Annotated in this window: 49 protein-coding genes, 1 tRNA gene and 4 pseudogenes (1 of these 54 cut by a window edge); 19 read left to right on the top strand and 35 right to left on the bottom strand. The window is 70.6% G+C overall.

All coding sequences use genetic code 11. The features are described from left to right. The 7 genes from A6A29_RS12590 to A6A29_RS12560 form a co-directional block, all read right to left on the bottom strand. Positions 1-969, bottom strand: the 5' portion of a protein-coding gene (locus A6A29_RS12590; protein WP_241838440.1) for a GAF domain-containing protein. 285 nt of this gene lie to the left of the window's left edge; 969 of the gene's 1,254 nt are visible here — the first part of the coding sequence; it begins with the start codon at positions 967-969; its stop codon lies beyond the left edge, outside the window. A 109-nt stretch (positions 970-1,078) separates the two neighbouring features. Next, positions 1,079-1,660: an N-acetylmuramoyl-L-alanine amidase gene (locus tag A6A29_RS12585; protein WP_073720120.1), complete on the bottom strand. Its 582-nt coding sequence runs from the start codon at positions 1,658-1,660 to the stop codon at positions 1,079-1,081. Between the two features lie 36 nt (positions 1,661-1,696). Further along, a complete protein-coding gene (locus tag A6A29_RS12580) occupies positions 1,697-2,713 on the bottom strand; it encodes an acetamidase/formamidase family protein (protein ID WP_073720119.1) in 1,017 nt (338 codons plus the stop codon). Next, positions 2,710-4,296, bottom strand: a complete 1,587-nt coding sequence (locus A6A29_RS12575; protein WP_241838439.1) for an APC family permease — start codon at positions 4,294-4,296, stop codon at positions 2,710-2,712. Before A6A29_RS12575 ends, A6A29_RS12580 begins: the two co-directional genes overlap by 4 nt. Positions 4,297-4,582: 286 nt before the next feature. After that, positions 4,583-5,944 carry an esterase-like activity of phytase family protein gene (locus A6A29_RS12570; protein WP_385727186.1) on the bottom strand — a complete coding sequence of 454 codons (1,362 nt, stop codon included), beginning with the start codon at positions 5,942-5,944 and terminating at the stop codon, positions 4,583-4,585. Positions 5,945-6,169: 225 nt separating this feature from the next. Next, positions 6,170-7,591, bottom strand: coding sequence for an SWIM zinc finger family protein (locus tag A6A29_RS12565; RefSeq protein ID WP_241838438.1), 1,422 nt, complete (start codon positions 7,589-7,591; stop codon positions 6,170-6,172). After that, on the bottom strand, positions 7,588-10,575 hold the full coding sequence (locus tag A6A29_RS12560; RefSeq protein WP_073720117.1) for a DEAD/DEAH box helicase: 2,988 nt from the start codon (positions 10,573-10,575) through the stop codon (positions 7,588-7,590). Before A6A29_RS12560 ends, A6A29_RS12565 begins: the two co-directional genes overlap by 4 nt. Before the next feature lie 257 nt (positions 10,576-10,832). Here A6A29_RS12560 and A6A29_RS12555 point away from each other — a divergent pair, with 257 nt between their 5' ends. Together A6A29_RS12555 and A6A29_RS12550 are read left to right on the top strand one after the other, a co-directional pair. Beyond that, positions 10,833-12,005 (top strand): acyl-CoA desaturase, encoded by a 1,173-nt coding sequence (locus A6A29_RS12555; protein ID WP_079182715.1) that lies wholly within the window; start codon positions 10,833-10,835, stop codon positions 12,003-12,005. 83 nt (positions 12,006-12,088) lie between these two features. Continuing rightward, positions 12,089-12,271, top strand: coding sequence for a hypothetical protein (locus A6A29_RS12550; RefSeq protein ID WP_073720116.1), 183 nt, complete (start codon positions 12,089-12,091; stop codon positions 12,269-12,271). 125 nt (positions 12,272-12,396) lie between these two features. On the opposite strand, the gene A6A29_RS12545 is transcribed toward A6A29_RS12550, so the two are convergent. After that, positions 12,397-13,389: a hypothetical protein gene (locus A6A29_RS12545; protein WP_198953051.1), complete on the bottom strand. Its 993-nt coding sequence runs from the start codon at positions 13,387-13,389 to the stop codon at positions 12,397-12,399. 165 nt (positions 13,390-13,554) lie between these two features. Between A6A29_RS12545 and A6A29_RS12540 the strand changes: the two genes are divergently transcribed. Further along, complete coding sequence (locus A6A29_RS12540; RefSeq protein WP_073720114.1) at positions 13,555-14,460, top strand: oxygenase MpaB family protein; 906 nt, start codon at positions 13,555-13,557, stop codon at positions 14,458-14,460. Here A6A29_RS12540 and A6A29_RS48010 read toward each other — a convergent pair. The 6 genes and pseudogenes from A6A29_RS48010 to A6A29_RS12510 form a co-directional block, all read right to left on the bottom strand. After that, a pseudogene (locus A6A29_RS48010) lies at positions 14,455-14,568 on the bottom strand (PadR family transcriptional regulator); the annotation flags it as partial. The gene A6A29_RS12540 and the pseudogene A6A29_RS48010 overlap by 6 nt on opposite strands. A 42-nt stretch (positions 14,569-14,610) precedes the next feature. Further along, complete coding sequence (locus A6A29_RS12530) at positions 14,611-15,210, bottom strand: class I SAM-dependent methyltransferase (protein WP_073720113.1); 600 nt, start codon at positions 15,208-15,210, stop codon at positions 14,611-14,613. Between the two features lie 225 nt (positions 15,211-15,435). After that, the gene (locus A6A29_RS12525) at positions 15,436-16,011 is read right to left on the bottom strand and encodes a TerD family protein (RefSeq protein ID WP_073720112.1); all 576 of its coding nucleotides are present in this window, start codon (positions 16,009-16,011) and stop codon (positions 15,436-15,438) included. Positions 16,012-16,353: 342 nt separating this feature from the next. Further along, positions 16,354-16,518 (bottom strand): Sec-independent protein translocase subunit TatA, encoded by a 165-nt coding sequence (tatA, locus tag A6A29_RS12520; RefSeq protein ID WP_073720111.1) that lies wholly within the window; start codon positions 16,516-16,518, stop codon positions 16,354-16,356. Between the two features lie 132 nt (positions 16,519-16,650). Beyond that, positions 16,651-19,389, bottom strand: a complete 2,739-nt coding sequence (mgtA, locus tag A6A29_RS12515; protein WP_073720156.1) for a magnesium-translocating P-type ATPase — start codon at positions 19,387-19,389, stop codon at positions 16,651-16,653. Beyond that, positions 19,373-19,738 (bottom strand): ArsR/SmtB family transcription factor, encoded by a 366-nt coding sequence (locus A6A29_RS12510; RefSeq protein WP_073720110.1) that lies wholly within the window; start codon positions 19,736-19,738, stop codon positions 19,373-19,375. Before A6A29_RS12510 ends, mgtA begins: the two co-directional genes overlap by 17 nt. A gap of 239 nt (positions 19,739-19,977) precedes the next feature. On the opposite strand from A6A29_RS12510, the pseudogene A6A29_RS46425 reads away from it, so the two are divergent. Continuing rightward, positions 19,978-20,191: pseudogene (locus A6A29_RS46425) on the top strand (ATP-binding protein); the annotation flags it as partial. Between the two features lie 93 nt (positions 20,192-20,284). Here A6A29_RS46425 and A6A29_RS12500 read toward each other — a convergent pair. Further along, positions 20,285-20,713, bottom strand: a complete 429-nt coding sequence (locus A6A29_RS12500; protein ID WP_073720109.1) for a PPOX class F420-dependent oxidoreductase — start codon at positions 20,711-20,713, stop codon at positions 20,285-20,287. Between the two features lie 140 nt (positions 20,714-20,853). On the opposite strand from A6A29_RS12500, the gene A6A29_RS12495 reads away from it, so the two are divergent. The 3 genes from A6A29_RS12495 to A6A29_RS12485 all read left to right on the top strand — a co-directional run bounded on the left by A6A29_RS12495 (position 20,854) and on the right by A6A29_RS12485 (position 23,090). Beyond that, positions 20,854-21,267, top strand: coding sequence for a roadblock/LC7 domain-containing protein (locus A6A29_RS12495; protein WP_073720108.1), 414 nt, complete (start codon positions 20,854-20,856; stop codon positions 21,265-21,267). A gap of 112 nt (positions 21,268-21,379) precedes the next feature. Further along, complete coding sequence (locus tag A6A29_RS12490; protein ID WP_241838437.1) at positions 21,380-22,627, top strand: DUF6397 family protein; 1,248 nt, start codon at positions 21,380-21,382, stop codon at positions 22,625-22,627. Beyond that, the gene (locus A6A29_RS12485; protein WP_073720107.1) at positions 22,602-23,090 is read left to right on the top strand and encodes a GNAT family N-acetyltransferase; all 489 of its coding nucleotides are present in this window, start codon (positions 22,602-22,604) and stop codon (positions 23,088-23,090) included. Before A6A29_RS12490 ends, A6A29_RS12485 begins: the two co-directional genes overlap by 26 nt. A 92-nt stretch (positions 23,091-23,182) precedes the next feature. Here A6A29_RS12485 and A6A29_RS12480 read toward each other — a convergent pair whose 3' ends face one another. Further along, positions 23,183-23,866 (bottom strand): histidine phosphatase family protein, encoded by a 684-nt coding sequence (locus tag A6A29_RS12480; protein WP_073720106.1) that lies wholly within the window; start codon positions 23,864-23,866, stop codon positions 23,183-23,185. A gap of 249 nt (positions 23,867-24,115) precedes the next feature. On the opposite strand from A6A29_RS12480, the gene A6A29_RS12475 reads away from it, so the two are divergent. Further along, complete coding sequence (locus tag A6A29_RS12475; protein WP_073720105.1) at positions 24,116-24,745, top strand: LAETG motif-containing sortase-dependent surface protein; 630 nt, start codon at positions 24,116-24,118, stop codon at positions 24,743-24,745. 186 nt (positions 24,746-24,931) lie between these two features. Here A6A29_RS12475 and A6A29_RS12470 read toward each other — a convergent pair whose 3' ends face one another. Further along, positions 24,932-27,046, bottom strand: coding sequence for a SpoIIE family protein phosphatase (locus A6A29_RS12470; RefSeq protein ID WP_073720104.1), 2,115 nt, complete (start codon positions 27,044-27,046; stop codon positions 24,932-24,934). Between the two features lie 267 nt (positions 27,047-27,313). Between A6A29_RS12470 and A6A29_RS12465 the strand changes: the two genes are divergently transcribed. Continuing rightward, positions 27,314-28,372 (top strand): enoyl-CoA hydratase/isomerase family protein, encoded by a 1,059-nt coding sequence (locus tag A6A29_RS12465; RefSeq protein WP_073720103.1) that lies wholly within the window; start codon positions 27,314-27,316, stop codon positions 28,370-28,372. A gap of 142 nt (positions 28,373-28,514) precedes the next feature. Here A6A29_RS12465 and A6A29_RS12460 read toward each other — a convergent pair whose 3' ends face one another. The 7 genes from A6A29_RS12460 to A6A29_RS12430 all read right to left on the bottom strand — a co-directional run bounded on the left by A6A29_RS12460 (position 28,515) and on the right by A6A29_RS12430 (position 35,534). Next, complete coding sequence (locus tag A6A29_RS12460) at positions 28,515-29,993, bottom strand: rhamnulokinase (RefSeq protein WP_073720155.1); 1,479 nt, start codon at positions 29,991-29,993, stop codon at positions 28,515-28,517. A gap of 61 nt (positions 29,994-30,054) precedes the next feature. After that, entirely contained in the window at positions 30,055-32,100 is a 2,046-nt protein-coding gene (locus A6A29_RS12455) for a bifunctional rhamnulose-1-phosphate aldolase/short-chain dehydrogenase (RefSeq protein ID WP_073720102.1), read from the bottom strand. Between the two features lie 70 nt (positions 32,101-32,170). Further along, positions 32,171-33,337 (bottom strand): L-rhamnose isomerase, encoded by a 1,167-nt coding sequence (gene rhaI, locus A6A29_RS12450; RefSeq protein ID WP_073720154.1) that lies wholly within the window; start codon positions 33,335-33,337, stop codon positions 32,171-32,173. 258 nt (positions 33,338-33,595) lie between these two features. Then, positions 33,596-33,823, bottom strand: a complete 228-nt coding sequence (locus A6A29_RS12445) for a hypothetical protein (protein ID WP_073720101.1) — start codon at positions 33,821-33,823, stop codon at positions 33,596-33,598. Between the two features lie 95 nt (positions 33,824-33,918). Continuing rightward, positions 33,919-34,440, bottom strand: a complete 522-nt coding sequence (locus tag A6A29_RS12440; RefSeq protein ID WP_073720100.1) for a hypothetical protein — start codon at positions 34,438-34,440, stop codon at positions 33,919-33,921. Between the two features lie 96 nt (positions 34,441-34,536). Beyond that, positions 34,537-35,013 carry a hypothetical protein gene (locus A6A29_RS12435; RefSeq protein WP_073720099.1) on the bottom strand — a complete coding sequence of 159 codons (477 nt, stop codon included), beginning with the start codon at positions 35,011-35,013 and terminating at the stop codon, positions 34,537-34,539. Continuing rightward, positions 35,013-35,534: a hypothetical protein gene (locus A6A29_RS12430; RefSeq protein ID WP_385727341.1), complete on the bottom strand. Its 522-nt coding sequence runs from the start codon at positions 35,532-35,534 to the stop codon at positions 35,013-35,015. Before A6A29_RS12430 ends, A6A29_RS12435 begins: the two co-directional genes overlap by 1 nt. A gap of 271 nt (positions 35,535-35,805) precedes the next feature. Here A6A29_RS12430 and A6A29_RS12425 point away from each other — a divergent pair, with 271 nt between their 5' ends. After that, positions 35,806-36,645 (top strand): pentapeptide repeat-containing protein, encoded by an 840-nt coding sequence (locus A6A29_RS12425; RefSeq protein WP_073720097.1) that lies wholly within the window; start codon positions 35,806-35,808, stop codon positions 36,643-36,645. Between the two features lie 49 nt (positions 36,646-36,694). Here the strand turns inward: A6A29_RS12425 and A6A29_RS12420 are convergent, their stop codons facing one another. Then, entirely contained in the window at positions 36,695-37,204 is a 510-nt protein-coding gene (locus tag A6A29_RS12420) for an SRPBCC family protein (protein WP_073720096.1), read from the bottom strand. 225 nt (positions 37,205-37,429) lie between these two features. Then, positions 37,430-38,104: pseudogene (locus A6A29_RS12415) on the bottom strand (NADPH-dependent F420 reductase); the annotation flags it as partial. A 225-nt stretch (positions 38,105-38,329) separates the two neighbouring features. Here A6A29_RS12415 and A6A29_RS12410 point away from each other — a divergent pair. The 4 genes and pseudogenes from A6A29_RS12410 (at position 38,330) to A6A29_RS12395 (ending at position 42,208) form a co-directional block, all read left to right on the top strand. After that, positions 38,330-38,881, top strand: a complete 552-nt coding sequence (locus A6A29_RS12410) for a glycoside hydrolase family 25 protein (RefSeq protein ID WP_073720094.1) — start codon at positions 38,330-38,332, stop codon at positions 38,879-38,881. 204 nt (positions 38,882-39,085) lie between these two features. Next, a pseudogene (locus tag A6A29_RS12405) lies at positions 39,086-39,876 on the top strand (zinc-binding dehydrogenase). A gap of 214 nt (positions 39,877-40,090) precedes the next feature. Further along, entirely contained in the window at positions 40,091-41,821 is a 1,731-nt protein-coding gene (gene ctaD, locus A6A29_RS12400; RefSeq protein WP_073720093.1) for an aa3-type cytochrome oxidase subunit I, read from the top strand. Positions 41,822-41,866: 45 nt separating this feature from the next. Beyond that, positions 41,867-42,208: a hypothetical protein gene (locus tag A6A29_RS12395; RefSeq protein WP_073720092.1), complete on the top strand. Its 342-nt coding sequence runs from the start codon at positions 41,867-41,869 to the stop codon at positions 42,206-42,208. Here the strand turns inward: A6A29_RS12395 and A6A29_RS12390 are convergent. The 6 genes from A6A29_RS12390 to A6A29_RS12365 form a co-directional block, all read right to left on the bottom strand. Further along, entirely contained in the window at positions 42,198-42,677 is a 480-nt protein-coding gene (locus A6A29_RS12390) for a GNAT family N-acetyltransferase (protein WP_073720091.1), read from the bottom strand. The two genes, A6A29_RS12395 and A6A29_RS12390, sit on opposite strands and share 11 nt — an antisense overlap. 24 nt (positions 42,678-42,701) lie before the next feature. Next, positions 42,702-43,079 carry a VOC family protein gene (locus A6A29_RS12385; protein ID WP_073720090.1) on the bottom strand — a complete coding sequence of 126 codons (378 nt, stop codon included), beginning with the start codon at positions 43,077-43,079 and terminating at the stop codon, positions 42,702-42,704. Positions 43,080-43,236: 157 nt separating this feature from the next. Continuing rightward, positions 43,237-44,883 carry a sigma-70 family RNA polymerase sigma factor gene (locus tag A6A29_RS12380; RefSeq protein ID WP_073720089.1) on the bottom strand — a complete coding sequence of 549 codons (1,647 nt, stop codon included), beginning with the start codon at positions 44,881-44,883 and terminating at the stop codon, positions 43,237-43,239. 290 nt (positions 44,884-45,173) lie between these two features. Then, on the bottom strand, positions 45,174-45,368 hold the full coding sequence (locus tag A6A29_RS12375) for an antitoxin (RefSeq protein ID WP_073720088.1): 195 nt from the start codon (positions 45,366-45,368) through the stop codon (positions 45,174-45,176). A 384-nt stretch (positions 45,369-45,752) separates the two neighbouring features. Next, positions 45,753-46,772 carry an MASE1 domain-containing protein gene (locus tag A6A29_RS12370; RefSeq protein ID WP_198953056.1) on the bottom strand — a complete coding sequence of 340 codons (1,020 nt, stop codon included), beginning with the start codon at positions 46,770-46,772 and terminating at the stop codon, positions 45,753-45,755. Positions 46,773-46,859: 87 nt separating this feature from the next. Further along, entirely contained in the window at positions 46,860-47,693 is an 834-nt protein-coding gene (locus tag A6A29_RS12365) for a PP2C family protein-serine/threonine phosphatase (RefSeq protein ID WP_073720086.1), read from the bottom strand. A gap of 132 nt (positions 47,694-47,825) precedes the next feature. Between A6A29_RS12365 and A6A29_RS12360 the strand changes: the two genes are divergently transcribed. Continuing rightward, entirely contained in the window at positions 47,826-48,095 is a 270-nt protein-coding gene (locus A6A29_RS12360; protein ID WP_073720085.1) for a hypothetical protein, read from the top strand. Between the two features lie 232 nt (positions 48,096-48,327). On the opposite strand, the gene A6A29_RS12355 is transcribed toward A6A29_RS12360, so the two are convergent. Beyond that, positions 48,328-48,400: transfer RNA gene (locus A6A29_RS12355), tRNA-Trp, on the bottom strand. A 136-nt stretch (positions 48,401-48,536) separates the two neighbouring features. Between A6A29_RS12355 and mptB the strand changes: the two genes are divergently transcribed. From mptB to A6A29_RS12335, 4 genes are all read left to right on the top strand, one after another. Continuing rightward, entirely contained in the window at positions 48,537-50,009 is a 1,473-nt protein-coding gene (gene mptB, locus A6A29_RS12350) for a polyprenol phosphomannose-dependent alpha 1,6 mannosyltransferase MptB (protein WP_073720084.1), read from the top strand. A gap of 274 nt (positions 50,010-50,283) precedes the next feature. Beyond that, a complete protein-coding gene (locus tag A6A29_RS12345; protein WP_073720083.1) occupies positions 50,284-51,945 on the top strand; it encodes an ABC-F family ATP-binding cassette domain-containing protein in 1,662 nt (553 codons plus the stop codon). Between the two features lie 76 nt (positions 51,946-52,021). Next, on the top strand, positions 52,022-53,710 hold the full coding sequence (locus A6A29_RS12340; RefSeq protein ID WP_079182714.1) for an ABC-F family ATP-binding cassette domain-containing protein: 1,689 nt from the start codon (positions 52,022-52,024) through the stop codon (positions 53,708-53,710). A gap of 172 nt (positions 53,711-53,882) precedes the next feature. Beyond that, complete coding sequence (locus A6A29_RS12335; protein ID WP_073720082.1) at positions 53,883-55,031, top strand: winged helix DNA-binding domain-containing protein; 1,149 nt, start codon at positions 53,883-53,885, stop codon at positions 55,029-55,031. Positions 55,032-55,065: 34 nt separating this feature from the next. Here the strand turns inward: A6A29_RS12335 and A6A29_RS12330 are convergent, their stop codons facing one another. Further along, positions 55,066-55,935, bottom strand: a complete 870-nt coding sequence (locus A6A29_RS12330; RefSeq protein ID WP_241838435.1) for an alpha/beta fold hydrolase — start codon at positions 55,933-55,935, stop codon at positions 55,066-55,068. 124 nt (positions 55,936-56,059) lie between these two features. Beyond that, positions 56,060-56,491, bottom strand: coding sequence for a nuclear transport factor 2 family protein (locus A6A29_RS12325; protein WP_073720080.1), 432 nt, complete (start codon positions 56,489-56,491; stop codon positions 56,060-56,062). Positions 56,492-56,498: the final 7 nt, after the last annotated feature.

Below are 56,498 nucleotides of genomic sequence, written 5' to 3'. Positions count from 1 at the left end.
CCTGCGCGCCACCGTGTCGAAGTCGGCGTCCACCGGGGCGGCGATCCGGTACGGGCGCGAGCGCAGCAGGTCGGGACCCAGCAGCCGCCGCAGCCGGGACAGTTCGGCCCGCAGCGTCACCGGGGTCACGGACTCGTCCTCGTACAGCTCGACCAGCAGTTCGTCACCCCCGAGGCCCTCCGGACGGCGGGCCAACGCCACCAGGATCTCGCTGTGGCGCCTGCTGAGCCGGATCTTCCGGCCCTGCGCCACGAGCATCGCCTCGTCCCGCCCCAATGCGCTGAGCTGCACGGACTCACCGGTCGGTGGCGGTGCCAGGAGCGCCAGCTGGGATTCGGCCGCCCGCGCCACGGCCTGCACGAACGCCAGGCTGTGCGGGTGCGCCAGCCGGTCCCCGCCGGTGATGTCCACGGCTCCCAGCACCCGCCCGGTCCGCGGGTCGTGCAGCGGGGCCGCGGCGCACGTCCACTGCTGCACCGGCCGGAGGAAGTGCTCGGCGCCGAACACCTGGACCGGCCGGTCCACGGCGATCGCCGTCCCCGGCGCGTTCGTGCCCGCCACGGACTCCGCCCAGCGGGCGCCCTCCACGAAGTTCATCACTCCGGCGCGTCGCCGCGTCACCGGATGACCCTCGACCCACAGCAGCCTGCCGTGCGCGTCGCAGACCGCGAGCAGATGCTCCCCGTCGGTCGCGTACGCGCTCATCAGCTCGCGGATCACCGGCATCGCACGGGCCAGCGGGTGGGCCTCCCGGTAGGAACCCAGTTCCTCCGCACCGAGGTCCACCAGCGCCGCACCGTCCGGGCTGACCCTGGCGCGGGCCGATCGGCGCCATGACTCGCCCACCACGGAACGTACCGGTCGCTCCAGCCGTCCCGCCGAGGTGAACACCTCGTGCGCATGACGCAGCGCACCGAGCTGTTCGCCGGGATCCGCGTCGGCTGCCAGAGCCACCCAGGGGTCCGTCAACTCACCCTCCCGTCCAGGGGCGTCGCGCCTGCCCATCGTGACCCCGGTCGGCCCTCCGCGACAACCCAGGTGCGGAGAGTAGTCGCTGTGGCCCGCCGAGGAGGGGGAGTCAGGAGAGATTCACCAGGCGGATGTAACGGACCCAGTCCCAGTTGTCTCCCGGATCGGTGTGGTCGCTGCCCGGCACCTGGTGGTGGCCGATGATGTGGGACCGGTCCTTCGTGATGCCGTGGCGATCGCAGATGTCCGCCGTCAGCTTCGCCGAACGCTCGTACATGGCGTCGGTGAAGTAGGCGGGTTGGTCCACCCAGCCCTCGTGCTCGATGCCGATGCTGCGGGTGTTGTAGTCCCAGTTCCCCGCGTGCCAGCCGATGTCCCGCTCCCGCACGCACTGGGCCACGTATCCGTCGCCCGAACGCACCACATAGTGGGCGGAGACCTGTTTGGCCGGATTCTGGAAGATGCCGATCGTCTCGTTGAACGTCTGCTGCGCGACATGGATGACGACGAAGTCGACCGGATACGCCGACGGCCGGGACGAGGACGTGTAGTTGGACGTGGACGCCGGTGCCCAGTGGGCCTCCGGATAATCCGTCTCGCCCGTCGATGAGGCCACGGCCCGTGCCGAGGCGGGGAGCAGCGTCGCCGCCACGGTGACGGCGGCGCCCTGAAGAAGTTTTCTGCGGTGCATCGGAACTCCTGTGGGGGAAGGGATGGTGACGCAGGATCAGGATCGAGGCAACACCGAGGCCGTCTGCCGAAGATGACGGTGGAGGCCGCGGTTCGGTTCCCCGGTGGGCAGCCATTCCTTGCGGATCTTGGCCACGCAGGTGTAGTTGGTGTCGCAGACATTGGCCAGCGGCGCCTCACCGGCCTGGCTGATCAGTTGGTACGCGTCGAGTTCGGAGAGCCCGTAGTCGCGGGCCAGCCACTGCACCAGGTCCAACTGCGAGATACGGAAGGCGTCTTCGAGGGGGCGGGCGGAACCGGTGGACATCAGATGGGTGTCGGACTCGATCCGTGGCCACGGCGTGGCGACCCCCTTCAGCAGCTCGACCAGCACCACCGTGTTCATCGCGCACTCCACGGCCACGCCGCAGGTCTCGCCCTCGCCCTGGCGGGCGTGCCCGTCGCCCAGACTCAGCAGCGCGCCTTCGACGTTGACGCCCAGATAGCAGGTCACCCCGGCCCGCATCTCGGGCGTGTCCATGTTGCCGCCGTGCGCGTCCGGCACCAGCGCCGACCGGACCTCCAGGTTGGCCGGGGCCACCCCCACCGTGCCGTGCATCGGATCCATCGGCAGTTCCACCTGGAAGTCGCTGTCCCGAGCGCTGAACAGGCAGGTGCGGCGCGCCCGGTCCAGCTGCCACATCCACACCACCTCGGGCAGCGGGGCCTGGAGCGAGGCCGTGGTGTGCGTGGAGGTCAGCGCCCCGAACAAGGGCACGGTCGTCGAGGCGGCCCAGTCCCTGGCCGGTTCGATCGACACGAAGTGCACCGCCACGGTGTCGCCCGGCTCGGCCCCCACCACATGGAACGGGCCCGTCTGCGGGTTGAGGTAGGGGAACTCGCACACCTCCGACACCAGGTCCTTGTCGGAGCGCACCCGTCCCGCGAAGCAGTCCTCGGTGTAGAGGTCGAGGTACGTACCCGGCTCGATCCGTGCCACCGGTGCGGCGCCGCCGAACGTCCAGGCGTACTCGCCCTCCCGCGGTCGAACGGTCAGAATCCTGGGGTCGCTCATCGCTGCTCATCTCCTGTCTCGGGCGGGGACTCGGGCTTGGTCCCGACAGCGGTCCCGGCCCCTTTCTTGGTCCCGGTCTCTTTCTTGGTCCCGGTCCTGGTCCTGGGATCGGTCTCAGGATTGCTCGTGGCGCCGGTCGTGGTCGCGGCGGTCCCGGGCCCGGCGGCCGTCTGCCACGCGGCCTCATCCAGATGGACCCGCCCGGTCTGCGCCACCCGCTCCGGATGGCGCCGCAGCAGTACCGCCAGGACGACGAGGCCGATGAGCATCCAGACGCCGACGACCGGGCCCGCGTACGACACGGGAGCGCTGAGCTCCGAGACGAAGTCGAAGGCGGGAATGCCCGCCGCGGTCAGCAGGGCCGGGACGAACGCCGCGATGCCCAGCACCGGGAAGAGGAGATGCAGTACGGGGTGGAAGGCGTCGCGGCGGCGCCGCAGGAAGTACCCGGCACAGGCCAGATCGACGACGATGTACACCCCGATGATGACCGTCACGATGATGGTGGCCAGCAGCACGAACGCCGTCACCGGGTCGTAGGCGAACCCCAGCCCGAGTGTCGCGCCGACCGCGATCACGAACTGCGCGGCCACTCCGGTGACCGGGGAACGGCGCCGGGGATGCAGGCGCGCGAAGGCGTGCGGAAACACCCGGATCCGGCCCAGCGCGAAGGCGGTCCGGGTGGAGACGTTCGCACAGGCGTTGGCGTTGGCCAGGGTCGAGTTGACGACGGCGAAGAACAGCAGCACCCAGAACAGCCCGAACGACGCGCGGGCCACGCCCTCCCAGGACGCGCTGCCGGACGTACCGAAATCGGCGAACCTGTCGGGCCCGAAGTACACCGACATGGCGTACGTGGTGAGGACGTACACGAGTCCGATCGAGAGCGCCGACCCGAGCACCGCACGCCGCATGGTGCGCCGCGGGTCCTTGGTCTCCTCCGCGAGAGGGGCCGCGGCCTCGAAGCCCGCGAACGCGAGGATCGTGTACACCGACCCTGCGAACACCGCACTGATGCCGTCGCCGCCGCTCGGGGCGTGTCCTGTGCCGAACACCGACAGGGTGTTGTCCGGGCCCGCCTTACCGATCAGCACCACCGCGAACCCGAGGAAGACCAGTACCTCGAAGATGCCGAGGACGGTGCCGAACCGGGCGGAGGCCCGCACTCCGAAGTACCCGGCGGCCGCGATGACGGCCGCCCCCAGCAGCGACCAGGGCCACCAGAGGTCGGCCGGGTAGGCGGGCCACTGTTCGTTCAGGGTGCCCGCGGTGGTGAAGCCGAGCTGGAGCAGCAGCAGCGCGGGGATCAGGGCCTCGACGAAGACATAGCCCCAGCCGACGAGGAAGCCGACGGCCGGATGCAGTCCCTGTGCGGAGTACGTGGCGACCGATCCGGCCGCCGGTAACCGCCGGGCCAGCTCCGCCACGCACGACGCGGTGAACAGACAGGCCACCAGCGCCACCAGGACGGACAGCGGCAGACTGCCCCCGGCGAACGCGGCACCGGCGGGGATGGACGCCGCGATGGCCGCGGCGGGCGCCATCGCCGTGATGCTCTGGAAGAGGACCTCGCGCAGTCCCAAAGCATCGCGCCGCAGTTCCGTGTGCGCTTCCCCCGGCCCTCCGTGACCTGACAACTCGTGACCTGACGACTCGTGATCCGGCAGCCCGTCATGTAACACCCCGTGACCCGGCACCCTGCGATGTGACACCCCGTGACTCCTCATGTCCGATGACCGGAAGGCGTTGTCCGATGTACGGCCGAGCGTCTGGCGGGGCCCACCGTACGGCCGTCGGGGAGGTGACGGAAGACGGCAGGTGTTCGGGGCCGGGTCGGGGGATCAGCCGGCGGCGCGGTTCCGCGCGGGCTCAGCCCTTCAGCGGGCGGGGGAGCTTGAGCGACGTCACCGAGGTCTCGATGCCGCTGTCGACCAGTCGGCCGTTCGCGTCGAACGCCTCCGCGCCGTCCGTCATCCCGAAGTCGTTGTCGTTGATGAGGGCGAGCGTGCTCCGGCCCGTGACCGCCACGCCTTCGATCTTGCCGGGCACTCCCGCGACCGTGCCGAGGTCGATGACCAGGCTCTTGCGCAGCACCCGCACACCGGCTGCCGAGGGGTTCGTCAGCTCCTCGTACGAGGGGGAGGCCGCCGGGTCGTCCCAGGCCGAGCCGAGGATGCCGGAGCCGTGGGGGAGCGTCACCCGGTGCAGTCGGGCCGCCTTGTCGGTGCGCTCCTCGACCAGCAGCGTGTTCCGGTCCAGGGCGACGACCGAGGAGATCTTCAGCTCGGACGTGTCGTCCTCGCCCGGGTCGACGACCTCGACCGGGTCGAACCGGTAGGCGTACTCGGCGGTCACCGCCTGCTTCTTCGTCGAGAAGCGCAGCAGCCGGACATTGCGCGAGGACTCGCCCGCGTCCACGTCGGGCAGCGAGAGAGGGCTCTGCACCGCCATCACCAGATCCCCGCCGGGCAGCAGGGCCAGCCCTTCGAAACCACGGTTGATCTTGCGGTGGAGCAGCACTCCGGGCAGGGCCTCGACGACGGGGTAGCCGGCGCCCTTCAGCCGCAGTCCCTCGGGTACGTAGCGGGCCAGCACCCGGCCGCGCGAGGAGACATGGACCAGGGAGGGGCCGTACTCGTCCACCAGCCAGAACGAGCCGTCCGCCGCACGGACGACGCCCTCGGTGTCCAGCCCGTTCGGGTGGTACGTGAGGGGGGTCAGCGCGTTGTACGTGTACGGGGCCTCGTCACGGCTCGCCTGGTTCGGCAGCCCCGTGACCGGCGCACCGGAACGCGTCGTGATCGGGATGGCGCTCAGCACCTTGATCTTCTTGCCACTGACCCGGATCTTCACGATCGCCGGATCGAAGCCCGCGACGGGGAACGTACGCCGCTTCTTGCCGTCGACCTTGATCTGGCCGTTCGGCCCGCGGTCCGTCACCGTCCAGAACTCGCCCTTACGACCGGCCGGGTAGATGTCGCTGCCGATGCCGCCGAGCTGGACACCCCGGTCGTCGGAGACCGTGCCGGGCAGCAGACCGTTGCTGAATCCGGCGAGCGGTAGGTCGCCCAGCACGGCGCTCCCGGTGATCCGCGCGGTCCGGTCGGGACGCTCGTGGTGTCCGTGGCGTTCCTGCGTACCGGCGGTCGCGGTGGCGGTGACACCGAGGGTGGACAGCAGGGCGAGCGGCAGCCCGACAGAAAGGGCACGACGGACAACACGCGTGGACATGGGGCCTCCTGGGGCACAAAGGTTCATCAGCGCCGTCAGGTTCCGCCCCCACGTACAACACCCGGTGACATCGAGTTGAACGTGAGGGCAGCAGATGGCGAACCCGGCCTCGCATGGCGCCGGGTTGCGGCGCCTCCGCACCCCGGCCTCGCATACACGCCCGGGAGCGGCGCCTCCGCCTCCGGCACAGGTACTGCCCCGCCCCCGGTACGTGTATGCGTCGGATCAGGCGTCGGCCGGCGACACCGCCAGCGCGCCCGCCGGATCGTCATCCGCAGGCCCGGCCGGCACCCAGCGGCCGCGTTCCTTGCGGTACGGCCACCACCGCCCGTCCCGCCCGTACCGGAGCTGGAGGTCGGCGCCCGTCACCGTCCAGCGGGCACGTCCGGCACGCAACTGCGGGCGCTCGCCCTCTTCCCAGGCCGCGGCGAGCTGCGCCCGCGCCCGCGCGAGGGATTCCGGGTCCGGCTCCCACTCCTCCTCCAGCACCGCGAGCGCGGCGCTGCCGCCGTACCGCCAGGCGCGCACGGCGATGTCCAGGTCGGCCCGCTGCCGACCGGAGCCGGCCGCGAGCCGGGTGGCGATCCACGGTTCGGGAGCGGTGTCGGCCGCCAGCCGTACCGCGTCCTGCTCCGGTGTCAACCCGACCGGCACCGGGCGGTGTTCGTGCGCCGGAGCCAGTGCTTCCCGCAGCATCCGGTGGGCCCGTACGGCACTGTCCGACGCCAGCAGTTCCAGCGCCGCCGGGTCGAGCCCCGGCGCCGGGTCGGTCTCCGTGTCCAGGGACGGCGGAAGACCCGGCTCGTCGGGTACCGGCGGAGGCGCGGGCAGCGGCGGCAGAATCCCTTCCGCGGCGTAGACCTCCTCGGCCGGAACGCCGTACCGGGCCGCGGGCGCACTCCGGTCCTCCGCGCCCGTCGGCTCCCCGCGCACCGACCGGACCGCTCGGGCGGCACTGCGCACCTGGAGCTCGTCCAGGAGCCGCCGCTCGTCGCGCCCCCGCAGCAGCAGCAACACGAACGGGTCCTCGTCCAGCAGCCGCGCCACCTGGTAGCACAGGGCGCCCGTGTGCGGGCAGTGGTCCCACGCCTCGCAGGCGCACTCGGGTTCCAGGTCACCGATGCCCGGCAGCAGATCCACCCCCGCCGCCGCCGCGTCCTCCACCAGGTGCGGCGGCATCTCCCGGTCCAGCAACGCCGCGATGTGTCCGGCCCGCTCGACCGCCATGTCCAGGAAGCGGTCCCACTCCTCCTCGCTCAGCTGCTGGAGCAGCACATCGCTGCGGTACGCCGTCGCGTCCCGCTCATGGACGACGGCGGTGATCCGGCCCGGCCGCACGGAGACCGCGCCGACCTTGCCCTCCCTGGCCAGTCGGCGCCCCTTCTTGAGCTGCTGACCGTCGAGGGCCGTGTCCTCCAGCGCCTTCAGCCACGCCTGGCCCCACCACGATGTGGCGAACCCGCGCCCGTGCGCCGGTGGCAGGGCCGCGAACGTACGCTCGGGACCTCCACGCCCCTCAGCTCCCCGGCCGTATCCGGGCTGTTCGCCCCGGTCGCCGTCCGGTTCGTCGCCCTGCCAGTCGCCGGGCCCGCCGCCCCGCTCGTCGTAGCCGCCGTCCTCGTACGCGTCCCCGTATGCGTCGCTCATCGTGCGCCCCCTCGCAGCTGGACCAGGTCGGCCAGTTCCGCATCGGTCAGTTCGGTCAGCGCGGCCTCGCCGGAACCCAGTACCGCGTCCGCGACTCCCTGCTTGCGGGCCAGCATCTCGGCGATCCGGTCCTCGATGGTGCCCTCGGCGATGAGCCGGTGCACCTGGACCGGCCGGGTCTGGCCGATCCGGTACGCGCGGTCCGTCGCCTGCGCCTCGACCGCCGGGTTCCACCAGCGGTCGAAGTGCACCACGTGCTCGGCCCGGGTGAGGTTGAGCCCGGTCCCGGCCGCCTTGAGCGACAGCAGGAAGACCGGGGCCTCGCCCGCCTGGAACCGCTGGACCATCTCCTCGCGCTGCGCGACGGACGTGCCGCCGTGCAGGAACTGGGTGGGCACCCCGCGCGCCGCCAGATGCCGTTCCAGCAGCCGGGCCATCTGCACGTACTGGGTGAACACCAGCACGCTCGCCTCCTCGGACAGGATCGTGTCGAGAAGTTCGTCCAGCAGCTCCACCTTGCCCGAACGGTCCGCGATCCTCGGCTGCTCCTCCTTGAGGTACTGCGCCGGGTGGTTGCAGATCTGCTTGAGCGCCGTCAGCAGCTTCATGACGAGCCCGCGCCGGGCGAATCCGTCGGATCCGGAGATCTCCGCCAGGGTCTCGCGCACCACCGCCTCGTACAGGCCCGTCTGCTCCGCCGTCAGCGACACCGCACGGTCGGTCTCCGTCTTCGGCGGCAGCTCCGGAGCGATGCCCGGGTCGGACTTGCGGCGCCGCAGCAGGAACGGGCGTACCAGGGAGGCGAGCCGCTCGGCGGCCGCCGGGTCGTTGCCGCCCTCGATCGCGGCGGCGTACCGGGTACGGAAGGTGCCGAGCCGGCCGAGGAGTCCCGGGGTCGTCCAGTCGAGGATCGCCCACAGCTCGGAGAGGTTGTTCTCCACCGGGGTGCCGGTGAGCGCGACGCGCGCCCGCGCGCCGATGGCCCGCAGCTGCTTCGCCGTGGCCGAATGCGGATTCTTGACGTGCTGCGCCTCGTCGGCGACGACCATTCCCCAGTTCGCCCCGGCGAGCCGGGGCGCGTCGAGGCGCATCGTGCCGTACGTGGTGAGGACGAACTCGCCGTCCGCGAGCCCTTCCAGGGAGCGCGCGGCACCGTGGAAGCGACGCACCGGCGTGCCCGGTGCGAACCTCTCGATCTCCCGTTGCCAATTGCCCATCAGGGACGTCGGGCACACCACCAGGGTCGGCCCGGCCGCTGCGGGATCGCTCTGGCGGTGCAGATGCAGGGCGATCAGGGTGATGGTCTTGCCGAGCCCCATGTCATCGGCGAGACATCCGCCGAGACCGAGTGAGGTCATGGTGTTCAGCCAGTTCAGGCCGCGCAGCTGATAGTCGCGCAAGGTCGCGGTGAGCGCCCCGGGCTGACCGATCGTCTGCTGTTCGCCCGACTCCGGGTCCGTGAGCCGGTCCCGTAGTTGCTCCAGCCAGCCCGTCGCCGCGACCTCGACCCGCTGCCCGTCCACCTCGGTGGAACCGGTCAGCACCGCGCCCAGCGCGTCCATGGGTGTGACCTTGCGGTCCTGGGACTCCCGGGCCCGTCGGGCCTCCTCGGGGTCGATGAGCACCCACTGGTCGCGCAGACGGACGACCGGCCTGCTGGACTCGGCGAGCCGGTCGATCTCCGCCCGGCTCAGCTTCTGGTCGCCCAGCGCGAACCGCCAGTTGAACGCGAGCAGCGCGTCGGCGGACAGGAACGAGGGAGCGTCCGACCCGGTGCCGGCGTGGGCTTTGGAGCCGTCCTTCGACCGGGTTGGGCCGTCCTTCGAGCCGGTCGGGCCGTCATCCGGGTCGGGCGGTCCGATCACCGCGCGTGCGGTGAGCTTTCTGGCCAGTTCCTTGGGCCAGTGCACCTGAACACCCGTCGCGGCCAGTGCCCGTGCGGCGGGGCCCAGCAGCTCGGCGATCTCCTCGTCGGCCGGTTCGACCGAGTCGGGCACCGCAGCCGACAGCAGCGGGGCCAGCGGAGGCCAGGCGCGGGCGGCGCGGCGCAGCGCGAGCAGGGCGTCCATCCGGGCCCGCGGGCCGAATGCCGCAGCGGTCGGCGCGCTTCCCGCCCATACCTCGGCCGCGTCGGCGACCAGGGTGGGGTCGCTGACGCTGTGGATCTGCAGGACGGCCCGGAACGACGGTCCACGGTCACTCGGCTGCGACTGCCCGTGAGGGGGACGGTTCCGGTGCGAGTCGTGGTCGGAGCCGGTCGCGGTGAAGGGTTCGGCCGGCTCCGACATCTCGATCCGCAGGGAGAGCCGTACGCCCGCGTCATGACCGGCCGCGACATCGGCCGCCCAGCCCCGCAGACCGGGGAGCTGTTGCGGCGCATCGGCGGCGAAGGCGGGGCCCGTTGTGGTGAACGAGGCGGCGGGCGTTCGGGGCAGCCCGTCGGCCACCGCATCCAGGAACGCCCGCAGCAGCCGCTCCGGTTCGGGCAACAGCACCGGCCGGCCCGCCGCCGTGTCCGGGCCTGCGTCCAGCGGCACCGCGTGGGCGGTGGGCGGCATGGACGCCGCCAGCTCCCGGATCCGCGCGAGGTCGTCCGAGGTCAGCGGACCGGCCCGCCACGCATCGTGGTCCAAGGGGCTCAGCCCCGGCAGCAGCAGCCCACGGGCGACGAGTTGGAGCGCGAGGATTCCGGCGGCTCCCCAGAAGGCGGTCGCGGGGGAGGCGTGCCCGCTCACCCGCGCCCGTGTGAGGACAGCGAGGGCATCCCGCACGGGCAGGTGCAGAGCCGGTACGGCATGCGGCTGCGCATCGGCTCCTACGACGGTCAGTTCCCTCGAAATCCCGGGAGTCGCGGGCGGGGTGCTACCGTCCGGGTTCCAGAACGCGATCAGGCCGCTACGGGCCGGATCCGCGGGGAGGAAGACTGCGGAGCAGCGGGACAGTTCAGAAATCTCGGAAAGCGTTGCCGCAGGGTGCAGGTGCACAGCGATGTCAGATTCCTCAAATTTGACTAGTGGGTCGGGGTCGCCGAGGGTACTCCACCCGTCGTCTCTTCCGGCAATTCTGCGCCGTGATCCCCATCACTTTCCTCTGCCTTCCGGTCTCGTGGTGCAGCCAGCACCACCGTGGGACACGGGGGCAAACCCCCGGAGAACCAGGGTGGTGGCGCCATGGCTGCCACAAGCCCCCAATCCGTACGTTCTACAAGGTCAGCGCACATGCCCAGAGATCCGGAGATGTCATGCCCCAGGCGATAGCCACCGTTGCGGAGCCCGCCCGCGACGGATCGGACAGTTCCGGAAGTACGGGAAGTGTCGCGCGTGCCGCAGGCGCGGATTCGGAGAACCCGGTTTCACAGGCCCCGGTTCCGCAGGGGCAGGGCGCCGAGCGATCCGGTTCCGAGAGCGCCGCGAGCACCGGGAGTTCAGGGAGCGATTTTGCCCCTCTTCTGAGGGCTGTCAAGGGGCAAGGGCTCCTGGAGCGGCGCACCGGCTGGTACGGGGCGGGCATCGCGGTCAACCTGGTGGCCCTGGGCGCGGTGATCACCGCTCTCGTGCTCCTGGGCAACACCTGGTGGACGCTGCTCCTCACGCTGCCGCTGGCGATCCTGTGGACCCGTACCGCCTTCGTCGGACACGACGCGGGACACGCCCAGATATCCGGTGACCGCAGGACGAGCCGCATCATCGGGCTCGTCCACGCCAATCTGCTCCTCGGCATGAACGAGGCGTGGTGGAACGACAAGCACGTGCGCCACCACGCCAACCCCAACCACATCGACAAGGATCCCGACGTCGGCGTCGGCGCTCTTGTCTGGACCCAGAAGCAGGCGGCGCAGCGCGAAGGCTTCGCCCGCTGGCTCACCCGCAACCAGGCCCGGCTCTTCTTCCCGATGCTGCTCCTCGAAGGCATCGCCCTGAAGATCTACGGCTTCCAGTTCCTGCGGCGTCAGCCCGTCAGGGAGCGCGCCCTTTCCGGTCTGCTGCTGGCCGGGCACCTGGCGCTGTACGCCACGCTGCTGCTGACCACCATGTCCCTCGGCAAGGCCGTCGTGTTCGCCCTGGTGCACCACGCGCTGTTCGGCCTCCATCTCGGCATGGCCTTCGCCCCGAACCACAAGGGCATGGAGATGCCCGACCCGGACGGCGACCGCTGGGGCCACCTGCAGCGACAGGTGCTGACCTCGCGGAACGTACGCGGGGCCGTCCTCACCGACTGGTTCCTGGGGGGCCTGAACTACCAGATCGAGCACCACCTCTTCCCGAGCATGCCGCGCCCTCACCTGCGACTGGCCCAGCCGCTGGTCAAGGCCCACTGCAAGGACATCGGGATGCCGTACGCGGAGACCGGACTCATCGAGTCCTACCGCCAGGCGCTGACCCACATGCACGAGGTCGGCGAACCGCTGCGATAGTCGCGGCCGCGTGGCGGAACCGATGGGCGCGTACAAGCGTTCACACAACAGGAGCGGCTCCGGCCGCGAAGGAGGCGTGGACCATGTCGAACGGTGCGAAGATCGCCATCGGGGGAGTTGTCGCGGCGGCCGTCCTGTGGCCCCTCATCGGATTCTGGTGGGCGCTGCTGGTGCTGATCGGCGTCCCCGTCGTGGGATATCTGATGCTTGACCCGTCCCAGCGGCGCCGGCTCCGCAGGATCAGCCGCAAGGAGATAGGCCGCTGACCCCGGCCAACCGGACAGTCGTACGGCGGCGCCCACAGCGGGGCGCCGCCCGCCGGTCTGTTCGTACGTCGCGGAGAACGCGGGCCTGACTCCTGAGCCTCCGCCCGGCCGGGGTGAAGCCGGAATCAGGCGGGTCGCACGGCCAAGTCGTCCAGCGCCTTCAGCAGGCCGGGCAGCTCGGGGCCGCGGCCCACGGTGAGGATCTCGCCCGGCGTCTCGTCCAGCAGGATGAACGCGATGTCGTCGGTCCTGGCCACCAGCGACCAGCCCGGACCATCGGCGCGCAGCGTGCGGGCGTCGTCGGAGGCGAAGGAGGAACGCACCCGGCCGGGCGGCGGTGGGGAGTGCGTATAGGCACGGGCCTCCTCCAGCACCCGGCGCACACCGGGGTGCTGCCTGGACTGCACGTTCCCGTTCGGTGCCCCGGAATTCTCGGTGGCCGCATCCGCCTCTCGCTCCCCGCCGGGCCCGGAGTTCCCAGCCCCCACGGTCGCCGCTTCCTCGCGCAAGGTTTCCGCAGCCGCCGCTTCCTTGTCCACCGTCCCACCGGCCACCGCTACCTCGCGCAACGCCTCCCCGGGCCGGGTGAACGCCGAGTCGTCTATCTGTTCGCGCCAGGTCGCCCACTGCGCGGCGATCTCGTCCGCCCCGAGGCGCCGCTGCGCCGGCCCCCAGGCGTCCGTGTCGGGCGGCGTCAACGGGGCGGGACCCACCCCTTCGGCCTCCGGATCCGGCAGTGGATCGTGCGGCGCGGGAACACCGGGCGCGGCGACGGCCACGGCGAGCGGCCAGCCCGGCAGCGCGCACACCACGGATCGGTCGTCGGGAGAGAGGTCGTAATCCATTCCGCAGTCCCAGGCGGCGATGGCGACCGCGACCAGCGAGACGTCCTCCACGACCACGGTCCAGCGGGCACCGTTGCCGTCCTGGCCGAGGACCAGACCGTAGCCCTCCTCGTACGGTTCGAGGGCGAGCGTCCGGCAGGCGGCCACATAGTCGTCACCCAGCACGCTCGGGAACTGCGCGGGGGTGAGCAGCACCGCGGTCAGCACAAACAGTGCGTCGTCGTCGGCGACCGTGTCGTCCGTCCCGGCCACAGCATCCTCCTCATCGCTCATCGCTTGGTCCGTCGGCGCACCCTAACTACTCGGTAACCCTGTAGTCGAGGGCCTGACAAGCGGGGCTACGGGGGCGGCCGGCGGGCATCCGGTGTGCCGCGGAACAGCCGCGTGCACGGGTGAGTCCCGCGTAGGGTTGGGCCTCCGGCCGAACAGGGGGACATCGTGGTGAAAAGGTACGACCGGCTGAAGGAGATTCAGCGGCTCGATCCGGAGCGGGACTTCCTGGAGATCTACCGCCTCACCGTCACCTACGAGTTCCCCTGGGACATCACCCGGGCTCTCGAACTGGCCCTCTACCGCACCTATGCCGTCCCCAGCATCGGACGACTCCTCGCCGAGACCGCCGAACTGACGGAGCGTTCGCAGAAGCGGTACGACGACACCGCCCTGCTTCTCGACACCATCGTGGAGCACGGTTTTGACGCCGAACAGGGGCGTACCGCCGTCCGGCGGATCAATCAGATGCACCGCGGCTACGACATCAGCGATGACGACATGCGCTACGTTCTGTGCACCTTCGTCGTCACGCCGAAGCGCTGGCTCGACACCTACGGCTGGCGCAGGCTGTCCGACCATGAACTGCGCGCCTTCGCCGCGTACTACCGCACGTTCGGCGCCCAGCTCGGCATCAAGGACGTGCCCCGGACGTACGAGGACTTCGAGCGCACCCTCGACACCTACGAGCGTGAGCACTTCGGCTGGGACGAGGGGGGCCGCAGGGTCTCCGACGCCACGTTGGACCTGATGGCTTCCTGGTACCCGGCCGTGCTGGCACCCGCCGTGCGCGGCGCCGGCCTCGCGCTCCTCGACGATTCGCTGCTGCGGGCGTTCCGGTACGAGCGGCCGGGGGCCGTCGCCCGCAGGCTCACCCATGGCGCGCTGCGGCTGCGCGCCCGCGCCGTACGGCTCCTGCCGCCCCGGAGGGCACCGCACTACGCCCGCCAGAACCCCGAGATCAGGGGATACCCGGACGGATATGAGATTGCCGGACTCGGAACGTTCCCCACACCGGGTGTGCGCGGCTGCCCGGTCCCGCGCGGCCGGACGTCGGACGTTCCGGCCGAGTGAGTCCAAGCTGGTCCGGAGCTGACGCCGTTCGGCCTCGCCGGTCGCCCGCGCGATCGTGGGCACGCCCCGCCGGAACGGATCGTCCAGCTCTTCCGCGCGCAGCGTCCGGGCAGCGCAACCCCTTCCGACCGCCGGCACGGGCGAGCGGTATCAGACCGTACGGACGGCGAGTGCCAGGAAGCGGTCGTCCTCGTCGGTGTACGAGTCCAGCCGCCATCCGGAACGGGCCAGCAGCGGACCGAGCCGGGGCTCGGCCCGCAGATCGTCATCGGTGATGCTGCGGCCGTGGCGCGCGGCCAGCGCGGCCCGGCCGATCGGATGGAACAGGGCCAGCAGCCCGCCCGTCCGCACGACCCGCGCCAGCTCCCTCAAATCCTCCGCCGGTTGCGAGAGATGGGAGATCAGTCCGGCGCCGAACACCGCGTCCAGCGCTCCGGTACGGAGCGGCAGCCGTCCGGCGTCGGCGAGCAGCAGGACCCCGCTCCGCCCGCGCCCGGCCCGTGCCGCCTCCTTTAGCATCGCGGGCGTGAGGTCCACGCCGAGCACGGTGCCGCCGGATCCGACGGCGGAGCGCAGAGCCGGCAGCGCCCGGCCCGTACCGCAGCCCGCGTCGAGCACGGCGTCTCCGGGGCGGAGCCCCAGTGCACCCACCGCGGCGTCGTAGGCCGGCCCGTCGTCGGGAAATCGGCTGTCCCAGTCGGCCGCACGGGCAGTGAAGAAGTCCTGGATGTGTGCGTGGTCATCGGCCATATGGACATGATCGCGCAGTCGGCGTCCGAACGAAACGGGAAGAAACGCTGCGCACGTTCGAGCGCTGAGCGGTCGTTCGGGAGCTCCTGGGAGATCCGTGAGAAACGCGGCGGGTACGGGGCAGTCGCCCCGTACCCGCCGCGCATTTGCCCGAGGGACGGATTCTCCGTGAGGCGATCAACGGCCTTCGGGCGCTGTGGCGGCCGGACGGCGTGGGATCACCCGTCAGACATTGACGCCGTAGTCGGACGCGATCCCCGCGAGCCCCGATGCGTACCCCTGGCCCACGGCGCGGAACTTCCACTCCGTACCGTGCCGGTACAGCTCGCCGAACACCATCGCCGTCTCGGTCGACGCGTCCTCGCTGAGGTCGTAGCGCGCCAGCTCGACGCCGTTCGCCCGGTTCACCACGCGGATGAACGCGTTGCGCACCTGGCCGAAGCTCTGGCCGCGGCTCTGGGCGTCGTGGATCGACACCGGGAACACGATCTTCGCGATCTCGACCGGGACCCCGGACAGGTCGACGTCGATGGACTCGTCGTCGCCCTCGCCCTCACCCGTCAGGTTGTCGCCGGTGTGGCGGACGGAACCGTCGGGACTGTTGAGGTTGTTGTAGAACACGAAGTGCGCGTCGGAGAGAACCTTTCCGGTCTCGGAGCACAGCAGCGCACTGGCATCGAGGTCGTGATCGGCTCCGGTCGTGGTACGTACGTCCCAGCCCAGGCCGACCGTCACGGCGGTCAGGCCGGGCGCCTCCTTCGTCAGGGAGACGTTGCCGCCCTTCGCCAGGGTCACACCCATGAATTTTCCTCCAGTGCTACGTCGATCCGCACGGCTCGGCCGTGCTGTTCTGCCGTCACTTACGTGAACGCGTGGCGCAGTCGTCAAGGTTCCCTGATTGCGCAAGTCATGAAGTGATGATGATGAAGACGCCGGGATGGTGAAGGCGCCGTGGGCCGCGACGGCGGGTGATGCGCGAAGGCGCCGCGGGCCGCGGAGATGTCGCGGGTCGAGAAGGTGTTGTGGGCCGCGAGGGTGCTGCGGGGGTACGGGGCCGGCGGGTGGCGTGCACGCGCCGGGCGCCGTGCGGCCGGTGATCGCCGCACGCGCAGGTATCCGCCCCCTGCGCCGTGCTCTCGCGGTTCACCGGGGCTCGTCCTCCTTCATGGCCTTGGCCTCGCTCTTGAGGATGCGCATCGACTTCCCCAGGGCGCGCGCCGTGTCCGGCAGCTTCTTCGAACCGAACAGCACGATGAGCACGATGGCCACGATCAGCAGGTGCCAGGGCTCCAGGCCGTTGCGCAACATTCTGGTCCCGCCCTTCTCTCCGTCCGCACGACAACAGTTGCCGCATTGCGCAACTGTATAACCATGGCTGGATCTCGAAGCAATGCCCCCTCGCCCCCCTCGCCCCTTTCGGCCCGCTCGCCCCGCTCGGCATCACGGTGCGGTGTTCCCGCGGTCGTAGCGTCTGCGGGCTGCCGCCAGCCCGATCGCGTACAGCCCGAGGACCGTGCCGAGGAGCAGGTAGTAGAGCGGCGGCAGGGCGGCCATTCCCAGCAGGGGGCCCAGCGCGGTGAAGGGCAGCAGCACACCCACGGCGGCGAGCCCGGCGGCCGCAGCGCGCAGTGGCCCGCCGGCCTTGCGTTCGGCGGCGTTACGGCCGGTACGCAGCAGCATCATGACGAGGGCCTGGGTGAGCAGGTTCTCGGTGAACCATCCCGCGTGGAACGCGGCCTCGCCGCCCGGTGCGGCCGTGTCGCGCAGAGCCAGGGCGAGCACGCCGAAGGTGGCGAGGTCGGCGGCGGCGTTGAGCAGGCCGAAGCCCGTGATGAACCGCAGGAAGTCGCGGGGGCGGAGCACGGTGGGACGGCGCAGGACCGCGGCGGCGGGCCGGTCGAACGCGAACGCGAGCTGTGCCGCGTCGGAGCAGAGGTTCTGCACGAGCACCTGCGCCGGGAGCATGGGGAGGAACGGCAGCAGCAGGCCAGCGGTCAGCATCGCGAGGACGTTGCCGAGATTCGACGAGAGCGTGATGCGCAGATAGGTGGCGATGTTGCCGCTGCTGCGGCGCCCCGCGACCACGGCCCGGTCGATCGCGGTCAGGTCCTTCTCGGCCAGGACGACATCCGCCGCCTCCCGGGCGACGTCGACCGCGTTGCGCGGGCAGATCCCGACATCGGCGGCGTGCAACGCGGGCAGGTCGTTGACGCCGTCACCGAGGAATCCGGTGGTGTGCCCGCCCGCGCGGAGTGCCGAGACGATGCGTGCCTTGTGCTCCGGGGCGCAGCGGGCGAACACGGTGGCCCGGTCCGCCAGCCGTGCCAGCTCCTCGTCCGACAGCGTGTCGATCCGTTCGGCCGTCACGACCTCGCCGGGTGGCAGCCCGAGGTCGTGACAGACACGGGCCGCCGTGCCGGGATGGTCGCCGGTGAGGACCTTCACGGCGATGCCCCGCGCCGCCAGGACGCCGAGCGCGTCGGCGGCGCTCGGCGCGGGGACGTCGCGGAGGGTGACCAGGCCGAGGAACGTCAGCCCTCGCTCGTCGGCCGGGGTGTAGGCGCGCGCACTCGCGGGTCGGTCGGCACGGGCCACGGCGAGCAGCCGCAGCCCGCGCCCGGCCTCCCGGGCGGCACGGGCGAGCAGCCGTTCGCGCTCGCCGTCGTCCAGTACGCATCGGTCGAGTACGGCTTCGACGGCGCCCTTCGTGACCAGCGTGTGGATGCCGGGACGGCCGGGCCGCCGGACCACGGCGGAGGCGAGACGGCGCACCGGATCGAACGGCAACGCGGCCACCCCGTCGTACACGGACAACGGTGAGCTCCCGTCGCCTGCGGCCGCGTGGTCCTCCGCCGCGTCCAGTACCGCCTCGTCCAGCGCGTCGGGTGCGGGCAGCTCGGCGAGCTGCAGGGTCCACAGCGCGCCGACCGCGGCCCACTGGAGTACTTCGGGGTCGGGCCGCCCCTCCCCGTCCAGCGCACCTTCCACGACGGGCCGGTCCTCCGTCAGGGTGCCTGTCTTGTCCAGACACAGGACATCGACCGCCCCGAGATCGTGCAGTGCGGGCAGCCGCTTGACGATGACACCGCTCGTACGGGCGAGCCGGGAGGCACCCCGCGCCAGCGCCGTCGTGACGATGACGGGCAGCATCTCGGGAGTGAGGCCGACGGCCACGGCGACGGCGAACGGCAACGTCTCAAGACCCCGGCCGCGCAGTGCCGCGTTGGCCATGAGGACCAGGGGCGGTGTGAGCAGCATGAAGCGGATCAGGGTCCAGGAGATGCCCTGCACCGACCGGTCGAAGGCACTGGCGCCCCGGCGGCGGGCCCGGCCGTCGTGGGCGGCGGCGAACCAGGTGTTCCCTCCGGTCGTGACGACGACCGCCGTTGCGCTGCCGGACGTCACACTGCTGCCCTGGAAGCAGAGGTGCGGCTGTGCGAACGGGCCGGACGGGGACGCGGGTGGTTCCGGGGCGTCGACGGGGTGTTTGGGCACCGGCGCCGACTCTCCGGTGAGGGCCGACTGATGCACGGTGAGGCCACTGGCGCGCAACAGCCGTACGTCGGCGGCTACGAGATCTCCCGGCCCGAGCCGGATCACATCGCCCGGCACCAGCTCGGCCACGGGCACCTCACGGGCACGTGGTGCGGCGTCCGCGGACGTACGGCGCAGCACGGTCGCCGTGGTCGCCACCAGCTCCCTGAGTGCCGCGGCCGACCGGTCGGCGCGGTGTTCCTCGCCGGAGCGCAGCAGACAGCTGACCAGGACGAGAACCAGAGTCACGCAGGCCGTGCCCCATGCCGACACAAGTGCCGACACCAGGCCCAGACAGAGGAGCACGGAGGTGAACGGGTCGCGGAAGCTGGCCAGGAAGCGCCGGGGCCAGGAGACGGGACGCCACGCGGGAAGAACGTTCTCGCCGAGGCGGGTCACACGCTCTTCGGCGACGCTCTCCAGCAGTCCCCGCGGGCCGCTGTCCAGTGAGCGCAGCACTTGGAGCGAGGTCGCCCCGGCACCGTCACGACCAGCCGCACCCGCCTTGCCGCGGCTGTCTGAACCGGCACGGCTTCCCGCATGACTGCCCGCACCGGAGATCAGGGGTATCACCACGGCCGACGCGTCGTCCCGGTCCGTGCGGCCCGGCCCTGCGGCTGCGCTCCTGTCAGGCACCGAGCTCACGCAGGCGGACGGGGTGCGCGGCCGAGTGCCCGGCACGCTCCGCCAGCTGGCCGACCATGAGCCGCACCACAGTCACCACGCCGGGATCGTCGACCAGATAGACCTGGCGGCGTCCCTCACGGCGCGACCGTACGAGTCCGGCCAATTTCAACTTCGTCAGATGCTGGCTCACCGAGGGCAGGGTGCCGCCCACCCGGTCGGCAAGACCGGTCACATCGCACTCGCCCTGGGACAGCGTCCACACGATGTGCAGCCGTGCCGGTGACGCCAGGAGCCCGAACGCGGCTGCCGCCTCGGCCAGCACCTCCGCGGGCGGATCCTGGAAACCGCCGCCGGAACCTGTCGACACGCTTGACCTCTCCCGTTCACGGGGCCGTCCGCACGCACCCGTCGCCGCACGTCTTCCCTGTACCGACAGGGCCAGCCACCCGAAAGAGTCAGTGTAGAGGCCCGCGCCCGCTCGCTGAGCGGCCGATCCGGGCACCGTTCAGCGTCCCGTGGCCATGCTGTCCACGTGCCGGCACCGGACGTGACCCGACCGAGCCCGCCGACAGCGCGGTCCGGGACGACGACAACGGGAGCGAGCGCTTCGAGCACCGGTACATCGCGTTCATTGTCGCTGTCGACTCTTTCCCGGGTGCTCGCACCCAGGGTGCGCAAGAGGCGTCGCACGCCCTCGACCTCGACCGGGGTACGCCCGTGGTGCTCAGCGACGCGCGACCGGGATTCCGGAAAGGAAGTCCTGATCCGGATGGTCGAGTACGCCGGACGGACGCACACCGCCCGGCTCCGCGACTCCTGAGCCGAGGCCCCGCTTCGGACCGGGCCGGGCCGGACGGACCGGACTCCGGCCGGAGGTGCCGGGCGGTCCGGGCCGGGGCGCCGCGGGCCGTGGTCAGTCGGCCACGGCCGCCATGGCCACCGCCTTGTCCACACGGACACGCACGACCAGTTCACCGGGTACGCCGTTACGCCTCCCGAACTCCTCGGCCGCCTCCTCGCCCATGTACCGGGCAGCGATCCGCGTCGCCCAGTGCCTCAACTGATCAGGATCCTCGCTCAGTTCGGCCTGGCCCTGGAGCACGGCGAAGGCGAACGGCGGCCGGTCGTCGTCGACGCACAAGGCCACCCTCCTCTCGCGCGCGAGATTGCGGCCCTTCACGGTTTCCTTCCCGGTGTTGAAGACCAGATCGTCGCCGTCGAGCAGGAACCAGACGGGGGCGATGTGCGGACTGCCGTCGGCCCGGACGGTCGACAGCTTGGCGGTACGGGTGCCCTCGGAAAGGAAGGCCCGCCGCTCGTCATCGGTCATGTGATGTGCCATTTCCCCATCCTCGGACGAACCCTCACGTGGCGCGAAGCGACGCCCCGGGGGAGGGGGGCGCTTGCCCGTACGGGAGTGGTACGCAAGGCTTACGCGCGATACGGGGCAACGGGGAACGTATGAGCGGGGAGGACGAGCAAATGGCGCTGGACCGGGGACTTGACTGGCTCCTTGACGATCTCACCAGCAGGGTGGAGCACATACGGCACGCATTGGTGCTGTCGAACGATGGCCTGGTGACCGGGGCGAGCACGGGGCTGGCCCGTGAGGACGCGGAACATCTGGCGGCTGTCTCCTCCGGCCTGCACAGTCTGGCCCGCGGATCAGGCCGGCACTTCAGGGCCGGCAGAGCCCGGCAGACCATGGTCGAGTTCGACGAGGCGCTGCTCTTCGTGACGGCGGCGGGCGACGGCAGTTGTCTGTGCGTGCTGACCGCTGCCGAGGCCGATGTCGGCCAGGTCGCCTACGAGATGACACTGCTCGTCAACCGGGTCGGCGAACATCTCGGCGTCGCGGTTCGCCAAGGCGCCACCGACGGCGTCGACAGCCCCTGACCTGGGCTTTTCGCTGGGCATCGGGAGTTATCCACAGGCATGCCGACAGAAGCCTCCTCCGGGCTACCGTGGTCACAGAGAGTATTCGGACCTCACGGGGGAGGGCAGGGGCATGACTGTTACGGAAGCCACCCGCACACATGACGAGGACGCGCAGGGGCGTGAGAGCGGCGACACGGCGGCGACGGTGACCGCGGGCCGAGCCGCACGGGAGCTGGGCATGAGGCGCGGGGAGTTCGAGCTCGCCGTGCATCTGGGGCTGGTCGCCACCACCACCGGACCGGACGGCGGACGGCCACGGGTGGTCCGGGACGAGATCGAGCGCCTGCGCGCGCATCCGGGATTCCCCGACGACCTCGGGGAACGGGTGCGCACGGTGGGCACCGCTGAAGGGGCCGCACTGCTCGCCATCAGTCCGGCCCGTTTCACCCGGCTGGCACGGGCGGGGTGTTTCGCGCCGGTCACGTTCTATATGAACCGGTACCGGGCGGTGGTGTGGTTGTACCTCGTCGACGAACTCGCCGGATTCGCCACCCGTGAGCCCTCGCTGCTCGCCGGCACCAGCCCCGCCGGAATGCGGGCGATGCTGGAAGCCGGAGCCGACTGGCGTGCCCGCAACTGGCGATCCCAGAGGATCGACAGGCTGCTCGGCCGCACGGAGGATGCGTGGGCGCGAGCCGCTGTACAGGCATCCGCCCTGGACCCCGTCCAACTCGGTGAGGTGGTGGACGATCCGTACGAACGGGCCTACCTCGTCAGGGTCAGGCCGGAGCCCGTGTTCGGACGGCCGGGGTCCGTGTCGGCCAAGGAGGTCATGGGGGAGCTGATGCTGGCGGACGACCCGGACGAGATCCTGTGGCGGCGGGTCAGCCTGACCCTGGAGCTGGACAGGGCCCGCGAGGACCGGCACGCCCCTCGCCCCGGTGACGAGCGCGGACCACGGCTCGTGCCGGATACGGCTGCGGCCCCTGTGCGGGCGGCGGCGCTGCCCTGGCCGCCGGCGCGCGACCAAGGGTCACCCGCATCGGCATCCGCACTCGCACCTGTACCCGCACTCGCACCGGGATCCGCGTCCACGCCCCGACCGGCACCCGCTGTCCGGCCCGCATCCGTAGGTACACCTGCCTCCGTACGCTCGGGAGCCTCCGGAGGCGTGTGCGAAGTCTCCCGCGGAATCCCCGTCGAACGGCCCGTCGGGGATCTCACCGAATCCGTATCCGGCCCTCCATGTCCGCCGGCTCCCGCGACGGGTTTGCTCGCCCGGCTCCGGTGGCGAAGGCGCGGATCCGATAAGAACTGGCGGGCGGTCGCATCGCACCGGCACTCTGTTCCCCATGTTGATCAGGGAAGCAACCACTGAGGACTGGCCCGCCATCTGGCCGTTCTTCCATGCCATTGTCGCCGCCGGCGAGACACTCACCTACCCTCTCCACCTCGGTGAGGACGACGCACAGGGCTGGTGGTTCCTCGCGGCGCCGAACCGAACGGTCGTCGCGGTCGACGACTCCGGGACGGTGCTGGGTACGGCGAAGATGAACCGGAATCACATGGGCAACGGTTCGCACATCGCCAGCGCCACGTACGTGGTCGACCCCGAGTACTCGGGGCGTGGCGTGGGGAGGGCCCTGTGCGAGTACTCGGTGGACTGGGCGCGCACTTCAGGCTTCCGGGCCATGCAGTTCAACGCGGTGGTCGAGACGAACGAATATGCCGTCAAGCTGTACCGTTCGCTCGGCTTCGAGATACTGGGGACGCTGCCGGAGGGCTTCCATCATCCGACCGAGGGGTACGTCGGTCTGCACATCATGCACAAGGCGCTCTGATGCTGATGCCGCTCACGCGCAAGACGCTCTGATACCGCTCACGCGCAAGGTGTTCTGATGTCCCTCACCCACGAAGCGCGCTGACGGCCCGCTCAGCCGCCGAGGTCCGGAAGGGTGAGGCCGGCGGGACCGCCGTCCTCCTGGCCGCTCGCGGTCGCCGGGGCGACAACGGCCCCGGCCCAGGAAAGGGTTGACCAACCCTCGCCGGGAATGCCCTCGACCACCACTACGCCGGTGTTGTCCAGGGCGTGCTCGGCGGCGAAGTTCACCGTGACGTTCCGTGTCCGGGCCGCGGTCCACATCCGGATCGCGGCGCCATGGCTGACCAGTGCCACCGTTCGGGAGGTGCCGGGGGCGCCGCCCGAAGCGGCCTCGGCCAGCACGGAGTCGAAGCGGGCCAGGGCCTCCGCCCCGCTTTCGCCTCCCGGCATACGTCGCGCCGTGTCACCGGCCGCCCAGGCGAACGAGGTCGTCAGATACTGCTCGATCGCCTCTTCGTCGCCGCGCATCTCCAGCTCACCGGCCGAGACTTCACGGATGCCCTCGCGGATGCGCACTTCCAGACCGCGCTCGGCGGCGAGCGGTGCGGCGGTGAGCTGCGTACGCGTCAGGGTCGAGGCGTACAACGCGTCGATACTCTCGTGCGCGAGCGCCGCGGGCAGCGCGGCTGCCTGGCGCAGGCCCAGTTCGGTGAGACCGGGACCCGGAAATGCCGTGTCCAGGAAATGGCCGAGGTTGGACGGCGTCTGGCCGTGACGGATCAGCAGCAATCGCATAGAACGGGTCGAGACTCCAGGATCGGTCGCGCGTGCGGCAAAAGATGCGTTCATTGCCCACTCTCTCATCGAGCCACACCCGGCTGGAACTCCTCGGAGGCGTGTGTCCGTCTTGTCTGAAGTGGCGGTGGTATGGGCACAGTTGGGCTGTCCCGTGACGTGCGGGGTGGGTGTGTCGTGCGGGGGCGATGGCAGTACTGTGCGCCCCACCGCCATTCGGGCGATGAAATGCATCTGGAGGAAGAATCCATGACCATACCCAGGAGATCGTGGCGTGGCGCGGGAGCACTCGTGGCCGCTGCGGTCGTCGGTCTGACCGGCGGGGTCATCTCCGCAGGTCAGGCCGCAGCTCACACCCCCACCTGGGTCGTGACCTGCTCTGATGTGAGCGTTGACCTCACCAACTACACGAGCGACGTCGCCAACACGGTGACCGTTACGGTGGATGGCAAGGACCTGCTGCCGACAGAGACGTTCGGCCGCGAGTTCCACAAGAAGCTCACGCTGCCCGCGCACGACAAGGAAGTGACCGTCCGGCTGGTCGTCAAGGACGGTGGCGAGGGCGGCAAGTTCTCGCGCGACCTGACCGAGACGTCCCCGGTGTGCGAGGACGAGACGCCTTCGCCCACCCCCACTCCCACCGAGACGAAGCCGTCGGAGACCCCGACCACGTCGACTCCCGAGCCGAGCGCCACCCCCAGCGAGAAGCCTTCGGAGTCCGCGCCCGCCGTGCCCTCTCCGAGCCCCAGCTCGCCGGACCTGGCCGAGACCGGCTCGTCGTCCGCCACGCCGGTCATCGGTGGCGCCGCAGTGGCGGTTCTGCTCGCCGGCGGTGGCATCCTCTGGGCCGTCCGTAAGCGTCGTACCGCCCAGAACTGACGCTGTTCCGTCGGGGACACGGGGCGCGCGGATCACACCGCGCGCCTCGTGAGACCGGGCGAACGAGCGTGTGAGGCCGCCGGTCGAGGGGTGTGCCGCACCATTTCCGGTGGTGCGGCACACCCCTCACCCGTGCGGCCCCACGGCCCCGGCCTCGGGAGCCATCGCGGCGCCGAACATGCCGCCTCACCCGGGGGCCGGGGGTGCTGTGCCGGGCGGGGGAGGCGGGCCGATCTCGCACCAGACGGCCTTGCCCTCGCCACGCGGCTCGATGCCCCAGCGGGTTGCGACGGCGTCGAGCAGGAGCAGTCCCCGGCCCGAGGTCGAGGTTTCCCCCGGGGTTCGCCTCCGCGGCCAGACGCTCGAACGGTCCTGGACCGACAGCCGGATGCGGCGCACCGGTTCGGGCAGCACCTCCACAGTGAGTACGGCTCCGCCCTCCGTGTGGAGGAGGACATTCACCAGCAGTTCACCGGTGACCAGCTCGGCATCGTCCGCAAGCTCGGCCATGTCCCAGTCCGCCAGCGCCTGGCGGACAACGGCACGGGCGTCCGAGAGCCCCTCCGGGTCCGCCTGGTGGATGTACTGGTGCAGCCGGGGCGCGTGCGACGAGCCCACGTCGGGGCTGCGGCGCAGGACCAGCAGCGCTACGTCGTCCCCCGAACCCCACCGTTCCCACAACCGGTCCGACAGATGGTCGGCCAACACCTCGGCGCCCACCGGCCCGGTGCTCAGCTCATGGGTCAGCGCCGCCACACCCGTATCGATGTCGGTTCCGGGCTCCTCCACCAGTCCATCGGTGAAGAGGACGAGCGTTTCGCCGGGCACCAGATCGAGCCGGGTCTCGGGGAACTCCTCGTCCTGGAAATCCGTGGAGATCCCCAGCGGCAGGCCACCGCGCACCTGAGGGCTGCCGACCCGGCCGTCCGTATGCCGGATCAGCGGGCCGAAGTGCCCGGCGCGGACCACCCGTACCGCCCCCGACGCCAGATCGGCCTGGGCGTAGGTGCAGGTCGCGAAGCGGTCGGTGTCCAGCTCCGCGAGGAAGCGGGAGGCGCGCGCCAGCACGGTCGACGGCGCGTGGCCCTCGGCGGCGTACGCGCGCAGGGCGATGCGCAACTGCCCCATGATGGCGGCCGCGTGGGTGTCGTGGCCCTGGACGTCGCCCACGACGACACCGAAGCGGTTCTTGGGCAGGGCGATCACGTCGTACCAGTCGCCGCCGACCTGCCGCCCGCTCCACGCCGCGTGATAGCGCACGGCGATCTCGCCGCCCTCGATGTCCTGTATCCGTCGCGGGAGCATGGCCGACTGCAAGCCGGTGGCGAACTCGCGTTCCTCGTCGAACAGGGTCGCCCGCTGAAGCGACTGGGCCACGATCGCGGCGAGCCCCAGGCACAGAATCCGCTCGTCCGGAGGGAAGATCGTGCGCTCGCGGTAGAACAGGGCGAGTCCGCCGAGCGGGCGTGCCTGGGCCACGAGGGGAAGGTAGGCGGCGGCACGGAACCCGAGCTTTCCCACATGCGGCTCCAGCAGTGGATACCGCCGGGTCAGGGAGCTCAGTGAGGTGATGAAGCGGGGCTGCCCGCTGAGAATGGTGTCCGCCAGTGGCAGCTTGCGGATCAGATCGCCGGAGCCGAGGCCGTCCAGGACCTCCAAAGTCTCACCGCTCAACGCGATGATGTTGAGGGAGGAATTCTCCACCAGACCGAGTGCCAGCCCGTCCGCGCCGAGACCGGCCAGACCGCCCGGTCCGGTGAGCGCGGCCGTGACATCGTCCACGGTCACGGCACGCGACATCGCACTCGTTGTGCGCTCAACGGTATTGGTCTGGCGTTCACGGCGTTCTTCCAGATCACGGACGAAGGCCGCATGGGTGACTTCCGTCGTCGCGTCCCGTACGACACCGACGAGCCGGTGCGCCCGGCCGTCCTTCGCCCGCAGGATTCGGGCCTGGACATGGGTCCACTGGCTGGTTCCGTCGTCGAGCGGAACCCGGAAGTAGGCACTGAAGGAAGGACTCCCCCTGCTGATGGCCTCGTCGATCGTGACGTTCAGCCGGGCCCGTTCCGGGGGTGCGAGCCGGTCGATCAGGAGGTCGGGCTTCGCGTCGAACGTGGCGGGATCCACGCCGAAGACCATGAGCCCGGCATCGTCGATATCCAGGGTCCGGGCCTTCAGATCCCATTCGAAGCTTCCGGTCCGGTTCATGGCGAGAGGCTCCGTCGGCCCGATGTCACCGTTGCGTGTCCGGGCGATCGGCGGGGCTTCGGCATCTCGTCGCCGCTGGTAGTGGGTCATTCCCCCTCCGGAGGTCATCCGGCCGGGGCTGCTGGACGGCGCGGCCCGTAGACCTCAATTGTCGAGCCGGTCCGGCGGGACTGCCACAGCAGATCGCCCGGGGCTGCCCCTCCCAGGCTCCCCGGCCGACCCCTGCCCGCCTCCTGGTCCTGCTCCTTGCCCACCCCCTTTCCTGCCCCCCGGCGCGGCCGTCGCAGAATGGGCAGGGCAAGATCGCCCGCGAACGGCGGGCTGTCCGCCCAGGGGCCCACTGACCGGAGCGCACTCATGAACGATGACGACCCCGTCCTGCTGCACACCGAGGGCCACGCCCTGTTCATCACGCTGAACCGGCCCCGAGCGCTCAACGCCCTCAACCACGTCATGGTGCGGCTCGTCGACGCGGCCCTCGCCCGGGCCGAGCACGACGACGCGGTCACCTCGGTCGTGATCGACGGGGCGGGGGAACGCGGTCTGTGCGCGGGCGGTGACATCCGTACCCTCCACGACGACGCACGCGCCGGGGGCCGGGCCTCCCTGGAGTTCTGGCGCGACGAGTATGGCCTCAACGCCCGGATCGCCCGATTCCGCAAGCCGTACGTCGCGCTGATGGACGGCATCGTGATGGGCGGCGGCGTGGGTGTCTCGGCCCACGGCAGCATCCGCGTCGTCACCGAACGCTCGCGCGTGGCCATGCCCGAGACCGGAATCGGGTTCGTGCCCGATGTCGGCGGCACCCATCTGCTGGCCGCGGCACCCGGGGAGCTGGGTACGCATCTGGCGCTCACCGGCCGGGCAGTCGGCGCGGCCGACGCGCTGCTGTGCGGCCTCGCCGACCACTTCGTCCCGTCGCAGCGCCTGCCGGAACTCTCCGCGGACCTCGCCGTGAGTGCCACCCCGGACGAGGTGACGCGGACAGTACTGCGATACGCCTCCGACGCGCCCGTCGGTGAGCTTGCCGCCCAGCGCCACTGGATCGATGGCTGCTATGCCGCGGACACGGTCGAGGAGATCGCCGAGCGGCTCCGGACCAGTGGCGTACCGGCGGCCGAGGAGGCCGCCCGTACGCTTCTGGCGAAGTCGCCCACCGCGCTCAAGGTCACTCTCGCCGCTGTGCGCAGGGCGGCCACGCTCGACAGCCTGGAGGCCGTTCTCGACCAGGAGTTCCGTGTCTCCAGCCGGGCTTTCGAGCGGCCCGACTTCGTGGAGGGCGTGCGCGCCCAGATCATCGACAAGGACCGGAACCCGCAGTGGAAGCCGGCCGTCCTCGCCGAGGTCACCGACAATGACGTCGCCCGCTTCTTCGCCCCGCTCGGATCGGGTGAGCGGGAACTGGGGCTCTCCTGAGCGGGCGCGGGCCCGCCCCACGGCCCGGGACCCTGAGGCGCCCGCCCACGGACCCCGCCCCACGGCCCCGGGCCCCTGAGGCCGCCCGCCCGGGGACCTCACTCCACCCGCCCAGGGTCCCGACCGCCGCCGCTCCGGCTGCTCAGCCCTGTTCCAGTCGCGCCGCCGCCCGGTCCCAGGCCCGCCGGTCGCCGAGCGGGCTGTAGTGCCGCAACTCCTGCGTACGGGCGGCCAGCCGCCGCAGGTCGGGGAGATCGCCCACCAGGCCCTGGGCACGTGCCTGCAGCAGAATATTGCCGAGAGCCGTCGCCTCGGCGGGCCCCGCCGTCACGGGCAGGCCGGTCGCGTCCGCGGTCCACTGGCAGAGCAGCTCGTTGCGCGAACCGCCGCCGACCAGATGGATCCGGGTCATGTCACGTCCCGCCAGTTCGGCGGCCTGTCGCAGCGTCCGGCGATGGGCCAGCGCCAGGCTCTCCAGCACGCACCGCACATAGCCGCCCCGGCTGTCCGGTGGAGCCTGTCCGGTCCGTACGAGGAAGGCATCGATCCGCGACGGCATGTCACCCGGTGCCAGGAACGAGGGGTCGTCGGGATCCATCACCGCGGCGAACGGCCGCGCCCGCGCCGCCTGGGCGAGGAGTCCGGCCAGGCTCGTCGCCGTACCGGACCGGTCCCAGGTACGGCGGCACTCCTCCAGAAGCCACATGCCCATGATGTTGCGGAGGTAGCGGACAGTCCCGTCGACGCCCCGCTCATTGGTGAAGTTCGCCGCCCGCGACTCCTCCGTCAGTACCGGATCCGTCAGCTCCAGCCCCGCCAGGGACCACGTGCCGCACGAGATGTACGCGAATCCCGGCTCCGTCGCAGGAACCGCGGCCACCGCCGAGGCCGTGTCGTGCGAGGCGACCGTCGTCACCGGCGTACCGGTGGGTAGACCGGTCAACTCGGCGACATGGGAAAGCAGCGTTCCCGCCGTGTCACCCGGCTCACGCAGGGGCGGAAACAGTGCGCGATCCAGCCCGAGACGGTCGATCAACGCATCGGACCAGGTCCCGTCGCGTGCGTCCAGCAGCCCGGTGGTCGACGCGTTGGTGATCTCCGCCCCGACCGCGCCGGTCAGCCAGTGCACCAGCAGATCAGGAATCAGCAGCAGTGTCCGCCCCGACCGCCACTGCGCCGTCGAGCGGTGGGCGGCCAGCTGGAACACCGTGTTGAACGCCAGATGCTGCAACCCGCTCACCGCATACAACTCCCGCGCACCGCAGCGCGCCAGCACCCGGGCCGCGGCCCCCGCGTTGCGGCTGTCGCGGTAGTGGAAGGGCATCCCGAGCAAGGCCCCGTCGGCGTCCAGCAGGCCGTAGTCGACCGCCCAGGTGTCGATGCCGATCGAGGCGACCGGACCGCTGCGCGCGGCCATGCGCAGACCGTCCAGCATCCCCTGATACAGGGCGAGAACGTCCCAGCGCAGCCCGTCCGGCAGCCGGACCGGAGTGTTGGGGAAACGGTGCACCTCGGTCAGCACCGGCGCGCCTGACCCCACCCTTCCGGTGATCACCCGGCCGCTGGTGGCGCCGAGGTCCACAGCGGCGAAGACCGGGTCGTTCCGTGAAGCAACAGGCATGAAGATCTCATCCGATCCGGGTGGTGCCGCCCGGTCCATGTCCGGGCGACGCCGCACGTGGTCAGCGCAGGAAGGCCGCCGCCACACCGGCGTCGACGGGAATGTGGAGCCCGGTGGTATGGGTGAGATCGCCACCGGTCAGCGCGAAGACGGCATTGGCCACGTGCTCGGGGAGCACCTCTCGCTTGAGCAGGGTCCGCTGGGCGTAGAACTCGCCCAGCTTCTCCTCCTCGATGCCGTAGGTCGCGGCGCGCTGGGCGCCCCAGCCCGCGGCGAAGATGCCGGAGCCGCGCACCACCCCGTCCGGGTTGACGCCGTTGACCCGGATGCCGTGCTCACCCAGCTCGGCGGCCAACAGCCGTACCTGGTGGGCCTGATCGGCCTTGGTCGCGGAGTACGCGATGTTGTTCGGGCCCGCGAACACGGCGTTCTTGGAGGCGATGTAGACGATGTCGCCGCCCAGCCCCTGTGCCCGCATCACCCGGGCCGCTTCGCGCGACACCAGGAACGAACCGCGCGCCATGATGTCGTGCTGGAGGTCCCAGTCCCGCGCCGTCGTCTCCAGCAGCGGCTTCGAGATGGAGATCCCGGCGTTGTTCACGACGAGGTCCACACCGCCGAAGGCGAGTACGGCGGCCTTGAACGCGTCGACGATCTGCTCCTCGCGGGTGACGTCGACACCCACCGCAACCGCTTTGTCCGTCCCGCCCAGCTCTTCGGCCACCGCGGCGGCGTTCTCGGCGTTCAGATCCGCCACCACCACACAGGCGCCTTCCGCCGCCAGCCGCCGGGCGATGGCCTTGCCGATGCCCGATCCGGCACCGGTGACCAGAGCGACCCTGGTCGCCAGTGCCTTCGGCTTCGGCATCCGGCGCAGTTTCGCCTCCTCCAGCTCCCAGTACTCGATGCGGAACCTCTCCCGCTCCTCGATCGGCGCGTACGAGGAGACGGCCTCGGCGCCACGCATCACGTTGATGGCGTTGAGGTAGAACTCTCCGGCGACCCGGGCCGTCTGCTTGTCCTTGCCGAACGAGAACATGCCGACTCCGGGCACGAGCACGATCGCCGGGTCCGCACCGCGCATGGCGGGGGAGCAGGGGACGGCGTGCCGTTCGTAGTAGGCGCGGTACTCCTCGCGGTAGTCCGCGTGCAGTTCCCTCAGCCGGCCGATCGCCTCGTCCAGCGGTGCGTCGGCCGGCAGGTCCAGGACGAGCGGCCTGACCTTCGTCCGCAGGAAGTGGTCCGGGCAGGAGGTGCCCAGCGCGGCGAGCCGCGGATGCTCGGCACGCGCCAGGAAGTCCAGTACCGGTTCGGCGTCGCTGTAGTGGCCGACCTGCGGACGGTCGGTGGAGGCGAGACCCCGGACGACCGGCGCGAGCGCGGCGGCCCGCTCCCGGCGCAGTTCCTCGGCCAGGGCCTCCCGGCCCGGCAGCACGGCCCCGAACGGCTCGTCCCTGCCGTGTTCCTGAAGGAACGTCTCGGCGGTGCGGATCATCCACAGCGCGTTGCGCTCGCACTCCTGCGACGTGTCGCCCCAGGCGGTGATGCCGTGACCGCCCAGGATCACGCCGACCGCCTGCGGATTGGCCTCCTTGACGGCGGCGATGTCCAGGCCGAGCTGGAAGCCGGGCCGCCGCCAGCCCACCCAGGCCACCTTGTCGCCGAAGCACTGTGCCGTCAGCTTCTCGCCGTCGGCCGCGCACGCCAGCGCGATACCGGAGTCCGGGTGCAGATGGTCCACGTGCGCGGCTTCGACGAGGGCGTGCATCGCGGTGTCGATGGACGGAGCGGCACCGCCCTTGCCGTGCAGGCAGTAGTCGAACGCCGAGACCATCTCGTCCTCGCGCTCCACCCCCGGGTACACGTCCCTGAGCGCGCGGACCCGGTCCAGGCGGAGTACGGCGAGACCGGCCTCGGTGAGCGTGCCGAGGTCACCGCCCGAGCCCTTGACCCAGAGCAGTTCGGCCTCGCCGCCGGTGACAGGATCGGTCCCGGTCGTCTTGGCCGAGGTGTTGCCCCCCGCGTAGTTGGTGTTGCGGGGATCGGAGCCGATGCGATGGGCGCGCTCCAGGAGCGCGGCGACTGCGGCATGCGTCGCGGACGTCATGTGGATTCCTTCGGGAGGCGGCCCGGACGAGGGCCGGTCGGTTACGTGGACGTCGGGGCTGGGGAGCGGCTCAGGCTCCCCAGCCCGCCTGATCGCCACCGACCCGGGCGGCGGCGATCCGCTCCTGGTTGCCCGAGGCGAGGTACGCGCCGAACGGGTCACCGGCCAGGCCGAGTTCCTCGCGCACCTCGGCGAGCAGCGGCCGTACGTCGGTGTTGTACGCGTCCATGAGGACACCGTTGGACGCGAGTACATCACCGGAACGCTGAGCCGCGGCCAGGGCCTCGGTGTCGATCAGGAGCGCCTTGGCGGTGGCTTCCTGGACATTGGTGACCGACCGGATGACCGCAGGGATCTTGGCCTCGATGTTGTGGCACTGGTCGAGCATGAAGTTGACGTTCGTCTCGGTCCTGAGACCGCCGTTCTTGACCACTTCGTGCATGATCCGGAACAGCTGGAACGGGTCCGCGGCCCCGGCCATCAGATCGTCGTCGGCGTAGAAACGGGAGTTGAAGTCGAACGCGCCGAGCTTCCCCTCACGCAGCAGGAACGCGACGATGAACTCGATGTTGGTGCCGGGGGCGTGGTGGCCGGTGTCCACGACGACCCGGGCCTTCGGGCCGAGCTGGAGACAGTGGGCGTAGGCGGTGCCCCAGTCCGGCACGTCCGTGGTGTAGAACGCGGGCTCGAACAGCTTGTACTCCAACAGGATCCGCTGGTCGTCGCCTAGCCGGTCGTAGATCTCCGCCAGCGCCTCGGCCAGCCGGTCCTGACGGCCCGCGATGTCGTCCTGGCCGGGGTAGTTGGTGCCGTCGGAGAACCACAGCTTGAGGTCGGGGGAGCCGGTGGCGTCCATCACGTCGACACAGGCGAGCAGATGGTCGGTGGCCTTGCGGCGGACCGAGGGATCGGGGTGGGTGACCGAGCCCAGTTTGAAGTCGTCGTCCTGGAAGACGTTGGAGTTGATCGCACCGATCCGCAGTCCGAGGTCCTCTGCGTGGCCGGTCAGCGCCGTGTAGTCCTCGACCTTGTCCCACGGGATGTGCAGGGAGACCTTCGGGGCGACGCCGGTGAACGCGTGCACCTGGGCGGCGTCCTGGAGCTTCTCGAACGGGTCGCGCGGCACACCCGGCTGGGCGAACACCTTGAAGCGGGTCCCGGAATTGCCGTAGCCCCACGACGGCGTCTCGATCACCTGAGACTTGAGAGCTGCCTTGACGGCCGACACATCAGACATGAGCACCTCGTAAGCGGGAGTCATCCGGCGATCGCTGGCGACCCGGATATGAATCGTTTCATCAGCAACGTACGCTAGATTTCGTTCTCGCTGCTAGTCAAGCAGTCAGCAAAGTTTCGGAGGATTTTGAATCAATTCACCACGGAGTCGCGCAGGGGCGGGAGCAAGGCGCTCTTCGACACCTCGTGGTCCCCGCGAGGGGCACTCAGGTGCTGTGGAGCGCCACCGTCGCACCGGTCCGCCGGCCGGGCGCGCGGGTCAGCGGTCGCTGCCGGACAGGCAGGGTCGCAACGTCCGTACCAGAGCGAACAGCCTGTCCTCGTTGCCCGTCAGCCCCGCGCCGCTGAGGGCCCGGTCCGCCTCCTCCATCGGAGAGGTGAGCAGCGGCAGGTACAGCGGTGCGTCGTCCGGGTCCGAGAGCGCGGCCCGGGTGGCCTCCAGTAACCGGATGTAGGCCTGGGCGGCGGCCAGTTCGTCCTTGTTCATCTCAGCATCTCCTGGTCAGAGGTGTCGGACCGGCAAGCATCCCCCATGGGTCTGACAACGCCGCTCCGCAGCCGCCCCGGCGGGCAGGCCGCCCGTCACGCACCCTTCGCGCGCATGGCCCCCGCGGGAGGCTCCACCTCCAGGAACCGTCTCCGGCGCGGACCCCGGTAGAGCAGCGCCGTCCAGCCCAGCCGTCGCAACGCGTCGGCGCACCGGGGCAGCGACTCCTCTTCCTCATGAACGGCTCCGCTCCCCGGTGGGCCGGCCCACTCCACCCGTGCCGTGCCCGGGGATTCGCCTTCCAGCACGCGGTACCCGGCCGTTGTGCGCCGCCCGGACGCGTCGACGGCGGACGGGGTCGCCCCGGAAGCCTCCAGGGCCAGTGCGACGGCCCGTACCGTCCGGTGCAGCTCCCACTCGGCGGGCACCGCCTCCGGATCGGCCTGCCCGGTGTTGGTCAGTCGGCGGATCTGAAGCAGCCCCTCGACGGCGGTCCGTACCGAGGCGGCCCGCACCGCTGCCGCCCGGTCGGCGTCCATGGCCCCGTCGCTCACCCCCAGGGGCGGCGGACCGTCCCCGGTGGCGGGTTCGAACCCGGTCTCCTCCTCGGCGCCCATCCCACTCCCTTCGCCGGTTCCGCACTGCGGTCCAGTGTGCGCCGCACCACTGACAACGCGACGTGCCCGGAGCGGGGGGAGGGGGCGCAGCCTTTGTCACACCGGGGTGAAGCCCCGCAGATAGTGCTCGCGCAGCACGCCCCGGTGCCGGGTGTCGGAGAGTTGCTCGGTCACCCAGAGGAGGAAGTCGTCCGCGAGCATGTCGGTCCAGTCGTACGCCGGATCGAAGGGGCCCAGGACCGGCGCGGGCGGAACTGTCTCCCACGGCGCCCCCTCGCGGCCGGTGACGGTAAGGACGCGGCTTCCGTCCGGCCGCGAGGCGGACCGGACGGAAGCCACCCTCGGCTCCCAGCGTTCGGCGCCGTACTGCAGCCAGAGCGTCGAGGACGCGGCGTACAGGGCGGCGCCGACAGCGGTGCCGTGCGACAGGACGTGAACGAAGCCGTGGCAAAGCCGCTCACCGGCAGGTCGCGCGAAGGCGTCGGCGGGGCCGGGGGAGAGGTGCCCGCTCTCCGGGTCCAGGACCCGGAGCCTGGCGTACCTGTCGTGGTCCTGAAGCACGGCCGGGGACATCAGTGACGCGGCTCCAGCCCCAGCTCGTGATCGACCGCCGCGCTGCTGCGGGTCGCCGCGTCGCTGACCTCGGCCCAACTGCCGTACTTGGCGTACTGCTGATCAGCCGTCGGACCCAGCGGATTGCCGTACTTCGCAAGGTTGCGGGTCTCCAGCACGGCGACCGCCACGGGGGACATCTCGGCCCGCGCGATGTCCTTGGCCTCATTGCGCATGGTCACCAGGACCCGGGCGATCTCCTCGTCCGAACGGCTCTCCTCGCGCATCCGCTGCTCGGCCGACTCCATCTCGTCCAGCAACTGGTGGTAGCGCACTCGGACCTGACGGGCCTGCGCCTTCTCCTCCGGTGTGGTCTCGCGGATCGCGCAGACAACGGGATCGCCGCTGATGCGCGGAGCGTCCGGAACCGTCGTCGGGGCGAAGGCGAACGACGGACCGGTCGCACGGGCGAGCGCCGGGCCTGCCGCCGGAGTGGCGAGCGCGCTGCCGGGGGCGATCAGGGCGCTGCCCACGACGGTCAGCGTCGGGAGAAGCAGGGAGATGACCAGCCGTCGCGCGAGCGGACGGCGACTGCCGGTGGAACCTGGGGCAGCCAGAAAGCACTCATGGATGAAGAGAGGCTCTTTCGCCTGGGGAACAGGGCGAAACTGGACGTTACGGGGGGTGACTCACTGTCCGCCGATCGTGGGCGCGGCGCGTCCGGGTGAAGCCCGGATAAACTTGCCCCTCCCGCGCCCCTGACACGTGATCCGTGTGATGCCCCTTGCACTCCAGACAGAGGAACCGCGCCCCGTGACCGACAACGATCCGAGCGCCGCACCCGACACCGGGCGGGCCGCCCTGCGCGCGGACTGCGCGAACTGCTTCGGGCTGTGCTGTGTCGCCCTGACCCTGACCGTGTCGGCGGACTTCGCGATCAACAAGGACGCCGGGCGGCCCTGCCCCAACCTCAAGGACGACTTCCGCTGCGGCATCCACACCCGACTGCGCCCGGAGGGCTTCTCCGGCTGCACGGTGTACGACTGCTTCGGCGCCGGGCAGAAGGTCTCCCAGGAGACGTACGCCGGTCAGGACTGGCGGTCGTCCCCGGACACCGCCCAGCAGATGTTCCAGGTGTTCCCGGTGGTGCGTCAACTCCAGGAACTGCTCTGGTATCTCACCGAGGCGCTCACCCTTCCCGCCGCCGCGTCACTGCATCCCGAGATCCGGCGCGCCATCGAAGCGACGGAACGTCACAGCGACGGTTCGCCCGAAGCCCTGGCCGAACTGGACGTGGCGGCGCACCGGGGCGGGATCTCCGACCTGCTGCTGCGGACCAGCGCACTCGTACGGGCGAGCGCGCCCCGCCGCAAGAAGCGCGACCACCGCGGCGCCGACCTCATCGGAGCCCGGCTCAAGGGCGCCGATCTGCGGGGTGCGGACCTGCGCGGGGCCTACCTCATCGCGGCCGATCTCTCCGGAGCCGACCTCCGCCTCGCCGACCTGATCGGCGCCGACTTCCGCGACGCCGACCTCACGGGCGCCGACCTGACCGGCAGCCTGTTCCTGACCCAGGCCCAGCTCAACGCGGCCAAGGGCGACGCGGCGACCAGGCTTCCGTCATCCCTGACCCTCCCCGCGCACTGGAGCTGACCCGCGTGCCGGGCCCGGCACGGTGTCCCGCCAGGAGCGAGGGCACCTCTCAGGAGGTCTCACCGGCTTCCAGTGCCGACTTCAGGCGCTCCAGAGTGGTACGGATGTTGCGGCGCTGGAACTCCGCGAACGTGTGCCCCCGCGTCGCGATCCGGTCGAAGCCGTTGGCCAGGAAGTCCGGCCATGCGCGCCGGTCGTCGGTCCAGGTCTCGGTGACCCGGGTGGACCCGTCCACCGCCTCGAAGCGGTACTCCCAGGTGGCGATCGCTCCGGGTAGCCGCGGCTGCCGGGCGCCTATCGCGTGGACATGGAAGGCGAAGCGCTCACCGGGGTCGGCGGCGGTCACCGTGCACCTGGTCGTCCAGCGCACCGCGCCGCGCTTGTTGCGACCGTCGAAGACCATGCCGACGTACGCGCCGCGCCGTTCGCCGCGTACCGTCGCTCCCTGGTTCTCCGGGCTCCAGCGTCCCATCGCGGTGGGATCGCTGAGTTGTTCGTACACGTCCGCCGGAGCGGCGTCGACGACGATGCTGTCCGACACGGACATGGTGCGGGGCATGGGGCGACTCCTTGTCCACGGCCGTCCCGGTCCACCACCGGGGGCCGGACGGACCGTGGGGCCGACGCCCCGGGCCGCACACCTTACTCGCGAGTAGTTTCATTCGGTTGTGCGGAGGGCGCAATTCTGTGCGCGGGCGGGGGCGGGACGCCCTGGAGGCCCCGCCGTGGCCGGGCCGGCGCACCACGGCGGGGCTTCCTCACGGGCAGCTCGCGTCCTGCGGAATCAGGCGCGCCACTCCGCGGTACGTTCCGGCGAAGCCTCGGCCAGCGCCTTCACGATGGTGTCGACATCGCCCTGGCTCCCGTAGACGGGTGTGCCGGGCTGCTGGCGCCACGACTCGTCCAGCCCGCCCGCGTCCACCGTGTCGAAGCCCAGCTCGTCGATGAGGTCGCGCACGGCCCGCTTGGCCGCCGCGTCGTCACCGGCGACCGGCAGCGCCTGGCGGCCGGGGCTGCCCTGCGGACGGCCCCGGTCCAGGATGTCCTGGGCGTACGTGCCGTTGAAGGCCTTGATCACCGGGTGGCCGATCTGCTGCTCGGTCCACCGGCTCTCGGACAGTCCGTCCTCGATGGCGGCGATCCTGCCGTCACGCTGCTGCGGGTAGTAGTTGCCGGTGTCGATGACCGCGGCGCCCGGTGCCGCGCCGTCGAGGAACCCCGAGGGCAGGTCGGGCACGGCCTTGAGGGGGACGGTCACCACGACGACCTGGGCGCCCTTGGCCGCCTCGGACGCGTGGACCGGGGTGGCGCCGGTTTCCTCGGCGAGCGCCGCCAGTGTCTGCGGGCCACGCGAATTGGCCACGGACACCTCATGCCCGAGAGCGGTGAGCCGCCGGGTCAGGTTGCCGCCGATGTTGCCCGCTCCGATGATGCCGATCTTCATGGGTCCGACCTTCCGATGCTGACTGCGTGAGGAGAAAGTGGTCTCGTCGCATCACCAACTGCGCACCGGCGAGCACTATTCCGTGTGCCTTCGATGTGGGCCGGGCTCGGCTTGATCCGAACAGAAGTCCCTACGGTGGCTGATCGGTTCCCCCTTGCCGGTGCGGATGGGGCGGGACATCGGCGGGCACATACCAGGGCAACAACCGGAACCTCGAAGCCCCACTTGGAGGCGGTATCCATGCTGCACGGCGTCGATGTCAGCGCGTATCAGTCGTCCTTCGAAACGGACGGTCTCGATTTCGTGTTCATCAAGGCCACAGAGGGCCGCTCGTACGTCAATCCGGCCCTGGGTGACCAGGTCAAGCGTGCGAGGGACGCCGAATGCGTCGTCGGCTTCTACCACTTCCTGTGGCCGGGGAACGTGCCGGAGCAGGCCGAGTACTTCCTGAGCAAGGCGCCCGAGAAGGCCGGTGAGCTGCTCGCCGTCGACTGGGAGGAGACCGGCGACGGCACCCGCGCGAGCAATGCGGAGAAGGACAGCTTCATCCGTGAGGTGAAACGCCTGAGGCCCCACCACCGCGTCCTGCTGTACTGCAACCGCTCGTTCTGGCTGCAGTACGACACGACCTCGTACGCGGGTGACGGGTTGTGGATCGCCGACTTCGTCACCCGCGGCAAACCGCGTATCGAGGCATCGTGGCGCATCCATCAGTACACCGACCAACCATTGGACAAGGACGTGGCCGATTTCGCCTCGGCCAAGGAGATGCGTGACTGGGCGGCCGGGTAGCCGGGACGCGTCGTCCCGCGGGTGCGCCGCCGGGATGCTCCTCACGTGTGTGCGCCGAGGGCATGGGGGCCGGGCGGACACCTCTCGGGAAGCGAACACTGGCCGAGCGAAATAGTCTGTCCTGAGGCTTCTGTTCACCATGTCCCGGCGTGCCCGCGTCCTCGACGCGTGTCCCGCGCCCGGGTGAAGCGGAGGGATGTCCCCATGAGAGCCGCCGTAGTCCGCAGCTTCACCGAACCGCTGACCGTGGAGGACCGGCCGGTACCCACTCCGGCAGGCCACCAGGTACTGGTGCGGATGGAGACTTCAGGGCTCTGCCACACCGACATCCACGCCGCCCGCGGGGACTGGCCGTCAAGCCGAGCCCACCGTTCGCGCCCGGCCACGAGGGCATCGATCCGCTCGACGCCGCACCGCTGACCTGTGCCGGTGTCACCACCTACAAGGCGGTGAAGCTGTCCGGTGCCCGCCCCGGCACCCGTGCCCTGATCTCCGGGATCGGTGGACCGGGACACCTGGCCCTCCAGTACGCGCGGATCTTCGGCGCCGAGACCATCGCGGTCGACGTCACGGACGAGAAGCTGGCGCTCGCCGAGGAACTGGGCGCCGACCATGTCATCGACGCACGTGTGCAGGACGTGGCCGAGGAGACCCGCAGACTCGGCGGCGCGGACGCGGCGATCTCCCTGGCCGTGAGCAACGACTCGTTCGGCGCGGCCTACGGTGCGCTGCGCCGAGGGGGAACCCTCGTGCTGGTGGCACTCCCTGCCGAGGGGAAGCTCGAACTCCCCGTCTTCGACACGGTGCTGAACGGCACCAAGGTCGTCGGCTCGATCGTCGGCACCCGCGAGGACCTTGCCGAGGTGTTCCAACTGCACCGCCTCGGCCGCACCAGGGGCGTCCGGGAGACCCGCGGCCTCGGCGACATCAACAGCTCGATCGAGGAGGTCCTGAGCGGCAAGGTCTCCGGGCGCCTCGTCTTCGATCTGCGCTGACGAGCGCCCGAACCGCGCTCCCGTAGAACGCTCGACGGCCGTACCGGACGCCCGGCGCTCCGGACGGCCTGCGTGCGTCATGTCCTGTGGGCCATTTGAGTGTCCTTCGTGCGCGCTCGCGCAGTGCTGGGAGAGATGTCCCACCGCACCGATCGCAACGGGTCCATTCTGGTCGCCGAGTCCGCAACCGGCCGTCGACCGAAGGAGCGTCGCAGTGACGACGAGGGACACCTCACAACCGGTGGAAGCCGATGTCGCCTACCAGGACGAATTGCCGGTGCGGCGCAAGGAACCGGGGAATGTCGTCATCACGTGGCTGACCACCACCGACCACAAGACGATCGGCACGCTCTACCTGGTCACGTCGTTCGCCTTCTTCTGCGTCGGCGGACTGATGGCGCTCTTCATGCGCGCCGAGCTGGCCCGTCCCGGCACACAGATTCTCTCCAATGAACAGTTCAACCAGGCGTTCACGATGCACGGCACGGTCATGCTGCTGATGTTCGCGACACCGCTGTTCGCCGGATTCACGAACTGGATCATGCCGATCCAGATCGGTGCGCCCGATGTGGCGTTCCCGCGGCTGAACATGTTCGCGTACTGGCTGTACCTCTTCGGCTCGATCATCGCGGTGGCCGGCTTCCTCACCCCGCAGGGTGCCGCCGACTTCGGCTGGTTCGCCTACTCCCCGCTCACCGACGCGGTCCGCTCGCCGGGCATCGGCGGCGACATGTGGATCATGGGTCTGGCGTTCTCCGGATTCGGCACGATCCTCGGTTCGGTCAACTTCATCACCACGATCATCTGCATGCGCGCACCCGGCATGACGATGTTCCGCATGCCGATCTTCGTCTGGAACGTCCTGCTGACCGGTGTTCTGGTCCTGCTGGCCTTCCCCGTCCTCGCCGCCGCGCTGCTGGCGCTGGAGGCGGACCGCAAATTCGGCGCGCATGTCTTCGACGCGGCCAACGGCGGCGCGTTGCTCTGGCAGCACCTCTTCTGGTTCTTCGGTCACCCGGAGGTGTACATCATCGCCCTGCCGTTCTTCGGCATCGTCAGCGAGATCATTCCGGTGTTCAGTCGTAAACCGATCTTCGGCTATATCGGCCTGATCTCCGCGACGATCGCCATCGCGGGACTTTCGGCGACCGTGTGGGCCCACCACATGTACGTCACCGGTGGTGTGCTGCTGCCGTTCTTCTCCTTCATGACCTTCCTGATCGCGGTACCGACCGGTGTGAAGTTCTTCAACTGGATCGGCACGATGTGGAAGGGTTCGTTGTCCTTCGAGACACCGATGCTCTGGTCCATCGGATTTCTCGTCACCTTCCTCTTCGGTGGTCTGACCGGCGTCATCCTGGCCTCGCCCCCGATGGACTTCCACGTCTCCGACTCGTACTTCGTCGTCGCGCACTTCCACTACGTGGTATTCGGCACCGTGGTCTTCGCGATGTTCGCCGGATTCCACTTCTGGTGGCCGAAGTTCACGGGCAAGATTCTGGACGAGCGGCTCGGGAAGGTGACCTTCTGGACGCTGTTCGTGGGCTTCCACGGCACGTTCCTGGTGCAGCACTGGCTCGGTGCCGAGGGAATGCCGCGTCGATACGCGGACTATCTCGCGGCCGACGGCTTCACCGCGCTGAACACGATCTCGACGATCTCCTCGTTCCTGCTCGGCCTGTCGATGCTGCCGTTCTTCTACAACGTCTGGAAGACGGCCAAATACGGCAAGAAGGTCGAGGTCGACGACCCGTGGGGGTACGGCCGTTCGCTGGAGTGGGCCACGTCCTGCCCGCCCCCGCGGCACAACTTCGTCACCCTGCCGCGGATCCGTTCCGAATCCCCGGCGTTCGACCTGCACCACCCCACGGTCCGCGCGCTCGACGATGCCGCCAACAGCCCCGCCGCCTCCGTGGCCGTGGCGCCGGGGGACAAGCAGGCATGAGGGGGCGGCCGCCCGGACCGGGACAGCCCGACGAGAGGAGCACTGGTGGAACGCGACAAGGACAGCGCCCGGGGACTGGCCCAGATGGAGGGCTATCTGCTGTGGAACGCCGAGGTCGAGGAGGCCCGCCGGGAAGCCCGCCGCTTCACCGGCCAACTGCCCTGGCTCACCACGGCGCAGCGCGAGGACGTGGAGCGCGTCTACCTCATGGACCGGATGACGCTCTGCCGGGAATCCCTGACGCGTGTCAGCGGCCGGGCCGCCGAGCTGCGCGGTGAATACACCGAGCGCTACGAGCAGCTCAGGGCGCGCTGCGTGGCCGCTTCCGGCCTGGCCGTGAGCGCGGTGATCGGCGCCTGCACCGCGCTCACCCTGCTCACCCGGTGATCTGAGGACCGACCGGCAGGGTGTAGCGGACCTTGTCCTGGCAACGGACGCCGGGCCGCCGCGCGTAGAAGCGGATCGCGCCCTCGTTCCACGAGGGCGTCTGCCACTGGACCTCCGTGAGGCCGAGCCCGCGCGCCTCGGCGACCACGGCGTCCATCAGCAGAGCGCCCAGGCCCTGCCCCCGGGTGCTGTCGCGCAGAAAGAGGCAGTCCATGTGGAGGTACTCGGCGCCGTCCCAGGTGGAGATCTCCGGTACGCAGGTGGCGTAGCCGACGACCTCGCCGTCGGGCGATTCCGCCACCAGGCACCGCAGCCGGGGCGACGGCGTCTCGAAGAGGAGCAGGGCCAGCCGGTGGCCCAGAGCGGCGGCCGGCGGGGCGGCCCTCTCGTACGCCGCGTGCTCGGCCACCAGGGCGACGACCACCGGAAGGTCGGCCGGGCGGGCGTGCCGCACCTGCGGGGCGTTCATCGTTCTTCTCTCTTTCGCATCCGGTCAGTGACGTACCAGGCAGAACGGATGGCCCGCAGGATCGGCGTAGATCCGCCAGCCGCGCTTCTCCGGACCGCCGTCGAGCACGGTCGCCCCCAGCGACAGCACCCGTTCATGGGCCAGGTCCAGATCCGTGACGGCGAAATCCAGATGGAACTGCTGGGGCCGCGCGGGATCCGGCCACCGCGGCGGCCGGTGGTCCACGACCCGTTGGAACGCGAGCACGGGCCCGGCCGCCGTGTGCAGCGTCGACCACCCCTCGTCGAGCGACCACCGTCCATCCGGCCGGTCGACGGTGCCGCCGAGCACCCCCGCGTAGAACTCCGCGAGTTCCCTCGGATCCGGGCAGTCCAGCACCACACACTGCAGTTCGGCGATCATGGCCACATCCTAGAGAGCCATCGGCCGACGGCCCGACGCCGGATGCTCAGTCACACCACGACATCTCCCACGAACTGCGGTGCCCCCGAGTGCGCCGTCGAGGACCGACAGCTGCGCTGCCGGTCCTGAGAAAGGGCAGGGCGATCAAGCTGACCGCTCATCCGGCAGCGCCGAAGTTCTGGGTCCACACCGGCCCGCTCCCGGTGTTCCGCATCCCGACGCCGATCTCCTTGAACGAACAGTTGAGAATGTTGGCCCGGTGCCCCGGACTGTTCATCCAGGAACTCATCACATCGGCCGGGGTGCGCTGGCCCTTGGCGATGTTCTCTCCGTACGTGCTCCAGCGGTAGCCGGCCGCGGTGAGCCGATCACCCGGATCGGTGCCGTCGGGGGACGTGTGCGAGAAGTAGTCCCGGGTCGCCATGTCGGCGGAATGCCTCTGCGCGGCCGTGGACATCAGGCCGTTGCCGCGCACAGGAGCACAGCCCTCCTTCGCACGTTCGGTGTTGACGAGTGAGGTGACCTGCTCCGATACGGAAGGTGGGGCCGGCGGAACGGGTTTCGGCGCGGGAGCCGCCGAACTCGGCTCGGGCCGGGCGCTCTTGCTCGCGGTGGGCTCGGCACTGCGAGAGGGAGTTCGGGACGGCGAAGCGGTGGGCGAGGGCGGTGCCGAGGACGACGGGTGCGACGGGGTCGGGGCGGGTGCCGGGGAACGGGCATCGTCGGCAGGTGCGACGGCCGTCACGGAGTCGTCGTTGCGGTCCCGGTGGTCGTCGTCGCCGGCGTAGAGATGTACGGCGCCGCCGCCGGTGCCCAGGGCCGCGACGGCGACCACGGCCGCCACCACGCCATTGCGGCGGCGGCGCCGGACCTGGCCGCGCCTGCGCTCCGCCCGTCCGGGCCGGGACGGATGAACCGCGGCCCCGGCATGCGAGGCGGCGGTGGAATGCGAGATGTTCGTGGGATGTGAGGTGTCCGTGGGATGGGCGGTCGTGTGCGCGACGGCCGTGGGAACCATCTCCGGAGCGACACCTGTCACAGAAGCTGCCGGTGGCACCAGCGCCAGGCCCACGAGCAGGCCCTCTGCGGGCACGAGCCCCGAACCGTGTCCCGAACAGACGGTGCAGCCACGGGCATGTCGGGCCAGACGCTTGCGCCAGAGGGCCGAGGGCACCCCGTCCCACTCGCCGACGATGTCCTCCAGCAGCACGCAGCGCGGGTCCGAAGCCAGCGCGCTCACCACGACCCTGGACGCCTCCAGCTGGGCCTTCATCCGCTGGACCCGGACCGCGGTGTGCTGCGGGGAGAGTTCGAGTGCGGCGGCGACCTCCGCGCGGGACAGCTGCCCGGCGGTCTCCAGCCACCACAGCGACAGCAGGGCCCGGTCGTCCTCGTCCAGCCACCGTGTCGCCTCGGCCACCTGGCGTCGCTGTCCGGTCAGCCCGAGGCGCAGGATGGTGAGGTCGACGAAGTCGGCGCCCGGGTCGGCCCGGTCGTGGGCGTCGTCCAGGCGGTCGGAGGGCAGGGCCCCGGTTGAGCGGTCCCGCCAGTGCCCACGTATCTCGTTCATGGCTATCGCCACCAGCCAGGAGCGGAAACTCTCCGGGTCACGCAGACCGGGAAGGCCACGCAGCATGCGGAGCACGCTCTCCTGTACGACATCGTCGACGTCCGCGTGACCGTCCAGCGCACGGCCGACGATGTTGTACAGCAACGGCAGACACGACGCGACGAGTCGGTCCTTGGCCCGCTGATCGCCGCTCCGCGCCGCGCTGATCAGCGCCGTTCCGTAGTCCTCGCCCATGCTGTGCTCACTCTTCCGGGGTCCTGTTCTGTCACTTCCCACACCCGGGAGATGCGGTGCGGCCGGGACAATAACAAGAAACCGCCGGACGACCCCACGTTCTTTGCCGCGACAGCGGCTGCGAACCCGGCGAAATCGGCCGATGCCGATGCCGATGCCGATGCCGATCGCGTACGCAGCACGCCGAACCTCCACGGCGGAACGCCGTGGGACGGTGCGGCGTGCTGACGCGACGCGCGGCTACACGTGAACAGCGGCCGACGCGGGGAGTGCGGCCGGGGGCGGTGCCGTCAGGTGCGGGGCGGCCCGTCCTGGTCACGGTCCGTTCCGAGCTGCTGCTTGAGCTTGTCCTGGGCGGTGTCGACGTGCCGGCTGTACTTGCCCTTCGTCCTCTCGTCGACCATGTCGCCGCCCTTGTCGACGGCCTTGCCTGCCTGGGCCTCGTGCCCCTTGAGCATCCTCTTGAGCTTGTCCAGCGCGGACATGGCTGATCCTCCTCGCCTCGGCGCCCCCACCCATCCAGGGTCGCCGCACATCGGCCGGGCCGCATCCGCACCGCTCGCACCCGTACGTCCGGCCTTGGCGCCGCAGCGGGGCCGGAAGGTTGAAGACCGGCTGCGTGGGCAGATACCGGTTGACCAATAGGAGGTGGTGGCAGTGGGCCGCATCAGGATCGTCCGTCGTCCGCCGCCCCCCTCCGGGCCGCCCCCGCTCGACCTGCGCACCCCCTCAGGGCGTCCGCTGCCGTACTGAGTGCGCACCCCGCGATACGTACGGTGAAGCCGACGGCCTGTGGCCCGGCCCGGCGCACGGCCGGGACTTCAGGGGCCTTCCGCTTCACCTGGCGGCGGCAGGCCGGGGCCAGGCCGTCAGGAGCGGGAGGACGGCCCGTCGTTCCGACCGTGGGGCGGGTCTTCGTCGGTGGTGCGCCGTGCCGGTGGTCTCGGCAACGGCGCGAACTGCTCCACCAACGCCTGCAACTCCTCCACGGCTCGCTCCGTCCTCCGGCGAATGTTCGACTGCTCGGCCACGATCGCGGCCAGCAGCAGGGCGGTGAGCGCCACACAGCCGTTGAAGAGCGACAGATTGACCATGATCTCCACGAGGCTGTGATCCGCGAACGGCCCCACCCGGTCGGTTCCGGCGACGACCGCGAGCACGGACATCAGGAGCGCGCAGGGTGCGCTACCGGGCAATTGGAAGCGGAGCGCCGCCCAGATGAGGACCGGGAAGACCAAATAGATCATGGACAGTGAGCTTCTCGTCGCCAGCAGGCCGGCCGCCGGCGTGACGACCATCAGAACCGACGCTTCCAGCCACCGGTCGCTCCTCCGCGGGAGCCTTGCCTTGCGCAGGACCAGCAGGAGCGGGGTGACCACGAGTACTCCCATGGCATCGCCCGCCCACCAGGACGACCAGACCAGCCAGAAGCTGCTGGTGGGAAGTTTGCCGGTGAGCATCAGCACTCCGCTGCCCACCGTCGCGCTGATGAGCATTCCCGCGAACGCGCCGAGAAGGACCAGTGCGATGCCGTCCCGCAGACGTGCCAGTTCGCTCCGGAACCCCACCCTGCGGAGCATGAGGTACGCGCACAGCGGGGCCGCCGTGTTGCCTGCCACGATGCCGAGTCCGGACCATGCGAAGGAGCCGCTGGTCGCGGTGATCGTCAGGAGCGCGCCGAGCGCGATGCCCGGCCAGATCCTGGCCCCCAGAACGAGCAGCGCGCCCAGAGCGACCCCCGTGGGTGGCCAGAGCGGGGTCACGACGGAACCGTGCACCACCACTTCCCTGAGCAGTCCGAGCCGTCCCGACCCGTAGTAGACGGCGGCGACGCCCAGTATCTGAGCGACTGCCACGGCCCGACGTCTGGCTTCCTCGCTGAGGATCACACGGATCATCAGACACCGACCTCGTCGGGAGGCGGCTGTGACACGCTCGGCGCAGTCCCGCAGTCCCGCAGTCCCGCAGTCCCGCAATCACCGCGTCCGGCGTGCGGTGGCCTCGTGGCGCAGGACGAGCACCGCCGCGTCGTCCTCATGGCCCGTGGACTCCGCCGCACCCAGCACCTCGTCGGCCAGTTCCTCGGCGCTCGCCCCGGCATGGGCGCCGACGAGGCGCCGCACCCTGTCCAGACCGTCCTCGATCAGCAGCGACGGCCCCTCGACGACGCCGTCCGTGAGCAGTACGAGGGCCCCGGCCGTGTCGAGCGTGCGCCGGGTTACGGGATACGCCTCCCCGGCCTGGATGCCGAGAGGCAGCCCCCCGGGGTCCTCGGTGATGCCGGACGCCCCGTCCACACTCGCCCATACGCAGGCCACATGGCCGGCCCGCGCGCTGTGCAGCTCCCAGGTGAGCGGATCGAGCCGGAGGAACGTACACGTGGCGAAGAGGCCGGAGTCAACGGACAGCAGCAGATCGTTGGTTCGGCCCATGACCTCACCCGGATCGGACGTCGTGGCCGCGATCGCGCGCATGGCTATGCGTATCTGCCCCATGAAGGCCGCCGCCTCGACATCGTGACCCTGTACATCGCCGATGGCGAAAGCGAGAGCCCCGTCGGGGAGCGGGAACCCGTCGTACCAGTCGCCGCCGATGTCCAGCCCATGACGAGCGGGGGCGTAACCCGCCGCCGACTCAAGTCCGGGAAGCGTCGGCAGGGAGGACGGCAGCATCTCGCGCTGAAGGGCCTGCGCCAGCTCCACCCGGGCCTGGTGCAGTTCCACTTCCTGCCGTGCCCGGGCAGTGAGACTCTGCAGCGTATTGAGCAGGTCCTCGGCGCTTGCTGAACGGGAAGTCCGACGCCGGTTCATGGGCCGCTCCGCGGTGCGTTAGTCCCTGCATCATATTTCGGCTGCCGGTGTGCGGCGACTCCGGCCGGGGCCCGGGTGCCGGATGGCCCGACGCACCGTGCCGTTGTCAGTGCCCGGTGGGATGCTGCCCGCATGGACGAGCTCATGAGGCAGCGCCGGGTCTACGGCACGGACCACGACGACCCCCACCCCGGTCCGAAGACCGGCCACGAATACCGCGAGCTGGTGGGCGGCCCGCTGGACGGGCTGCTCCTGGACGTCACGGGCTGGAGCGCCGCCGCGCTGCGCGAGGGCGCGGGACTCATCACGGAGATCGGGGCCTACGGGCCGGGCGGGCGCGCGGAGTACGGGCCCCGTCCGAGCGATCCGGACCGGTGGGACTGGCGGGGCGATGTGCGGTAGGCGGGGCTCGCGTTCCGTACGCCCGTCGCACCGACGGGTGATGCCCCGCTGCTCCGGATGCGCTCGCGCCGGTCCGGCGTGAGGATCGGAATACGGGCGGTGGTCCGGCCGCGCCCCGGCCCTCTCGGCCGGCTCTCCCTTCCCGGCGCTCCGGTCCGCCTCCCGGCCGCACTCGGTCTTCTCGCGGAGCGGGAGCGCGAGCCGGCCGTGACGGCGCGGCCGGCACCATGGGCAAGGGCGGCAGGAGTCGAACCTGCGGCATCCGGTTTTGGAGACCGGCGCTCTGGCCTCTGAGCTACGCCCCTTCGATGCCGATCAGCCTGGCATCCCCGCCCGCACCCGGCCAACAGGTTTTAGCGGAGTGCTCACCAAGCGTGTCATCTCCCCTCTGAGTCGGGGTTTGGTGATTGCTCGCCCGCCCGTTCGGTAGGTTGGCGCCTCATGTGGGCATTGAGCGCTGAAGGGTACCGTCGGCTCGGAGTGGCCGGCTCCGCCGCGGCCGCCGTGGGTGGCTGGGCCGCCGGAAGTCTGCCGGCCCGCGACCCATGGGGACTCTGGGTCCCCCACGGGTCCGGGGTGACCGTGGCAGCCGCCGTTCTCGCGTACATCGGGCTGACGCTTCTCGTCATCGCCTGGTGGGGGTACGGCAGGACCGGGGCGTCAGTCCGCGCCACGCTCATCACCCTCGTGTGGTGGGCGGCCCCGCTCGTACTGGCACCGCCGCTCTACAGCGCTGATGTGTACAGCTACATCTCCCAGGGCGCGATGGTCATCGAAGGACATGACGTCTACAGCGTGGGACCGTCGGTTCTCGACCCCGGTGGGCTCGGCGGCGACGCCGCCGCGAGCGTCGGCGGCCACTGGACGGACACACCCGCTCCGTACGGCCCCTTCTTCCTGGTCCTCGCGCGAGCGGTGGTCCAGCTCACGGGCGGGACGATCGTTCCCGCCGTGCTGGGGATGCGGCTCATCGCCCTGGCCGCGCTGGTCCTGATCGTGTGGGCTGTGCGGCACCTCGCGCGCGAGCACGGCAGGAGCGAGAGCGCTGCCCTGTGGCTCGCCGCACTCAACCCGCTGCTGCTCATGCATGTCGTCGGCGGAATCCACAACGACGGCCTGATGATCGGCCTCATGCTGGCGGGCATCGTGCTCGCCACCCGTGGCAGGTGGATCGCGGGGAGCGTGCTCATCGGGCTCGCCATGATGGTGAAGTCCCCGGCGGCGGTCGCACTGCTGTTCATCGGCGTGATCATGTACAGGGCATCGACCGGCCCTCTCGTACGCAGGGCGGCCAAAGGGCTGCTGGGGCCCGGCCTCGTCGCGGGGACCGTTGCCGCGGGAGCGACGCTGGTCGGGGGCACGGGCTTCGGCTGGCTCGGGACCCAGAGTGTCGCGGGCTCCATACACACGGCGCTGTCGGCCACCAGCGACCTGGGGCTGCTGCTCGGCGAATCGCTGCGCCTGCTTCTCGGTACCGATCCCGAACCGGTCAAGAGCGCCGTTCAGACCCTGGGCCTGGGGGCGGCGCTCGTACTGATCGCCCTCCTGGCATGGCGGGCGGCGAACGGCCGCATGGCCCCGGTGCGTGCCCTGGGCCTGGCACTGCTGGCCCTGGTCGCCCTTTCGCCCATGGTGCAGCCCTGGTACCTGCTGTGGGGCATGGCCGTGATCGCCGCCACGCAGGCACACGGCCGCACCGGCAAGGTGCTGACCGTGCTGTCGGCGTCGCTCGTCTACGAGACCCATCCCACGGGGGCCACCCCGGTCTACGCCTTCGTCCTGACGGGAATCGCCTGCGTACTGGCCACGTTCGCTGTCCGGCGGGCCCCGGCCGATCCCGGCCCGCCCGCCTGCGGCCCCGCCACCGAACTGCCCGGGATCCCACGGGAAAAAGGCCCTGCCATGAGCAACTGAGGTATAGTGTTTAGGTCCCATTGTCTCCGATAGAGGTGGACGTTGCGCATCTGAGGTTCGCGATCATCACGCGGTACGGCACAGCCCGTACACCTGTCACGCTGTTCCGGCATTCCTGCCGCCCGTGACCTCGCGTAGTTGCGACCTCGGTGCATGAAGCCGTCCTTCACTCTTCGGAGGGCCGCACCCCCTTCGTTTTTCCCGGTCCGGTCGCCGTGTGGTGCTCGCATATGAAGCCCCCCTGTTCACCGCGCTTGCGACTGCGAGGACCTTCATGGCCAACCCCACCCTGCCCAGTACCTCTGTGACCTGCTCGGGCCTGTCCTTCAACTGGCCGGACGGCACCCCCCTCTTCGACGGGCTTTCCCTCACCATCGGCCGGGGACGAACCGGCCTGGTCGGCACCAACGGCACAGGCAAATCCACTCTGCTGCGCCTGCTGGCCGGACGGCTGCTCCCCTCCCGGGGATCGGTGACGGCCGGCGGCAGCCTCGCCTACCTGCCGCAGAACATCACCCTCGACACGACACTCAGTGTCGATCAGGCCCTGGGCATCGCCGAGCGGCGGGCCGCGCTGAGCGCCATCGAGGCCGGGGACGTCGACGAGAAGCACTTCGCGACGATCGGCGACGACTGGGACGTCGAGGAGCGGGCTCGGGCGACCCTGGACTCACTGGGGCTCGACGACGTCGAACTGGACCGCACCGTGGGCGAGATGTCCGGCGGGGAGACCGTTCTGCTGCGCCTGGCCGCGCTGCTGCTGGAGCGCCCCGACGTCCTCCTGCTCGACGAGCCGACCAACAACCTCGACCTGTTCGCCCGCCGTCGGCTCTACGAGGCGGTCGACTCCTGGCGCTCCGGTGTACTGGTCGTGGTCAGCCACGACCGTGAACTGCTGGAACGCGTGGACCGTATCGCCGAGCTGCGAAACGGATCGGTGAGCTGGTACGGGGGTGGCTGGTCCGCCTACCGAGAGGCACTGGCCACCCAGCAGGAAGCGGCCGAACGCATGCTGCGGGCCGCCGATGCCGACGTACGGCGACAGAAGCGCGAGCTGGAGGAGTCCCACATCAAAGTGGCCCGTCGTGAGCGGCACGGCAGGAAGGTGGAAGCCGAGCGGCGGCTGCCGAAGATCCTCGCCGGTGCGCGGAAGCGCGCCGCGCAGGAATCGGCGGGCAAGCTCCGAGGCGTGCACGAGGACCGGCTCAGTGAGGCGCGCGAGCGGCGCGAGGAGGCCGCGGACGCGATCCACAACGATGCCGAGATCAGGGTGAGCCTTCCCCGTACGGCCGTGCCCACCGGCCGCACCGTGCTGACCCTGCACCAGCTGCGCCCACAGTTCGGCAAGCTGCGCGACGGCGAACTCCATGTGCACGGGCCCGAACGCATCGCGCTGGTCGGGCGCAACGGAGCCGGGAAGACCACGCTGCTGCGTACCCTCACCGGAGAGCTCGCGCCCCTGGAGGGCGAGGCCAGGACGTTCGTGCCGTGGAGGTTCCTTCCGCAGCGTCTGGATGTGCTGGACGAGGGGCTGAGCGTCGTGGCGAACGTGGCGCGCATGGCACCAGGGGTCGGCGACAACCACATCCGCTCCCAGCTCGCACGGTTCCTGTTCAAGGGGGCGCGGGCCGAACAGCAGGCGGGCACCCTCTCGGGCGGGGAACGCTTCCGAGCCGCACTCGCGGCGACGATGCTCGCCGCACCGGCACCCCAACTGGTCATGATGGACGAACCGACCAACAACCTCGACATGGCCAGCGTGCGGCAGCTGACGAGCGCGCTCGAATCCTACGAAGGTGCGCTCCTGATCGCGGGCCACGATCTGCCCTTCCTCGAATCGGTCGGCATCACCCGCTGGCTGCTCGTCGGGGAGGAGCTGAGCGAGACCACCGCCGAAGAGGTCCGGGGCATGCTCGAAGCGCCGGAGGCGGGCTGAGCCCGTGGTGAGCCGGCCGCACAGGGGCGGGGACAGTGGGCCCCCGCCCCCGCAGACGGACAGGAGCCCCCTGAGGATGTCCGAGACGCAGGTGGACCACAGTGGTGCGCAGCACGTGCTGTCCGGCGACCATCGCTCCGCGCACCTCCTCGCCGAGAACGTGCGCTGTGTGCTCGGGGACCGGCTGGTGCTGCGCGACGTCTCGCTGAAGGTGTCCCGGGGCGAGCGGGTGGGGCTGATCGGTGAGAACGGCCGGGGCAAGTCGACGCTGTTGCGCGCCCTCGCGGGTGAACTGCCGCTGCGGCGCGGTCAGGTCGTGCGCGCGGTCGCGGGCCAGGTGGGGTTCCTGCCGCAGGAGCCGGGATTTCCGGCCGGCGCGACCATCCAGGATGTGCTCGCGCGGGCGACCGCCGAGTTCGGGGAACTGTCCGAACGGATGCGCGCCGCCGAGGAGCTGATGGCATCCGGCAACGACGACGCGGGCGAGGTGCTCGCCGAGTACGGCCGGCTCCAGGACGAGTTCGAACGACGTGGCGGCTGGGAACTCGACGCCCGCGTCGGTGAGGTGCTGGACGTCTTCGGCCTCGGCGGTACGGACCGGCAGCGGCGCACACAGACGCTGTCGGGCGGGGAGCGGTCCCGCCTGGCGCTCGCCGCCCTGGTCCTCACCGAACCCGCCGGGCTGCTGCTCGACGAGCCGACCAACCACCTCGACGACCGTGCGGTGGACTGGCTCGTCCAGTGGCTGGCCCAGTACCGGGGGCCGTGCCTCATCGCGTCGCACGACCGGGTGCTTCTCGACACCGCCGTCACCGCCATCGTCGATCTGGACGGCCCCGTCGGCTCCACCGTGCGGTACGGCGGCGGGTACCGCGCCTACCTCGACGAACGTGCCGCGGCGCAGGCGCGCTGGTGGCAGCGGTACCGCGACTGGCGCCAGGAGCTGGCCGACGCCCGTCGCCGGCTCGACAGGGCCGCCCGGTCCGGCCGCACCTTCAGCGGGATCCGGGACGGCGACAAGCTGGCCTACAACGCCGCCGGGAGCGCTGCCGAGGCCGCCGTCGCCCGTGCGGCCCGCGCGGCCCGGCAACAACTGGGGCGGCTGCTGGACGACGAAGTCCTCCGGCCACCGGAGCCACTGGCCTTCACGCCGCCGGAGAACGCGGAGCTGCCCGACGGCGTGCTGATCAGGGCCGAGGGACTGGTCGTCGGCGACGTGGTACGTGGCGTGGACCTGGAACTCTCACCCGGTTCGCTGCACGTCATCACCGGACCGAACGGCGCCGGTAAGTCCACGCTCCTGTCCGTCCTGGCCGGGCACAGGGCCCCCGACGCCGGAATGGTCGTGCGCCGACCGGGGCTGCGCATCGGCTACCTGCCGCAGGACAGCCATTTCGCCCGGGAGCGGCGCGGCCTGCTGGACACCTTCGCCGCGCATCGCGCGGCCTGTGCCGACGACGCCGCGGCCGAACTGACCAGGTTCGGACTGTTCGGGGCCGCCGACTTCGACGTTCCGGTGAACCGGCTGTCCGCGGGGCAACTGCGGCGCCTCGAACTCGCGCTGCTGTTCGCGCGGCGCCCGCATCTGCTCCTGCTCGACGAACCCGGCAACCACCTGAGTCCGGCCCTGGTCGAGCAGCTCCAGGAGGCGGTGGAACACTTCACCGGACCGGTCGTGATGGTCACCCATGACCGTGCGCTCCGGGAACACCACCGGGACGGACTGCTGGAGCTGGCCGACGGGCAACTGGTCCGGCCGGCCTGAGACGGGTGCCGTCCCGTGGAACCGCCATGGCCCCGCTCATCCGGGGCCATGGCCGTCCCGCCAGGACACCCTTTAGGGTGCACAGTCGGGAAAGCCGCGAGCGTGGTCATGGTCGTGGCCCACGCGAGGGAACGAGGCGGTCACGACCGCGGGGGAACGAGGCGGCAACGACATGCGAATCACGGCGCGCGAGCTCAACCGCTCCACACTCGCGCGGCAGTTGCTGCTGCGGCGGGAAGCGCTCGGCGCCACCGAGGGAATACGGCGCGTGGTGGCGCTTCAGGCGCAACAGGCGGCCTCGCCCTATCTCGCGCTGTGGAACCGGCTGGTGGGCTTCGACCCGGCAGAGCTCGATGCCGCCTTCGACGACCGTACGGTCGTGAAGTCGACCCTGATGCGGATCACGCTGCACGCCGTGCACGCCGACGATTTCCGGGACTTCCGCCAGGCCGTGCAGCCGTCGGTGCGTGCCGCCAGGCTGGGCGACCGCTTCATGGCATCAGGGCTGACCGCCGAGGACGCCGACGTACTGGTCCCGGAACTGCTGGCGTTCGCCGACCGGCCCCGAAAGGCCGCGGAATTCGAGGCGTGGCTCACGCAACGGCTGAGCGGGCCGCCGAAGCCCGGAGCGTGGTGGGGGCTGCGGCAGTACGCGCCTCTGCTGCACGCGCCCACCACACCGCCGTGGTCGTTCGGCATCCGTCCGTCCTACATCGCGCCTGCGGCCCGCCCGGAGCAGAACAACCCCGACATGTCGGCCGCGTCCCTGCGGACGCTGGTCCTGCGCTACCTCCAGGGGTTCGGGCCCGCGTCGGTGGCGGACGTGGCGCAGTTCGCGCTGGTCCAGCGGACCCGGGCCAGGGCGGCATGGGGCGCGCTCGCCGCTGACGGTGACATCGAGCGGCTGGAAGGACCGGACGGCGAGGAGCTGTTCGACACGCCGGGCGCACCGCGTCCGGACGGGGACGCGCCCGCACCGCCGCGGCTGATGGCGATGTGGGACAGCACGCTGCTGGCCTACTCCGACCGCAGCCGTGTCATCCCCCCGCAGTACCGAGGGCTCGTCATCCGCAGAAACGGCGATGTGCTGCCGACCCTGCTGGTCGACGGGTATGTCGCAGGGGTGTGGCGCACGACCGGGGGAGGCGTCGAGGTGACCGCCTTCCACGACCTGCCGGACGAGGTCTGGGAGGAGATCGCCGCCGAGGCCCGGTCGCTGACGGTCTTCCTCGCCGACCGCGAACCGGCGGTCTACCGCCGTTACGACCACTGGTGGAGCAAGCTGCCCGGCTACGGGGCCCGGCTGCTCCCCGGGGGGTGAGGCGATATCCCGCGAGCATCCGCCCAGCACGTGGTCAGTGCGCATCCCTGTGGGCGAGCAGGGAACGCAGGACCGCGTCGGTGTGTGTCCACAGCAGGGAGCCCGCGGCGTCGGGCAGCAGGTGCCGACGCGCGGTGGGGATGAGGCGTGCGAGGGAAGCGCCGTGATCGGGTGAGTGGGACGGGCTGGTGTCGTGCCGCCCGTACCAGAGGTCGACCGGAACAGTGATGCGGGCGGGGTCGAACGGCCAACGGCCCATCGCCAGGACGGTGTCGCGGGCGTAGCCGTCCGATCCCTGGGCGAAGGCTTCCTCCATCGCATGGCGGAACGCGGACCGGAAGATGGGGTCGGCGTACACGGCGCGGTCGGCCTCGCAGGATGTCGCCATGATCAGGTCCCACAGGGCGTCCGCACTGCCGAAGTCGGCGAAGGACGCGGCGGCGCTGGCCGGGTCGGCGGCCACGGCGTCCACCATCGCCCTGACGTCCGGGTGGAGCGCGTCGGCGAAACGGGGACCGGCCAGTTCGTCGCTGCCGGACACGATGGCGGCGGCGCTCGCGGCACCGGCCGCCGCCAGTGCGAGGGCGAAGGGTGCCCCCTGGGAGAACCCCACGACGGCCGGATCACCCAGCGCCCGGGATCGGGTGAAGTGCTGGATGTCCGCGGTCCAACTGGCCAGCGTGCGGCCGGGATGCGGGTCAGAGGCGCCGAGTCCGGGCCGGTCGACGGAGATGAGGCGGATTCCGGCGTCCTCGACCAGGCTGCCGCCGAAGCCGAGCCACCTGGTGGTTGCCGCGCCCGGACACAGCAGCACCGTCCAGCCGTCCTGCGGGCCCCACTCCGCCCATGCCAGTCGCCGGCCGTCGGGAAGCCGGGTCCGCCCGAGCCGGGCAGGGTCTCTCACGCCATGATCCATGTTTCGGAGCGTAGGCGAACGAAACATCGACGGCAGGATATTTTCTGGGGGAGCGCGGTGCGATGGCTGCTGGTCTCCGCGCCGGGAGCTGTCTGTTCGGATTCCCGGTCGGCTACTGGTCGGCCGGTGCCGGTACGAGGCCGTCGGCGACGAGACCGGCGAGGACCGCCTCGCCCAGGGCGTGCACCGCGGACTGGGAGCGGACCATCACGGTGAACTCCTTGATCCGCCCGTCGGGGGCGAAGTGCAGCAGGTCGATGCCGTGGATCTGCTTCCCGTTCACGGTGGCGCGGAAGAGCAGGACCGCCGAGGGGGCTTCGGTGCCGTCGACGCTGGTCTCGGCGCTGCCGTCGAAGCGTCCGACGTAGCGGAAGTCCTCGAAGGTACGCAGAAGGACCCCGAAGAGCCCCAGCACCATCGGCCTGCCCTCGAACGGCGTGAACTTCACCGGGCTGTAGAGCCGGACGTCCTCGGTGAAGAGGTCGTCCAGAGCGGTCAGATCACGGCTGTCGACGGCGGCACGGAAACGGTCGGCTGGGGCCATGGCTCCT

This window comes from Streptomyces sp. TSRI0281, assembly GCF_001905125.1.
Classification (GTDB): Bacteria; Actinomycetota; Actinomycetes; order Streptomycetales; family Streptomycetaceae; genus Streptomyces.
This window is presented reverse-complemented; position numbering and strand designations above follow the sequence as displayed.

What these genes read in the sequence shown, in the direction of transcription:
- A6A29_RS12585 (WP_073720120.1), bottom strand. Translation starts at nt 1,660, where the DNA reads ATGCACCGCAGAAAACTTCTTCAGGGCGCCGCCGTCACCGTGGCGGCG.
- A6A29_RS12580 (WP_073720119.1), bottom strand. Translation starts at nt 2,713, where the DNA reads ATGAGCGACCCCAGGATTCTGACCGTTCGACCGCGGGAGGGCGAGTAC.
- A6A29_RS12570 (WP_385727186.1), bottom strand. Translation starts at nt 5,944, where the DNA reads ATGTCCACGCGTGTTGTCCGTCGTGCCCTTTCTGTCGGGCTGCCGCTC.
- A6A29_RS12565 (WP_241838438.1), bottom strand. Translation starts at nt 7,591, where the DNA reads ATGAGCGACGCATACGGGGACGCGTACGAGGACGGCGGCTACGACGAG.
- A6A29_RS12555 (WP_079182715.1), top strand. Translation starts at nt 10,833, where the DNA reads ATGCCCCAGGCGATAGCCACCGTTGCGGAGCCCGCCCGCGACGGATCG.
- A6A29_RS12550 (WP_073720116.1), top strand. Translation starts at nt 12,089, where the DNA reads ATGTCGAACGGTGCGAAGATCGCCATCGGGGGAGTTGTCGCGGCGGCC.
- A6A29_RS12545 (WP_198953051.1), bottom strand. Translation starts at nt 13,389, where the DNA reads ATGAGCGATGAGGAGGATGCTGTGGCCGGGACGGACGACACGGTCGCC.
- A6A29_RS12530 (WP_073720113.1), bottom strand. Translation starts at nt 15,210, where the DNA reads ATGGCCGATGACCACGCACACATCCAGGACTTCTTCACTGCCCGTGCG.
- A6A29_RS12525 (WP_073720112.1), bottom strand. Translation starts at nt 16,011, where the DNA reads ATGGGTGTGACCCTGGCGAAGGGCGGCAACGTCTCCCTGACGAAGGAG.
- tatA (WP_073720111.1), bottom strand. Translation starts at nt 16,518, where the DNA reads ATGTTGCGCAACGGCCTGGAGCCCTGGCACCTGCTGATCGTGGCCATC.
- A6A29_RS12500 (WP_073720109.1), bottom strand. Translation starts at nt 20,713, where the DNA reads ATGGCACATCACATGACCGATGACGAGCGGCGGGCCTTCCTTTCCGAG.
- A6A29_RS12495 (WP_073720108.1), top strand. Translation starts at nt 20,854, where the DNA reads ATGGCGCTGGACCGGGGACTTGACTGGCTCCTTGACGATCTCACCAGC.
- A6A29_RS12490 (WP_241838437.1), top strand. Translation starts at nt 21,380, where the DNA reads ATGACTGTTACGGAAGCCACCCGCACACATGACGAGGACGCGCAGGGG.
- A6A29_RS12485 (WP_073720107.1), top strand. Translation starts at nt 22,602, where the DNA reads ATGTTGATCAGGGAAGCAACCACTGAGGACTGGCCCGCCATCTGGCCG.
- A6A29_RS12480 (WP_073720106.1), bottom strand. Translation starts at nt 23,866, where the DNA reads ATGCGATTGCTGCTGATCCGTCACGGCCAGACGCCGTCCAACCTCGGC.
- A6A29_RS12475 (WP_073720105.1), top strand. Translation starts at nt 24,116, where the DNA reads ATGACCATACCCAGGAGATCGTGGCGTGGCGCGGGAGCACTCGTGGCC.
- A6A29_RS12470 (WP_073720104.1), bottom strand. Translation starts at nt 27,046, where the DNA reads ATGACCCACTACCAGCGGCGACGAGATGCCGAAGCCCCGCCGATCGCC.
- A6A29_RS12465 (WP_073720103.1), top strand. Translation starts at nt 27,314, where the DNA reads ATGAACGATGACGACCCCGTCCTGCTGCACACCGAGGGCCACGCCCTG.
- A6A29_RS12460 (WP_073720155.1), bottom strand. Translation starts at nt 29,993, where the DNA reads ATGCCTGTTGCTTCACGGAACGACCCGGTCTTCGCCGCTGTGGACCTC.
- A6A29_RS12455 (WP_073720102.1), bottom strand. Translation starts at nt 32,100, where the DNA reads ATGACGTCCGCGACGCATGCCGCAGTCGCCGCGCTCCTGGAGCGCGCC.
- rhaI (WP_073720154.1), bottom strand. Translation starts at nt 33,337, where the DNA reads ATGTCTGATGTGTCGGCCGTCAAGGCAGCTCTCAAGTCTCAGGTGATC.
- A6A29_RS12445 (WP_073720101.1), bottom strand. Translation starts at nt 33,823, where the DNA reads ATGAACAAGGACGAACTGGCCGCCGCCCAGGCCTACATCCGGTTACTG.
- A6A29_RS12440 (WP_073720100.1), bottom strand. Translation starts at nt 34,440, where the DNA reads ATGGGCGCCGAGGAGGAGACCGGGTTCGAACCCGCCACCGGGGACGGT.
- A6A29_RS12435 (WP_073720099.1), bottom strand. Translation starts at nt 35,013, where the DNA reads ATGTCCCCGGCCGTGCTTCAGGACCACGACAGGTACGCCAGGCTCCGG.
- A6A29_RS12420 (WP_073720096.1), bottom strand. Translation starts at nt 37,204, where the DNA reads ATGCCCCGCACCATGTCCGTGTCGGACAGCATCGTCGTCGACGCCGCT.
- A6A29_RS12410 (WP_073720094.1), top strand. Translation starts at nt 38,330, where the DNA reads ATGCTGCACGGCGTCGATGTCAGCGCGTATCAGTCGTCCTTCGAAACG.
- A6A29_RS12390 (WP_073720091.1), bottom strand. Translation starts at nt 42,677, where the DNA reads ATGAACGCCCCGCAGGTGCGGCACGCCCGCCCGGCCGACCTTCCGGTG.
- A6A29_RS12385 (WP_073720090.1), bottom strand. Translation starts at nt 43,079, where the DNA reads ATGATCGCCGAACTGCAGTGTGTGGTGCTGGACTGCCCGGATCCGAGG.
- A6A29_RS12380 (WP_073720089.1), bottom strand. Translation starts at nt 44,883, where the DNA reads ATGGGCGAGGACTACGGAACGGCGCTGATCAGCGCGGCGCGGAGCGGC.
- A6A29_RS12375 (WP_073720088.1), bottom strand. Translation starts at nt 45,368, where the DNA reads ATGTCCGCGCTGGACAAGCTCAAGAGGATGCTCAAGGGGCACGAGGCC.
- A6A29_RS12365 (WP_073720086.1), bottom strand. Translation starts at nt 47,693, where the DNA reads ATGAACCGGCGTCGGACTTCCCGTTCAGCAAGCGCCGAGGACCTGCTC.
- A6A29_RS12360 (WP_073720085.1), top strand. Translation starts at nt 47,826, where the DNA reads ATGGACGAGCTCATGAGGCAGCGCCGGGTCTACGGCACGGACCACGAC.
- mptB (WP_073720084.1), top strand. Translation starts at nt 48,537, where the DNA reads ATGTGGGCATTGAGCGCTGAAGGGTACCGTCGGCTCGGAGTGGCCGGC.
- A6A29_RS12345 (WP_073720083.1), top strand. Translation starts at nt 50,284, where the DNA reads ATGGCCAACCCCACCCTGCCCAGTACCTCTGTGACCTGCTCGGGCCTG.
- A6A29_RS12340 (WP_079182714.1), top strand. Translation starts at nt 52,022, where the DNA reads ATGTCCGAGACGCAGGTGGACCACAGTGGTGCGCAGCACGTGCTGTCC.
- A6A29_RS12335 (WP_073720082.1), top strand. Translation starts at nt 53,883, where the DNA reads ATGCGAATCACGGCGCGCGAGCTCAACCGCTCCACACTCGCGCGGCAG.
- A6A29_RS12325 (WP_073720080.1), bottom strand. Translation starts at nt 56,491, where the DNA reads ATGGCCCCAGCCGACCGTTTCCGTGCCGCCGTCGACAGCCGTGATCTG.